The 57,671-nt window shown below is 69.9% G+C and carries 47 protein-coding genes (1 of these 47 running past the window's edge); 26 read left to right on the top strand and 21 right to left on the bottom strand.

Translation table 11 applies throughout. The annotated features are described in order from the left end of the window. The 3 genes from IG54_RS0117555 to IG54_RS0117545 form a co-directional block, all read left to right on the top strand. A protein-coding gene (locus tag IG54_RS0117555; protein ID WP_030784462.1) for a GNAT family N-acetyltransferase crosses the window boundary here: on the top strand, positions 1-69 show its final stretch. 780 nt of this gene lie to the left of the window's left edge; the window shows 69 of its 849 coding nt (coding positions 781-849); its start codon lies off the left edge, out of view; its stop codon occupies positions 67-69. A 73-nt stretch (positions 70-142) separates the two neighbouring features. Next, on the top strand, positions 143-685 hold the full coding sequence (locus tag IG54_RS0117550; protein WP_030784458.1) for a GNAT family N-acetyltransferase: 543 nt from the start codon (positions 143-145) through the stop codon (positions 683-685). Between the two features lie 113 nt (positions 686-798). Further along, on the top strand, positions 799-2,493 hold the full coding sequence (locus IG54_RS0117545; RefSeq protein ID WP_030784456.1) for a proline--tRNA ligase: 1,695 nt from the start codon (positions 799-801) through the stop codon (positions 2,491-2,493). Positions 2,494-2,569: 76 nt separating this feature from the next. Here IG54_RS0117545 and IG54_RS0117540 read toward each other — a convergent pair whose 3' ends face one another. The 3 genes from IG54_RS0117540 to IG54_RS0117530 are packed head-to-tail and all read right to left on the bottom strand — an operon-like array spanning position 2,570 to position 4,486. Then, entirely contained in the window at positions 2,570-3,463 is an 894-nt protein-coding gene (locus IG54_RS0117540) for an aminoglycoside phosphotransferase family protein (protein ID WP_030784453.1), read from the bottom strand. 25 nt (positions 3,464-3,488) lie between these two features. Then, positions 3,489-3,959, bottom strand: a complete 471-nt coding sequence (locus IG54_RS0117535; RefSeq protein ID WP_030784450.1) for a DUF4439 domain-containing protein — start codon at positions 3,957-3,959, stop codon at positions 3,489-3,491. Further along, positions 3,956-4,486: a hypothetical protein gene (locus tag IG54_RS0117530; protein WP_030784447.1), complete on the bottom strand. Its 531-nt coding sequence runs from the start codon at positions 4,484-4,486 to the stop codon at positions 3,956-3,958. The genes IG54_RS0117535 and IG54_RS0117530 overlap by 4 nt, the downstream gene beginning before the upstream one ends. 264 nt (positions 4,487-4,750) lie before the next feature. Between IG54_RS0117530 and rimP the strand changes: the two genes are divergently transcribed. From rimP to IG54_RS0117480, 9 genes are all read left to right on the top strand, one after another. Beyond that, on the top strand, positions 4,751-5,260 hold the full coding sequence (rimP, locus tag IG54_RS0117525; RefSeq protein ID WP_030784444.1) for a ribosome maturation factor RimP: 510 nt from the start codon (positions 4,751-4,753) through the stop codon (positions 5,258-5,260). Between the two features lie 2 nt (positions 5,261-5,262). Beyond that, entirely contained in the window at positions 5,263-6,252 is a 990-nt protein-coding gene (nusA, locus tag IG54_RS0117520) for a transcription termination factor NusA (protein ID WP_030784440.1), read from the top strand. A gap of 156 nt (positions 6,253-6,408) precedes the next feature. Then, positions 6,409-6,699: a YlxR family protein gene (locus IG54_RS0117515; protein WP_078594202.1), complete on the top strand. Its 291-nt coding sequence runs from the start codon at positions 6,409-6,411 to the stop codon at positions 6,697-6,699. A 146-nt stretch (positions 6,700-6,845) separates the two neighbouring features. Next, a complete protein-coding gene (gene infB / locus IG54_RS40300; protein ID WP_078594201.1) occupies positions 6,846-9,983 on the top strand; it encodes a translation initiation factor IF-2 in 3,138 nt (1,045 codons plus the stop codon). Positions 9,984-10,146: 163 nt separating this feature from the next. Next, a complete protein-coding gene (locus IG54_RS0117500; protein ID WP_030784426.1) occupies positions 10,147-10,440 on the top strand; it encodes a DUF503 domain-containing protein in 294 nt (97 codons plus the stop codon). A 51-nt stretch (positions 10,441-10,491) separates the two neighbouring features. Then, on the top strand, positions 10,492-10,950 hold the full coding sequence (rbfA, locus tag IG54_RS0117495) for a 30S ribosome-binding factor RbfA (RefSeq protein ID WP_030784423.1): 459 nt from the start codon (positions 10,492-10,494) through the stop codon (positions 10,948-10,950). After that, on the top strand, positions 10,947-11,855 hold the full coding sequence (truB, locus tag IG54_RS0117490; RefSeq protein ID WP_030784420.1) for a tRNA pseudouridine(55) synthase TruB: 909 nt from the start codon (positions 10,947-10,949) through the stop codon (positions 11,853-11,855). Before rbfA ends, truB begins: the two co-directional genes overlap by 4 nt. Before the next feature lie 251 nt (positions 11,856-12,106). Continuing rightward, a complete protein-coding gene (locus tag IG54_RS0117485; protein ID WP_234336217.1) occupies positions 12,107-16,141 on the top strand; it encodes a serine protease in 4,035 nt (1,344 codons plus the stop codon). A 148-nt stretch (positions 16,142-16,289) separates the two neighbouring features. Then, positions 16,290-17,240 (top strand): bifunctional riboflavin kinase/FAD synthetase, encoded by a 951-nt coding sequence (locus IG54_RS0117480; protein WP_030784416.1) that lies wholly within the window; start codon positions 16,290-16,292, stop codon positions 17,238-17,240. Between the two features lie 170 nt (positions 17,241-17,410). Here the strand turns inward: IG54_RS0117480 and IG54_RS0117475 are convergent, their stop codons facing one another. The 8 genes from IG54_RS0117475 to eccE form a co-directional block, all read right to left on the bottom strand. After that, positions 17,411-18,412, bottom strand: a complete 1,002-nt coding sequence (locus tag IG54_RS0117475) for an oligopeptide/dipeptide ABC transporter ATP-binding protein (protein ID WP_030784414.1) — start codon at positions 18,410-18,412, stop codon at positions 17,411-17,413. 29 nt (positions 18,413-18,441) lie between these two features. Next, complete coding sequence (locus IG54_RS0117470; protein ID WP_420712261.1) at positions 18,442-19,479, bottom strand: ABC transporter ATP-binding protein; 1,038 nt, start codon at positions 19,477-19,479, stop codon at positions 18,442-18,444. Continuing rightward, positions 19,476-20,408, bottom strand: coding sequence for an ABC transporter permease (locus tag IG54_RS0117465; protein WP_030784410.1), 933 nt, complete (start codon positions 20,406-20,408; stop codon positions 19,476-19,478). The genes IG54_RS0117470 and IG54_RS0117465 overlap by 4 nt, the downstream gene beginning before the upstream one ends. After that, a complete protein-coding gene (locus IG54_RS0117460; protein WP_030784408.1) occupies positions 20,405-21,499 on the bottom strand; it encodes an ABC transporter permease in 1,095 nt (364 codons plus the stop codon). Before IG54_RS0117460 ends, IG54_RS0117465 begins: the two co-directional genes overlap by 4 nt. 3 nt (positions 21,500-21,502) lie before the next feature. Further along, positions 21,503-23,425, bottom strand: coding sequence for an ABC transporter substrate-binding protein (locus tag IG54_RS0117455; RefSeq protein WP_078594199.1), 1,923 nt, complete (start codon positions 23,423-23,425; stop codon positions 21,503-21,505). Positions 23,426-23,918: 493 nt separating this feature from the next. Beyond that, entirely contained in the window at positions 23,919-27,260 is a 3,342-nt protein-coding gene (locus tag IG54_RS40295; protein WP_078594198.1) for an SCO5717 family growth-regulating ATPase, read from the bottom strand. Positions 27,261-27,555: 295 nt separating this feature from the next. Continuing rightward, positions 27,556-28,392 carry a hypothetical protein gene (locus IG54_RS0117435; RefSeq protein ID WP_030784404.1) on the bottom strand — a complete coding sequence of 279 codons (837 nt, stop codon included), beginning with the start codon at positions 28,390-28,392 and terminating at the stop codon, positions 27,556-27,558. Further along, positions 28,392-29,726, bottom strand: coding sequence for a type VII secretion protein EccE (eccE, locus tag IG54_RS0117430; protein WP_078594196.1), 1,335 nt, complete (start codon positions 29,724-29,726; stop codon positions 28,392-28,394). Before eccE ends, IG54_RS0117435 begins: the two co-directional genes overlap by 1 nt. 174 nt (positions 29,727-29,900) lie before the next feature. Here eccE and eccB point away from each other — a divergent pair, with 174 nt between their 5' ends. Continuing rightward, positions 29,901-31,430, top strand: a complete 1,530-nt coding sequence (gene eccB, locus IG54_RS0117425) for a type VII secretion protein EccB (protein ID WP_030784401.1) — start codon at positions 29,901-29,903, stop codon at positions 31,428-31,430. On the opposite strand, the gene IG54_RS43455 is transcribed toward eccB, so the two are convergent. Further along, positions 31,418-31,546, bottom strand: a complete 129-nt coding sequence (locus IG54_RS43455; RefSeq protein WP_267883654.1) for a hypothetical protein — start codon at positions 31,544-31,546, stop codon at positions 31,418-31,420. The genes eccB and IG54_RS43455 overlap by 13 nt on opposite strands. Here IG54_RS43455 and mycP (IG54_RS0117415) point away from each other — a divergent pair. The 3 genes from mycP (IG54_RS0117415) to IG54_RS0117405 all read left to right on the top strand — a co-directional run bounded on the left by mycP (IG54_RS0117415) (position 31,515) and on the right by IG54_RS0117405 (position 33,682). After that, positions 31,515-32,786: a type VII secretion-associated serine protease mycosin gene (mycP, locus tag IG54_RS0117415; RefSeq protein WP_051819585.1), complete on the top strand. Its 1,272-nt coding sequence runs from the start codon at positions 31,515-31,517 to the stop codon at positions 32,784-32,786. The two genes, IG54_RS43455 and mycP (IG54_RS0117415), sit on opposite strands and share 32 nt — an antisense overlap. A gap of 217 nt (positions 32,787-33,003) precedes the next feature. Further along, positions 33,004-33,342, top strand: a complete 339-nt coding sequence (locus IG54_RS0117410; RefSeq protein WP_030784395.1) for a WXG100 family type VII secretion target — start codon at positions 33,004-33,006, stop codon at positions 33,340-33,342. A gap of 31 nt (positions 33,343-33,373) precedes the next feature. Then, a complete protein-coding gene (locus IG54_RS0117405) occupies positions 33,374-33,682 on the top strand; it encodes a WXG100 family type VII secretion target (RefSeq protein WP_030784392.1) in 309 nt (102 codons plus the stop codon). A 146-nt stretch (positions 33,683-33,828) separates the two neighbouring features. Here IG54_RS0117405 and IG54_RS0117400 read toward each other — a convergent pair whose 3' ends face one another. From IG54_RS0117400 to mycP (IG54_RS0117380), 5 genes are all read right to left on the bottom strand, one after another. After that, entirely contained in the window at positions 33,829-34,143 is a 315-nt protein-coding gene (locus tag IG54_RS0117400) for a DUF397 domain-containing protein (protein ID WP_030784389.1), read from the bottom strand. Between the two features lie 163 nt (positions 34,144-34,306). Beyond that, positions 34,307-34,642: a hypothetical protein gene (locus tag IG54_RS42040; protein ID WP_158708883.1), complete on the bottom strand. Its 336-nt coding sequence runs from the start codon at positions 34,640-34,642 to the stop codon at positions 34,307-34,309. Positions 34,643-34,966: 324 nt separating this feature from the next. After that, the gene (locus IG54_RS0117390; protein WP_030784383.1) at positions 34,967-37,243 is read right to left on the bottom strand and encodes a DUF6571 family protein; all 2,277 of its coding nucleotides are present in this window, start codon (positions 37,241-37,243) and stop codon (positions 34,967-34,969) included. 210 nt (positions 37,244-37,453) lie between these two features. Further along, a complete protein-coding gene (locus IG54_RS42035) occupies positions 37,454-37,684 on the bottom strand; it encodes a hypothetical protein (RefSeq protein ID WP_158708882.1) in 231 nt (76 codons plus the stop codon). A 16-nt stretch (positions 37,685-37,700) separates the two neighbouring features. After that, entirely contained in the window at positions 37,701-38,975 is a 1,275-nt protein-coding gene (mycP, locus tag IG54_RS0117380; protein ID WP_051819584.1) for a type VII secretion-associated serine protease mycosin, read from the bottom strand. A 1,431-nt stretch (positions 38,976-40,406) separates the two neighbouring features. On the opposite strand from mycP (IG54_RS0117380), the gene IG54_RS42030 reads away from it, so the two are divergent. Further along, on the top strand, positions 40,407-40,544 hold the full coding sequence (locus tag IG54_RS42030) for a hypothetical protein (protein WP_158708881.1): 138 nt from the start codon (positions 40,407-40,409) through the stop codon (positions 40,542-40,544). Positions 40,545-40,630: 86 nt separating this feature from the next. On the opposite strand, the gene IG54_RS0117370 is transcribed toward IG54_RS42030, so the two are convergent. Both IG54_RS0117370 and IG54_RS0117365 read right to left on the bottom strand, forming a co-directional pair. Beyond that, complete coding sequence (locus IG54_RS0117370; RefSeq protein ID WP_078594193.1) at positions 40,631-41,155, bottom strand: hypothetical protein; 525 nt, start codon at positions 41,153-41,155, stop codon at positions 40,631-40,633. A 38-nt stretch (positions 41,156-41,193) separates the two neighbouring features. Continuing rightward, a complete protein-coding gene (locus tag IG54_RS0117365; protein WP_030784371.1) occupies positions 41,194-45,150 on the bottom strand; it encodes a type VII secretion protein EccC in 3,957 nt (1,318 codons plus the stop codon). A 163-nt stretch (positions 45,151-45,313) separates the two neighbouring features. Between IG54_RS0117365 and eccD the strand changes: the two genes are divergently transcribed. The 6 genes from eccD to IG54_RS0117335 all read left to right on the top strand — a co-directional run bounded on the left by eccD (position 45,314) and on the right by IG54_RS0117335 (position 52,636). Then, the gene (gene eccD, locus IG54_RS0117360; RefSeq protein ID WP_030784368.1) at positions 45,314-46,783 is read left to right on the top strand and encodes a type VII secretion integral membrane protein EccD; all 1,470 of its coding nucleotides are present in this window, start codon (positions 45,314-45,316) and stop codon (positions 46,781-46,783) included. A gap of 224 nt (positions 46,784-47,007) precedes the next feature. Beyond that, a complete protein-coding gene (rpsO, locus tag IG54_RS0117355) occupies positions 47,008-47,295 on the top strand; it encodes a 30S ribosomal protein S15 (RefSeq protein WP_030784357.1) in 288 nt (95 codons plus the stop codon). Between the two features lie 459 nt (positions 47,296-47,754). After that, positions 47,755-49,983, top strand: coding sequence for a polyribonucleotide nucleotidyltransferase (locus IG54_RS0117350; protein ID WP_030784353.1), 2,229 nt, complete (start codon positions 47,755-47,757; stop codon positions 49,981-49,983). After that, positions 49,980-51,359: a M16 family metallopeptidase gene (locus tag IG54_RS0117345; protein WP_030784349.1), complete on the top strand. Its 1,380-nt coding sequence runs from the start codon at positions 49,980-49,982 to the stop codon at positions 51,357-51,359. Before IG54_RS0117350 ends, IG54_RS0117345 begins: the two co-directional genes overlap by 4 nt. 54 nt (positions 51,360-51,413) lie before the next feature. Beyond that, positions 51,414-52,166 carry a 4-hydroxy-tetrahydrodipicolinate reductase gene (gene dapB / locus IG54_RS0117340; protein ID WP_030784346.1) on the top strand — a complete coding sequence of 251 codons (753 nt, stop codon included), beginning with the start codon at positions 51,414-51,416 and terminating at the stop codon, positions 52,164-52,166. A 17-nt stretch (positions 52,167-52,183) separates the two neighbouring features. Next, positions 52,184-52,636 carry a hypothetical protein gene (locus IG54_RS0117335; protein WP_030784343.1) on the top strand — a complete coding sequence of 151 codons (453 nt, stop codon included), beginning with the start codon at positions 52,184-52,186 and terminating at the stop codon, positions 52,634-52,636. 11 nt (positions 52,637-52,647) lie between these two features. On the opposite strand, the gene IG54_RS0117330 is transcribed toward IG54_RS0117335, so the two are convergent. Both IG54_RS0117330 and IG54_RS0117325 read right to left on the bottom strand, forming a co-directional pair. Beyond that, on the bottom strand, positions 52,648-53,226 hold the full coding sequence (locus IG54_RS0117330) for a PH domain-containing protein (protein WP_030784339.1): 579 nt from the start codon (positions 53,224-53,226) through the stop codon (positions 52,648-52,650). Between the two features lie 96 nt (positions 53,227-53,322). Next, complete coding sequence (locus IG54_RS0117325) at positions 53,323-53,562, bottom strand: hypothetical protein (RefSeq protein ID WP_030784336.1); 240 nt, start codon at positions 53,560-53,562, stop codon at positions 53,323-53,325. A 190-nt stretch (positions 53,563-53,752) separates the two neighbouring features. On the opposite strand from IG54_RS0117325, the gene thyX reads away from it, so the two are divergent. The 3 genes from thyX to IG54_RS0117310 all read left to right on the top strand — a co-directional run bounded on the left by thyX (position 53,753) and on the right by IG54_RS0117310 (position 57,417). Then, positions 53,753-54,493: an FAD-dependent thymidylate synthase gene (thyX, locus tag IG54_RS0117320; RefSeq protein ID WP_030784333.1), complete on the top strand. Its 741-nt coding sequence runs from the start codon at positions 53,753-53,755 to the stop codon at positions 54,491-54,493. 190 nt (positions 54,494-54,683) lie between these two features. After that, on the top strand, positions 54,684-55,583 hold the full coding sequence (gene dapA, locus IG54_RS0117315) for a 4-hydroxy-tetrahydrodipicolinate synthase (RefSeq protein WP_030784330.1): 900 nt from the start codon (positions 54,684-54,686) through the stop codon (positions 55,581-55,583). A 148-nt stretch (positions 55,584-55,731) separates the two neighbouring features. After that, positions 55,732-57,417 carry a ribonuclease J gene (locus IG54_RS0117310; RefSeq protein WP_030784327.1) on the top strand — a complete coding sequence of 562 codons (1,686 nt, stop codon included), beginning with the start codon at positions 55,732-55,734 and terminating at the stop codon, positions 57,415-57,417. Positions 57,418-57,671 lie beyond the last annotated feature (254 nt).

Genomic DNA, 57,671 nt, shown 5'->3' with positions numbered 1-57,671 from the left:
GCGGCCAGAGCGGCGTACCGACGCGTGGGCTTCCAGGAGGTCGGCGCGTTCATGAGCGTCCTGTTCTGACGTCCCGGGCCGCCCCGCCACCCGTGCCGAGCGCCCTGTTCAGAAGCGCGACGGCGCGAAGTAGGGTCGCCTCATGACTGACGACGTCGTGATCGGGCCCCTCGACCTCGCCGCGCGGGTGGACGAAGCGCTGGACGTCCAGGCCCATGCCTTCGGGCTGAGCGACGACGAGGTGGCCGTGCGGCGCCAGATCGTCCTGCGCCACCTCACCTACCCGGGCGCCCGCGCGTTCGGCGCGACCACCCCCGAGGACCGGCTCGTCGGCTTCGTCTACGGCATGCCCAACGACCGCCGCCACTGGTGGTCGACGGTCGTCGAGCCCTACCTCCGCGGCCGGCAGCTGGACGGCTGGCTCGACGACTCCTTCGTCATCACCGAGCTGCACGTGCACCCGAGCCACCAGGACCGCGGTATCGGCCGCACCCTGATCACCACCATCACGGAGGGCGTCGCCGAGCCCCGCTCGATCCTCTCCGCGATCGACGTCGAGAGCCCCGCCCGCGGCCTGTACCGCTCCCTCGGCTACACGGACCTCGCCCGCCGCGTCCTGTTCCCGAGCGCCGCCATGCCGTACGCCGTGATGGGCGCCCCGCTGCCCCTGCCGCGCCGGGTCTGAGCCGTAACCGATTTCCGCCCGCGCCCGCGCCCCGGCTAACCTCCTGTTCATTACCCTCCCCACGCTCTCGGCAGTGCCGAGCAGAGGGGACCCCCTTGTAGCAGGAGTTGATCATGGCCCAGGTCCAGCGCATGTCCCGATTGATGGTCAAGACACTGCGCGACGACCCGGCGGACGCCGAGACCCTCAACCACAAGCTGCTCGTCCGGGCCGGATACGTCCGCCGCACCGCCGCGGGCATCTGGACCTGGCTGCCGCTCGGCAAGAAGGTCTACGAGAACATCGCCCGTGTCGTCCGCGAGGAGATGGACGCCATCGGCGGCCAGGAGGTCCTCCTCCCGGCGCTCCTGCCCAAGGAGCCCTACGAGGCCTCCGGCCGCTACGAGGAGTACGGCGACCTGCTCTTCCGCCTCAAGGACCGCAAGGGCGCCGACTACCTCCTCGGCCCGACCCACGAGGAGATCTTCACCCAGGTCGTCAAGGACCAGTGCTCGTCCTACAAGGACCTGCCGGTGATCCTGTACCAGATCCAGACGAAGTACCGCGACGAGGCCCGCCCCCGCGCCGGTGTGCTGCGCGGCCGCGAGTTCCAGATGAAGGACTCGTACTCCTTCGACACCACCGACGAGGGCCTCGCCGAGTCCTACGCCCTGCACCGCGGCGCCTACCAGCGGATCTTCGAGCGCCTCGGCCTCGACTACCGCATCGTGTCCGCCGTCGCGGGCGCCATGGGCGGCTCCAAGTCCGAGGAGTTCCTGGCCCCGGCCCCCGCGGGCGAGGACACCTTCGTGGACTGCCCCGCCTGCGACTACGCCGCCAACACCGAGGCCGTCACCTTCGCGCTCGCCCCGGTCGACGGCTCGGCGCACGGCCCCGCCGAGGAGCTGGACACCCCCGACACCCCGACCATCGAGACCCTCGCCGAGCACCTCGGCGTCCCGGCCTCGGCGACCCTGAAGAACCTCCTGGTCAAGGTCGACGGCGAGATCGTGGCCGTCGGCGTCCCCGGCGACCGCGAGGTGGACCTCGGCAAGCTCGGCGAGCACCTGGCCCCGGCAGAGGTCGAGCTGGTCACCGCCGAGGACTTCGAGGGCCGCGACGACCTCGTACGCGGCTACGTCGGCCCGCAGGGCCTGGACAAGGTCCGCTACATCGCCGACCCCCGCGTCGCCCCGGGCACCGCCTGGATCACGGGCGCCAACAAGCAGGACAAGCACGCCAAGAACGTCGTCTGCGGCCGTGACTTCGACGTCGACGACTATCTGGACGTCGTCGTGGTCGAGGCGGGCGACCCGTGCCCCAACTGCGGCACCGGCCTCCAGCTGGACCGCGCCATCGAGATCGGCCACATCTTCCAGCTCGGCCGCAAGTACGCCGACACCTTCCAGCTCGACGTCCTCGGCAAGGAGGGCAAGCCGGTCCGCGTGACCATGGGCTCGTACGGCATCGGCGTCTCCCGCGCGGTGGCGGCGCTCGCCGAGCAGACCGCCGACGACAAGGGCCTGTGCTGGCCCAAGGAGATCGCCCCCGCCGACGTGCACGTGGTCGCCGCGGGCAAGGCGCTCCAGACCGAGCTGGCCCTGGACGTCGCCGAGAAGCTGGGCGCCGCGGGCGCGCGCGTCCTGGTGGACGACCGGGCCGGGGTCTCCCCGGGCGTGAAGTTCACCGACGCCGAACTGATCGGCGTCCCGCAGATCCTGGTCGCGGGCCGCCGCTCCGCCGAGGGCGTCGTGGAACTGAAGGACCGCCGCACGGGTGAGCGCGAGGAGATGACGGTCGAAGAGGCCGTCGCCCGCCTCACGGCGTAGCCCCCGAAGGGGCGCGGGGAACTGCGCGACCAGCCACACACGGTCCGCGGGCTCCGCGCCCACCGGGGTCACCCGGTCACAGCCACCCCGCGAACTCCAAAAGCAGCTCCGCGTCCTGAGGCCGCCCCACCCGCAAGGCCCGCACCCCCGACTCCACGGCCCGGAAGAGCGTCCAGCCCCGAAGCCGCTCCTGATCCACCTCAAGGGACTCCGCGAGCTTCTTCACGCGCCGCCGCGTGATCGACGCCCCGGACGGCGAGGCGATCAGATCCTCCACCCGGTCACGGACGAGCCGCGCCAGATCGAAGGCGGCGTCACCGACCACCGGATCGGGCCCCACGGCCAGCCACGGCACCCGGTCCCCGGCAAGGACCTTGCTCTGCCGGAAGGTGCCGTGCAGCAGCCGCGGCTCGGGCTCCGCCGCGAGAAGCTCCTGCCGCGCGGCGAGGGCGGCGTCCACCAGCGGCGCGACCTCCGCGCCCGAGGAGGCCCGCATCGCCTCGGCCTGCCGTCCCGTCCGCTCGGCGACCGTCTCGAACCGGTGCCCGGCGGGCGGCTCCACCCACAGCCGCCGCAGCGTCCCCGCCGCTTCGAGCAGCGCCTTGGCCTCCGGCAGCGAGCGCACGGACACATCACGGTGCAGCCGTTCGAGGAGCAGCGCCCCGTCCGCGCACTCGGGGTCGAGCAGCCGGGCGGCGCCGCGTCCGCCCCAGTGCGCGAGGGCGGCCCGCTCGCTCTCCGGGCGCGACCGGGGCGGCACGAGCTTGAGCACGGCGGGCGTTCCGTCGGCCTGGCGCACCATCACGACGAGGCCGCTGCGCCCGCCGGGGACGTGGACCCGTTCGACGGTCAACTCGCGCAGTGCGACGGCCTGTTCCACTGCCTCGGGCAGCTTCGCCAGCCAGTCGTCGCCGTCCTGCGCCGTCTCGCCGAGTGCGGTGACCAGGCGGCGCGGCGGTTCGAAAGACATGCGCGAGTCGTTCCTTCCTGAGGGGTTACGCCTTGGGCGTCGCCGGAGCCGATGAGCCGGATGGGGCGGACCGCTCGGCGAGCCCAGGGAAGGCTACGCTCCCGCCCCGCCACCGCGCCGCCCGGACCGCCGCCTCGCGCAGCGCCGCGGCGGCGCTGCCGCGCCGGGCGCCCGAGGAAGCGCGTACGAGATCGGAGTAGACCCCGGCGATCCGGTCCTCCAGATCGGCGGCGAGCCGGGCGGCAGCGGCGGCGTCCGGCACCGGGAAGGGCAGCGCGTAGGCCGCGTCGGCGGGCTGCGGCTCGCCGCCGAGGTCACGCACGGCGCGCTGGAGTTCGTCGCGCCGGGCGCGGTGCGCGTCGTACGCGGTGCGGGCCTCGTCCCTGCGGCCGTCGCCGACCCGGCCGCCCACGACCCCGTAGCCGTACACGGCGGCGTGCTCGGCGCCCAGGGCGGCCTGCACGGCCTTCAGCTCGGCGTCCTTGGACTCGCTCACTTGTCGCCCTCCGTCAGCAGATACGCGTGGGCCGCGCCCGCGGCGGCCACCGAGGCGAGCAGCCTGGCCTGCTCGGCCGGGGCGTCGACCAGGGCCGCGCCCCGCCGGTCGGCCAGGGCGCGCTCGGCGTCGGCGAGGTCGCGTACCGCCTTGCCGGGGTCCGAGGCCACGGACGGCTTCGGAGCCGGGGCGGCGGCACCGGAAGCCGACGCCGAGGGGGAGGCCGGGGCACGGCCGCCCCCGAACGCCTCCGCGTGCTTGCGCACCTCCGCGCGCAGCGGCTCCAGCCGCCCGGCGAGCGAGGGGTGGGCGGCGAGCACGGCGTCGTACCGCCCGAGCAGTTCCGTGCTCTCCCGCGCCGCCCGGGCGCGCAGGCGGCGCACGGCGGACGGGTGCTCCGCCTCGGAGCCTGCGGAGTCCGAGCAGCCCGTGAGCAGCGCCGCGGAGGCGATGCCGGCGGCCCCGGCGAACAGGCTCCTGCGGCGCGGTCCCGGGCGGGACCGTGGGGCGGTGGGATACGACGGCACGGCAGACGTCCTCGGAAGGAAGGCCAAAAGGCGCGAGCGAGCAGACAGACAGAGGCAGACAGAGGCAGTCAGAGGCAGGGAGTGGGCGCGGGCCCGGTGATCACCGTACCTTCGGACGGTCTCCGTACGCGTGATCGGCTCGGGACGGGCGGCACATCGCCCCTCCGGTGGGCGGCAACACCCCTCGGGACCGGATACCCTTTGACCTGACACGCAGACTTGCAACGAAATCACAACAGCACACGCGGCCGAGGAGTCACCCGGATGAGCACCACCCAGAGCGAGAGGCTGCGGCAACTACTGGAACCGCTCGTCAGCTCCCAGGACCTGGATCTCGAAGAGATCGAAGTGGCCTCGGTCGGACGCAAGCGAGTGCTGAGAGTCGTCATCGACTCCGACGACGGCGTGGATCTGGACCAGATCGCGGAAGTGAGCCGCCTGCTCTCCGCGAAGCTCGACGAGACCGACGTGATGGGCGAGGGGGAGTACGACCTCGAGGTCGGTTCCCCCGGCGCCGAGCGCGCGCTGACCGAGCACCGCCACTATCTGCGCGCCGTCGACCGCCTGGTGAAGTTCCAGCTGACCGCTGGCGACGAGCTGGTCGCCCGCATCCTCACGGTGGACGACGAGGGGCTCGACCTCGAAGTGCCCGGCGTGAAGGGCCGCAAGGCCACCACCCGCCGGATCGCCTTCGACGAGATCGACAAGGCGCGTGTGCAGGTCGAGTTCAACCGCAAGGACAAGCAGGACATGAAGGAAGAGGAGGAGGCGTAGCCGTGGACATCGACATGAGTGCCCTGCGGGGTCTGGTACGGGAGAAGGAGATCTCCTTCGACCTCCTCGTCGAGGCGATCGAGTCGGCCCTCCTCATCGCCTACCACCGCACCGACGGCAGCTTCCGCCGCGCGCGGGTGAAGCTGGACCGCGACAGCGGCCACGTGACGGTATGGGCGACGGAGGACCCGGCGGACCTCGAAGAGGGCCAGGAGCCCAAGGAGTTCGACGACACGCCGTCCGACTTCGGCCGCATCGCCGCGACGACCGCCAAGCAGGTCATCCTCCAGCGTCTGCGCGACGCCGAGGACGACGCCACGCTCGGTGAGTACGCCGGCCGCGAGGGCGACATCGTCACCGGCGTGGTCCAGCAGGGCCGCGACCCGAAGAACGTGCTGGTCGACATCGGCAAGCTGGAGGCCATCCTGCCGGTGCAGGAGCAGGTCCCGGGCGAGGAGTACCCCCACGGGCTGCGCCTGCGCAGCTACGTCGTCCGGGTGGCGAAGGGTGTCCGCGGCCCGTCCGTGACGTTGTCGCGCACGCACCCGAACCTGGTCAAGAAGCTCTTCGCGCTCGAAGTGCCCGAGATCGCCGACGGCTCCGTCGAGATCTCGGCCATCGCCCGCGAGGCCGGCCACCGCACCAAGATCGCCGTGCGCTCGACGCGCTCGGGGCTCAACGCCAAGGGCGCCTGCATCGGCCCGATGGGCAGCCGCGTGCGCAACGTCATGGCCGAGCTGAACGGCGAGAAGATCGACATCGTCGACTGGTCGGACGACCCGGCCGACATGGTCGCCCACGCGCTCTCCCCGGCCCGCGTCAGCAAGGTCGAGATCGTCGACCTCGGCGCGCGCTCGGCCCGGGTGACCGTGCCGGACTACCAGCTGTCGCTGGCCATCGGCAAGGAGGGGCAGAACGCCCGCCTGGCCGCGCGGCTCACGGGCTGGCGCATCGACATCAGGCCCGACACCGAGAACCCCGCCGACCAGTAGCGGACCCGGCGCGACGGCCGCCACCGGAGTACTCCGGGGGGCGGCCGTGGGAATAAATCCGGGCGCGCACCGCTTGGATCACGACAGTATGTGGCGAGTAGCCGTTCGATTTTTGCCCCGAAGGGGTGAGGTCGGTGCGGGGAGGTAGACTTGAGCGTGTCTGGCCGGACGCCAGCCCGGGCATGCCCTGAGCGTACGTGTGTGGGATGCCGGGAGCGAGCGGCCAAGAGCGATTTGCTGCGCATCGTGGCGATCGAGGGCGCCTGCGTCCCCGACCCAAGCGGTACGCTGCCCGGCCGGGGTGCGTATGTGCATCCCGCCCTGGTCTGTCTGGACCTGGCGGTCCGCCGCCGGGCGTTCCCTCGGGCCTTCCGCGCCCAGGGTCCGCTCGACACGGAGGCGTTGCGCCGAGCTGTCGAGACAGTTGCCGAGCAGGCAACACCGTAAGACGTGGTCGCACGGAACCCCGTGCGGCCTTGGTATTCCGCGAGTTGGAAGTAGGTCGAGATTGCGATGAGCACTCGATGAGCACGCGATGAGTACGCCCATGAAGTAGCGACGGTCCGGCGTAACCCGGACCTAAAAGGAGCGAAGTGGCTAAGGTCCGGGTATACGAACTCGCCAAGGAGTTCGGGGTAGAGAGCAAGGCCGTCATGGCCAAGCTCCAAGAACTCGGTGAATTCGTACGTTCGGCGTCCTCGACGATCGAGGCGCCCGTAGTACGCAAACTGACTGACGCATTCCAGCAGGGTGGCAACGGCAAGTCCGCCGCCAAGCCCGGCGCGCCGCGCAAGCAGGCCGCCCCCAAGCCGCCGGCCCCCTCGGGCCAGGCGTCCCCCTCTCCCGCGCAGGCCGCCCGTCCGGGTCCGGCCGCGCCCAAGCCGCCGGCCCCCAAGCCCGCGGCCGAGAAGCCCGCGGCTTCTCCGGCGACCCCGGGCCCGCGCCCGACGCCGGGCCCCAAGCCGCCGGCCCCCAAGCCGGCCCCGGCCTCCCCGGCGCCGACCGCCCCGGAGTTCACGGCTCCGCCCGCCGCCCCGGCCGCTCCGGCAGCCCCCGCGGCTCCGCAGGCCCCGCGTCCGGCCGCAGCCCGTCCCGGTGCCCCCAAGCCCGGTAGCCGTCCGGCTCCCGCGCAGGGCGGCCAGGGCCAGGGTGGCCGCGGCGAGGGCCGTGGCGACCGCGGCGACCGTCAGGGTGCCGCGCGCCCCGGCGGCCAGGGTGCCCCCCGTCCCGGCGGCGCCCGTCCCGCGGGCCCGCGTCCGGGCAACAACCCGTTCACCTCTGGTGGCTCCACCGGCATGGCGCGCCCGCAGGCGCCCCGTCCGGGCGGTGCCCCGCGACCCGGCGGTCCCGGCGGCCAGGGCGGCCCCGGCGGCGCCCCGCGCCCGCAGGGCGGCCAGGGTGGCCCCGGTGGCGCTCCCCGTCCGCAGGGTCAGGGCGGCGCCCGTCCGACCCCGGGCGGCATGCCTCGCCCGCAGGCCCCGCGTCCCGGCGGTGGCCCCGCGGGTAACCGTCCCAACCCGGGCATGATGCCGCAGCGTCCCGCTGCCGGTCCTCGTCCCGGCGGTGGCCCCGGCGGTGGCCGTGGTCCCGGTGGCGGCGGTCGTCCCGGCGGTGCCGGTGGCGGTCGTCCCGGTGGCGGCGGCTTCGCGGGCCGTCCGGCCGGTCCCGGTGGCGGCGGCGGCGGTTTCGCCGGTCGTCCCGGTGGTCCCGGTGGTGGCGGCGCCGGTCGTCCCGGTGGTGGCGGCGGCTTCGGCGGTCGTCCCGGCTTCGGTGGACGTCCCGGTGGCCCCGGTGCCCGTGGTGGCACGCAGGGCGCGTTCGGCCGTCCCGGCGGGCCCGCCCGTCGTGGTCGCAAGTCGAAGCGGCAGAGGCGCCAGGAGTACGAGGCCATGCAGGCCCCGTCGGTGGGCGGCGTCATGCTGCCTCGCGGCAACGGACAGACCGTCCGCCTGTCGCGCGGTGCCTCGCTGACCGACTTCGCCGAGAAGATCAACGCCAACCCGGCGTCGCTCGTCGGCGTGATGATGAACCTCGGCGAGATGGTCACCGCCACGCAGTCCGTCTCCGACGAGACGCTGAAGCTCCTCGCGGACGAGATGAACTTCGTCCTGGAGATCGTCAGCCCGGAGGAGGAGGACCGCGAGCTGCTCGAGTCGTTCTCCATCGAGTTCGGTGAGGACGAGGGCGGCGAGGACATGCTCGTCTCCCGTCCGCCGGTCGTGACCGTCATGGGTCACGTCGACCACGGTAAGACCCGACTGCTGGACGCGATCCGCAAGACGAACGTCGTCGCGGGCGAGGCCGGCGGTATTACGCAGCACATCGGTGCGTACCAGGTCGCCACCGAGGTCAACGGCGAAGAGCGCGCCATCACCTTCATCGACACCCCCGGTCACGAGGCGTTCACCGCCATGCGTGCCCGTGGTGCGAAGTCCACCGACATCGCGATCCTCGTGGTCGCGGCGAACGACGGTGTGATGCCGCAGACGATCGAGGCGCTGAACCACGCCAAGGCGGCCGACGTGCCGATCGTGGTCGCGGTCAACAAGATCGACGTCGAGGGTGCCGACCCGACCAAGGTGCGCGGTCAGCTCACCGAGTTCGGTCTGGTGGCCGAGGAGTACGGCGGCGACACGATGTTCGTCGACATCTCCGCGCGCCAGGGCCTCAACATCGAGCAGCTGCTCGAAGCCGTGGTCCTGACCGCGGACGCCTCGCTCGACCTGCGGGCCAACCCGGAGCAGGACGCGCAGGGCATCGCCATCGAGGCCCACCTCGACAAGGGCCGCGGCGCCGTCGCGACCGTCCTCGTCCAGCGCGGTACCCTCCGCGTCGGCGACACGATGGTCGCCGGTGACGCCTACGGCCGAGTCCGCGCCATGCTCGACGACAAGGGCGAGAACGTGGAGGAGGCGACCCCGTCGACTCCGGTCCTCGTGCTCGGTCTCACCAACGTCCCGGGCGCGGGCGACAACTTCCTGGTCGTCGACGAGGACCGTACGGCCCGTCAGATCGCCGAGAAGCGTGCCGCCCGTGAGCGCAACGCCGCGTTCGCCAAGCGCACCCGCCGGGTGTCCCTCGAGGACCTCGACCAGGTGCTCAAGGCGGGCCTGGTCCAGGACCTCAACATCATCATCAAGGGCGACGCGTCCGGTTCGGTGGAGGCTCTCGAGTCCTCGCTGCTCCAGCTCGACGTCGGCGAAGAGGTCGACATCCGCGTCCTGCACCGCGGTGTGGGTGCGGTCACCGAGTCCGACATCGACCTGGCGATGGGCTCCGACGCCATCGTCATCGGCTTCAACGTCCGCGCGGCCGGCCGTGCCGCGCAGATGGCGGAGCGCGAGGGCGTCGACGTCCGCTACTACTCGGTGATCTACCAGGCCATCGAGGAGATCGAGGCGGCCCTCAAGGGCATGCTCAAGCCGGAGTACGAGGAGGTCGAGCTGGGCACCGCGGAGATCCGCGAGGTCTTCCGCTCGTCCAAGCTCGGCAACATCGCCGGTGTCCTCATCCGCTCGGGCGAGGTCAAGCGCAACACCAAGGCCCGCCTGCTGCGCGATGGCAAGGTCATCGCGGAGAGCCTCAACATCGAGGGTCTGCGCCGCTTCAAGGACGACGTCACCGAGATCCGCGAAGGGTTCGAGGGCGGTATCAACCTCGGCAACTTCAACGACATCAAGGTCGACGACGTCATCGCGACGTACGAGATGCGCGAGAAGCCGCGCGGCTGATCGACTGCCTCAGGGCGGTCTGATCCGCGTGGTCAGTGTCGGGGCCGGTCGACGGGGAAAAATCCCGTCGATCGGCCCCGGCCGTTCCGTGTACGGTTCTTGTGTCCCTGCCAAGTGGTTGGCGGGGCCACCGAACCCGTACCGGCGGGACATCCGGACACACATGTATGTGGGGACTCTGTCCTTCGATCTGCTCCTCGGCGACGTACATTCGCTGAAGGAGAAACGCTCCGTCGTCCGCCCGATCGTCGCCGAACTCCAGCGGAAGTACGCGGTGAGCGTGGCGGAAGTGGGCGATCACGACCTGCACCGCAGGGCCGAGATCGGCCTCGCCGCCGTGTCGGGCGACTGGGGCCACCTCACGGACGTACTGGACCGGTGCGAGCGACTGGTCGCCGCCCGGCCCGAAGTGGAGCTGCTGTCGGTCAGACGGCGGCTGCACGGCGACGACGACTGAACAACAGCAAGACAAGCCCAGGGAATGCCCGGGGATAAGGGAGACGGAGCAGTGGCCGACAACGCGCGGGCGAAAAGGCTGGCGGACCTCATCCGAGAGGTGGTTGCTCAGAAGCTGCAACGAGGGATCAAGGACCCGCGGCTCGGGACGCACGTGACCATCACGGACACCCGGGTGACCGGTGACCTGCGGGAGGCCACGGTCTTCTACACGGTCTACGGCGACGACGAGGACCGCGCGGCCGCGGCCGCGGGCCTGGAGAGCGCCAAGGGTGTCCTCCGCTCGGCGGTCGGCCAGGCCGCGGGCGTGAAGTTCACGCCGACGCTGGCCTTCGTCGCGGACGCCCTGCCGGACAACGCGCGGGCCATCGAGGACCTGCTCGACAGGGCCCGGATGTCGGACGAGAAGGTGCGGGAGGTCTCCGCGGGCGCCGAGTTCGCCGGTGACGCGGACCCGTACAAGAAGCCCGAGGACGACACGGACGAGACGGACGGCGACGCCCGCGCATGAGCAAGAGCAGCACCACAACGCCGGACGGCCTTGTCATCGTCGACAAGCCGTCCGGCTTCACTTCGCACGACGTCGTCGCCAAGATGCGGGGGATCGCCAGGACCCGCCGCGTCGGGCACGCGGGCACCCTCGACCCCATGGCGACGGGCGTGCTCGTCCTCGGCGTCGAGCGCGCCACCAAGCTCCTCGGCCATCTGGCGCTGACCGAGAAGGAGTATCTGGGCACGATCCGGCTCGGGCAGAACACGCTCACCGACGACGCCGAGGGCGAGATCACCTCGTCCACCGACGCCTCGAAGATCACCCGCGAGGCGATCGACGCGGGCATCGCCAAGCTGTCCGGCGACATCATGCAGGTGCCCTCGAAGGTCAGCGCCATCAAGATCGACGGCAAGCGGTCGTACGCGCGCGCCCGCCAGGGCGAGGACTTCGAGATCCCGGCCCGGCCGGTGACGATCTCCGCCTTCACGGTGTACGACGTGCGCGACGCGGTCGCCGAGGACGGTACGCCCGTACTCGACCTGGTCGTCTCGGTCGTCTGCTCGTCGGGAACGTACATCCGGGCGCTCGCCCGCGACCTCGGAGCGGACCTCGGCGTCGGCGGCCATCTGACCGCGCTGCGCCGCACGCGCGTCGGCCCGTACAAGCTGGACGCGGCCAAGACCCTGGACCAGCTCCAGGAGGAGCTGACCGTGATGCCGGTGGCCGAGGCGGCCGAGCGGGCCTTCCCGCGCTGGGACGTGGACGACAAGCGCGGCCGGCTGCTCCTCAACGGCGTCAGGATCGAGATGCCCGAGGAGTACGCGGGGGTGGGCGCCGTCGCCGTCTTCGACCCGGAGGGCCGCTTCCTGGTCCTCGCGGAGGAGTCGCGGGGCAAGGCCAAGAGCCTGGCCGTCTTCGCCTGAGCGGCCCCGCCGGGCGCGCTGTCCTCGCCACTCGGCTCCCGGGGTTTCGTCGTGGAGCGGCGGACTTCAGCACGCCGCTCCACGGTCCCCCCACTCAAGGTGTTTCCACTGCGGCCCGCCGATTCACCCCAATGGGCAGGCGCTCGGAGTGAACCGAGGGGGTGGACGGGGGCGCGTTCGTATCGCGTCCTGTCCGGCTGATCACCGCCGACCTACGGTCGGAGAACGGGGAACGGCCGGGAGGTTCGAGCATGGCGGGACGGGGTCCGCGGGCCGAGGACGCCGGGGACGCCGCGGGCGCGGAGGAGCGGAGCGGGCACGCGGCGCTCGACCGGGCCCTGGTGCGGGTCTGCGATCTGGCGGGGCGGCCGCGGGGCACGGGCTTCGCCGCCGACGAGCACGGCACGGTCATCACGAGTCACGAGGCCGTGGACGGTCTCGCCCGCGTCGTCCTGCACGCGCCCGGTGAGCGCACCTGCGTGGTGCCCGCCGACGCCGTGGTGGCGCTGCCCGACGCCGATCTCGCGCTCGTGCGCACCGAGGGCCTCGGTCTGCGGCCCCTTCCGCTGACCGTGCGGGACTCCGTGGCGACCGGCGCCTATGTGCGGATCGCCGCGCTCGGCTGGCGCGAGGCGCGGGTCCTCGGCACCTCCGCCGTGACGTACACGGCGACGGACCGCTTCCATCTGGTGGGCACCGCCCTGGAGCTGGCGATCGGCACGGACGGCGCCGACGCGCTGCGACTCGGCGGCGGGGCCGCGGGCGGGCCGGTCGTGGACGTCTCCTCCGGTGCGGTCCTCGCCGTCCTCGGCACCGCGCTGCTGCCCCAGGACCCCGGCCCCTCCCCGGCGCGGGACGCCCCTTTCACGCACCGCCCCCCAGGCTTCGCGATCCCGCTGAGGGAGGCGGCCGCCGCCGACCCGGGCGGGCCGCTCGCCGCGCTCGTCGCGCAGAACGCCGCGACCGTCCCCGCGTACGGCGACGACCTCAATCTGGCGGGCGTGCTGCATCTGACGGCCACGTCGGCGGGGTGCGACGGGCCGCGCCCGAGCCGCCCGGAGCCGGTCGAACGGCCGGAGGTGGCAAGGGAGTTCGACCTCTTCACCGGCGGCCCGGCCCGGGTGCTCGGCCTGGTCGGCGACCCCGGCACAGGACGTACGACGGAACTGTCCGCGCTCGCCGCGCGGCGGGCCAGGGGAGCCGAACCCGCCCCCACGCTGTGGCTGCGCGGCGCCGATCTGCGGGGCACGGACGGGTCCGTCGCCGACGCGGTGGAGCGGGCGCTCGAGCGGGCGGGACGGATCCTCGCGGCGTCGGAGCCGGCGTCGGAGCCGGTATCGGCGCCGACATCTCAGCCGGCATCGGAGTCGACGCCGGACGGGGTGCCCGAGGGCCGGGGGCTCGGGGACATCTCCGCGGACCGCGTGGCCCGCCTCGTACGGGACGCGGGGCGTCCGCTGCTGTTGCTGCTCGACGGACCGGAGGAGATGCCGCCCGCGCTGGCGCACCGCCTCGATCGGTGGAGCGAGGGCACGGCCGAGTGGCTGCGGGACACGGGCACGCGCCTCGTCGTCGCCTGCCGGGCGGAGTACTGGCAGCAGGCGGGGGAGTGCTTCGCGCCCGGCCTGCTGCACGGGGCGTCCGGGGCGGGGGCCGCGGGACTCCCCCCTTGCGTACGCCTGGCGGACCTCCCGGAACCGCAGGCGCGCAGGGCCCGCGCGCGGTACGGCATCCCGGAGGGCGCGCTCGCCGGGGCCGACGCGCGGCATCCGCTGGCGCTGCGGCTGCTCTCCGAGGTCCGCGCCGCCCGCCCCGACGCGCCGCCGCCGGGTACGCCGGGGCGGGAGGAGATCTTCGCCGCGCATCTGGACCTGCTGTGCCTGCGGGTCGCCGTGCGGCTCGCGGCGCCGAACGGCCTGCGCGGCACAGCGGTACGACGCCTGGCGGCGAAGGTGGCCGGGCAGGTCCACGAGGCGGCGCGGCGCTGTCTGGGCCCGGGCCAGGGGGAGCTGGACCGGTCCTCCTTCGAGGCGGTCTTCCCGTGGGGGGCGCTGCCGGGGGTCCACGGCTGTACGGGCTGGGCTTCGGCGGTGCTGACGGAGGGGCTGCTCGTGCCGGCGGGCTCGGGCTACCGCTTCGCGCACGAGGAGGTGGCCGACTGGCTCCAGGGCACGCACTTGGACGTCGACGGAGCGCTGACTTCCCTGGTCCACCGGCACCGCCCTGCGGCCCACCCCCCGAAGGTCCCGGAACAGCGCCGCCCCGCCCGCCCCCTCCCGGTGCCACGCCATCGCATCGGCCCGGTGATCGAGGCGCTGCTGCTGCTGGGGCGCCAGCGGGGGTCGGTCGCACTGGGCCAGCGGCTGTGGGACCTGGCGGACGCGGCGACGGAGCTGGCGGGCCCAGCCCATGCGGCAGGCGGGGTGTGCGCTGAGGACGCAGGTGGCGGAGTGGCGGCATCCGGCGGAGGCGGCCGTGTGGCACCCACCCGGGGCGGCCGTCCCGCACGCACCGGAGACGGCCGCCCGGCATTCCCCGCAGAGGCACCGGCTTCCCCCTCCGGGTTGGCGGCGTCCCCCTCCGGGTCCGCGGCGTCCCCCTCCGGGTTGGCGGCGTCCCCCTCCGGGTTGGCGGCGTCCCTCTCCGGGTCCGCGGCGTCCCCCTCCGGGTTGGCGGCACCCCCCGCAGGGTCCGCGGCGTCCCCCTCCCATCCCCCCGCACCCCTCCCCGGGGCCCCCGCACCCCTCCCCGACCCCACGCCGGAATCCGAGGCGCCGCCCCGCTCGGAGTCCGAGCCACCGCCCGGCGGGGTTGCCGGCAGGGCGGAGAAGGACGCGAAGGAGCGGGGTGGTGGGGAAGGGGGCAAGGGCGCTCACTGGTGGGCCCGGCATCTTGTCCGAGGCGTGCTGCTGCGCGTCCCCGACGCGGCGCCGTTCCTGCCCGTCCTCGAAGTGCTCGCCGAGCGCGGGGAGTTCGGGGCCCAGTTCTGGCTGGGGCTGCCGCTGGCGGAAGGGGAGCGGTTCGCGTTGTTGCGGCGGCGTGTCGTACGGGACGGGCCGCCGGGGACCCCGGACCGCTGCCTCGACGCCGTCGCCGGCCTCCTCGCCGCCGACCCCACGGCCGTACAGCCGCACCTCGCCCGTTGGTTCACCGACGAGCGGACGCTGGACGCCGCGCCGCACGCCACCGTCGCCTCCGCCGCGCAGGCGCTGCTCCACACCCACCGGCACCACGCCATCGACGACCTCACCGAAGCCCTCGTCGACCGCGCCCACGCCCGCGCCGACGAACTCCTCGCCGCCCTCGCCGAGGAGGAGCCCTCGGCCGTCTGCCGCGCCGTCGGCCGCTGGGCCCACGACGAGCGGCCCGACCGGCGTGTCGCCGCCGCCACCTACGGCCTGCGTGTCGCCCCGCACGCCACGGCGGACGCCGACCGCGAGCGCCTGCGCTACGCCGCCTTCGCCCTGCTCGGCCGCCCCGCCGACGACGCCCTGCACGGCGCCGCGCTCGCGCTGCTCGTCCGCGACCCCAAGACCCGCTCCCGGTATCTGTCCCGCGCCCTGCGCCGCTTCGCCGCAGGGGACCCGCGGCTGCCCGCGAGCGCGCCCGCCGAGGCCCTGGCCACCCACCCCGAGCCCGTGCTCGCCGCCTTCAGCGCCCGCCTGCACGCGCCGGGCCCGGCCGCCGACGACGTCCTGTGCGGCCTCGCCGACGTGACCACGCCCACCCTCGCCCGCCGCGTCGCCGCCCTCGTACAGGACCTCCTGGAGACCCGCCCCGAGGCCGCCGGATCCGCCGCCGCCTACATCGACCGGCGGCTCGAACAGGGCCCCGGCGCCCGCCCCGTCCTCTTCCCCCTGGTGGCCGCGCTGCTGCACAGCCGCCCCGCCCAGGTCCGGGCCGCCCTCGCGCCCGTCCTCGCCGCCCCCGGCACCACCGCCTCGCAGGCCCTGCGGGACGAGCTGCTCGACGTACTGCTCAGCCAGGAACGGGACCCGGCGGTCCTGGAGAGCGTCCTGCGGTCCGCGGCCCGCGGCGCAGCCGACTGCGGCGAGGCCCGCACCCGCGAGCGCGTGCACCGCACCGCGCTGCTCCTCGGACGCACCCCCGAGGGCGCCTCCCGTTTCGACCGGTGCCTCGTCGAACAGGCCCGCCTCGACCCGGGTTTCGCCACCCTCGTCGCCCACTGGCTCCGCGACGCTCCTCAGGAGTGGGCCGCCCTGATCGGCCCGAGCGCCTCCCGCACGATTACGACCATCGCGGGCGGCGCGCACGTGCCGGTCTAGGACCCGCCCGGAATGTCCCCCGCGGCCCCGCCGAGCAGACACCGATGCGAGCCGGGACACGTCGGCATGGCAGTCTTAGACCTGCGCAATGGGCAATGGGAACGTACAGACGTCACGGACGTACACAGGTTCGGCGAGGAGCAAAGAAGTGCAGCGCTGGCGTGGCTTGGAGGACATCCCCCAGGACTGGGGGCGCAGCGTCGTCACCATCGGTTCCTACGACGGCGTACACCGCGGACACCAGCTGATCATCGGCCGTGCCGTGGAGCGCGCCAGGGAGCTGGGCGTGCCCGCCGTCGTCGTCACCTTCGACCCGCACCCCAGCGAGGTCGTGCGCCCCGGCAGCCACCCGCCGCTGCTGGCCCCCCACCACCGGCGCGCCGAGCTGATGGCCGGGCTCGGCGTCGACGCGCTGCTGATCCTCCCCTTCACCTCCGAGTTCTCGAAGCTGTCGCCCGCCGACTTCGTGGTGAAGGTCCTCGTCGACAAGCTGCACGCGCGCGTGGTCGTCGAGGGCCCCAACTTCCGCTTCGGCCACAAGGCCACGGGCAACGTCGACTTCCTCGCCGAACTCGGACGTACGTACGACTATGAAGTCGACGTCATCGACCTGTACGTGACCGGCGAGGCCGGCGCCGGCCAGCCCTTCTCCTCCACGCTGACCCGGCGCCTGGTCGCCGAGGGCGACGTGACGGGCGCCGCGGAGATCCTCGGCCGCCCGCACCGCGTCGAGGGCGTCGTCGTGCGCGGCGCCCAGCGCGGCCGAGAGCTGGGCTTCCCCACCGCCAACGTGGAGACCCTGCCGCACACCGCCATCCCCGCCGACGGCGTCTACGCCGGGTGGCTGCACGTCGAGGGCGAGGCGATGCCGGCGGCGATCTCCGTCGGGACGAATCCGCAGTTCGACGGGACCGAGCGGACCGTCGAGGCGTACGCGATCGACCGCGTCGGCCTCGACCTGTACGGGCTGCACGTGGCCGTGGACTTCCTCGCCTTCGTGCGGGGCCAGGCGAAGTTCGACTCCATCGAGGCGTTGCTGGTCGCCATCGCGGATGACGTGCAGAAGGCTCGCGAACTTATTTCGGGCGCGGGCGCCTAGTTCGCCGTAGGGGGCGTTGGCTTATACACCCCTGCGGGCGCGCTGTGGTTGCTCGCGCAGTTCCCCGCGCCCCTTAAGGGGCGCTCAGCTGGGCCCCGTCAGGGGCGCGGGGAACTGCGCGACCAGCCCCCACCGACGGCCAGCCGCAAGCGAACAGAACCCCCATCCCCCTAAGGCGCCCCGCCAGCAATCGCCCAGTGGCAGGCCACCTGCGTCTCGCCGCGTCCCGAGAGCACCGCCAGGTCCTCCCCGCGGCACCGGCCCGCCACGCCGGCCCGCTCCGCCTCGCCGGAGGCAAGCACCTGGCACCGCGCGTGGAACCGGCAGCCCCCCGGGATGCGGGAGGGATCCGGCGGCTCACCCGTGAGCACCACCGGGTCACCGGGAGCCTCCGGAAGGACCGACAACAGGGCCTGCGTATAGGGATGCTGAGGGCCCGTCAGCACCTCCTCCACCGTGCCGGTCTCGACGATCCGGCCCAGATACATCACCGCCACCCGATCGGCGATGTTCCACGCGAGGCCCAGATCGTGCGTCACCACCAGCGCGGACAGCCCCAGTTCGTCCCGCAGCCGCAGCAGCAGCGCGAGGATCTCCCCGCGTACGGACGCGTCGAGGGAGGCCACCGGCTCGTCGGCGACGACCAGTTCGGGTTCGAGGACCAGCGCGCCCGCGATGACGACACGCTGGCGCTGACCGCCCGACAGCTCGTGCGGGTAGCGCAGGAAGAAGCGGTCCGGCGGGCGCAGCCCGGCCCGGGACAGCGCCTCGGCGACCGCCGCCCGCTCGTCGCCCGCGTACCCGTGGATGCGCAGCCCCTCGGCCACGGCCTCGTACACCGTGTGCCGGGGATTGAGCGAGCCGCTGGGATCCTGGAGCACCAGCTGGACCCGCTTGCGGTACGCCTTGAGGGCGCGCCCCGCGTAGTCCAGCGGCCTGCCCGCGAACGTCACCTTGCCGGAGGTCGGCGGCACCAGGCCGAGCAGTGACCGGGCCAGCGTCGTCTTGCCGCAGCCCGACTCGCCGACCAGGGCGACGATCTCGCCGCCCTTGATGTCGAGGTCGACGCCGTCCACCGCCCGCGCGGTCGGCGCCCCCCGGCGGCCGGGGAAGGCGATGTGCAGACCGGTGGCGGACAGCAGAGGGCCGTCTCCCGGCTCGGGGGTGGTCATGCGCGGCTCCTCGTCACGGATGCTCTGGGTCACGGCGTACGCTCCGCCGTCGACGGCGCCGAAGTGGGCTGCGCCGGGAGCGGCGCGCCCGCGTGGACGCACGCCGCGCGGTGCTGCGGGCCCGCCTCCCGCAGGGCCTGGTCCTCGGTCGCGCAGGCGTCCAGGGCGACCGGGCAGCGCGGATGGAACGTACAGCCCGAAGGGAGCGCCGACGGGTCGGGCGGGTCACCGGGCAGCCCGCGCGGCGCGAACCGGGACGCGGGGTCGCCGATCCGGGGGAAGGCCGCGGACAGCGCCTTGCCGTAGGGGTGCCGGGCGTTCTCGTAGACCTGCGTGGCCGGGCCCTCCTCGACGACCCGGCCCGCGTACATCACCGCGAGCCGGTCGCAGGTGTCGGAGAGCACCGCCAGGTCGTGGCTGATCATCATCAGTCCGAGGTCCTGCTCGGACACCAGCTGCTCGATCAGGCGCAGGATCTGGGCCTGGATCATCACATCGAGCGCGGTGGTCGGCTCGTCCGCGATGATCAGCCGGGGATCGCAGGCCAGCGCCATGGCGATCATCACGCGCTGGCGCTGGCCGCCGGACAGCTCGTGCGGATACGCCTCGGCGCGGGCGGCGGGCAGCCCCACCTGTTCGAGGAGTTCGCCGGCCTTCTTCCTGGCGCCCGCCTGCGTGGCCTTCTTGTGCAGCAGGATCGGCTCGGCGATCTGGTCGCCGATGCGGTGCACGGCGTTCAGCGAGTGCATCGCGCCCTGGAAGACGATCGAGGCGCCCGCCCAGCGCACCGCGCGGACCTGCCCCCACTTCATGGTGAGGACGTCCTCGCCGTCCAGCAGGATCTCGCCGGACACCTTCGACCCCGGGGGCAGCAGCCGCAGCAGGGCGAGCGCCAGCGTGGACTTGCCGCAGCCCGACTCGCCGGCGACGCCGAGCTTCTGGCCCGCGTCGACGTGGAGATTCACGCCGCGCACGGCGGCGGCGCCGTTCGCGTACGTCACTTCGAGATCGCGTACGTCGAGGAGACGCCGGACGTTGGCTTGGGTCAGGTCGGTCAGGTCCGTCAACGGGAGGCCCCCAGCCTGGGGTTGAGCACGGATTCCACGGCACGGCCGCACAGCGTGAACGCCAGCGCGACGAGCGCGATGGCGAGACCGGGCGGGGCGAGGTACCACCAGTGACCGGCGCTGACCGCGCCCGCCTCGCGCGCGTCCTGGAGGAGGCCGCCCCACGACACGCTCGTCGGGTCGCCGAGGCCGAGGAAGGCGAGCGTGGCCTCGGTGAGGATGGCACCGGAGATGACGAGGGTGGTCTGCGCGAGGACGAGCGGCATGACGTTGGGCAGCACGTGCCGCGCCATGACGTGGCCGTGGCCGCCGCCGAGCGCCCGCGCCCGCTCGATGTACGGGCGCGACTCGACCGCGAGGGTCTGCGCGCGGACCAGCCGGGCCGTCGTCGGCCAGGTCGTCACGCCGATCGCCAGGATGATCGTCCAGATGGAGCGGGACATCACGGAGGCCAGCGCGATGGCGAGCACCAGCGTCGGCATCACCAGGAACCAGTCGGTGACGCGCATGATCACCGTCGAGTACCAGCCCTTGAAATGCCCCGCCGTGATCCCGACGAGCGTGCCGATGGCCACGGACAGCACGGCGGCGAGCAGCCCCACGGACAGGGAGATCCGCGCACCCCACACCAGCAGGCCCAGCAGATCGCGCCCGAACTGGTCGGTCCCCAGCGGGAACGCGGCGCTCGGCGACTCCATCGGCGCGCCCGGCGCGCCGGTCACGCTCTGCGCGTCCGAGCCGACGAGCAGCGGCGCGAAGACCGCGGCGAGGGCGATCAGGACGAGCGTCGCGAGCCCGAAGAGCCCGGCCTTGTGTGTGCGGTAGTCCCGCCAGAACCGCACCGCGGAGTGCCTGCGACGCGTCCAGGCCAGGGACCGCGCGCTCTTCCCCGGCGCGGTGGGGGCGGTCGGTGCGGATTCGGTCGTCATCGGCCCACCCGGGGATCGAGCAGCGGATAGATCACGTCGGCCAGGGTGTTCATCAGGATCACCGCGGCCGAGAAGACGAAGAACAGCCCCTGCACCAGTGGCAGATCGGGCACGCTCAGCGCCGCGTAGAAGAGCCCGCCGAGCCCCGGCCAGGAGAAGACGGTCTCGACGAGGATGGCGCCCGCCACCACCGTGCCGAGATTGACGAACATCAGGGTGACGGTCGGCAGCAGCGCGTTCGGGACGGCGTGCCGACGGCGTACGAGATCGTCGCGGAGCCCCTTGGCGCGCGCGGTCGTCAGATAGTCGCTGCCCATCTCGTCGAGGAGCGAGGAGCGCATGACGAGCAGCGTCTGCGCGTACCCGACGGCGACCAGTGTGATCACGGGAAGCACCATGTGGTGCGCGACATCGACGACGTACGCGAACCCGCTCTCGCCGCCGGACTCCAGACCGCCGGTCGGGAACATCCCGGGGATCGGCCCGACCCCCACCGCGAAGGTGATGATCAGCAGCAGTCCGAGCCAGAACGACGGCACCGAGTAGAGCGTCAGGGCGAGCCCGGTGTGGAAGCGGTCGCCCAGCCTGCCGTTGCGCCAGGCGGTGCGCGTGCCGAGCCAGATGCCGATGAGGGTGTAGAGGATGTACGCCGTTCCGGTGAGCAGGAGCGTCGCGGGCAGGGCCTCGGTGATCTTCTCCATCACGGGGGCGTGGAACTGGTACGACGTACCGAAGTCGCCGCTCAGGACCTTGCCGGTGTAGTCCCAGAACTGGGTCATGACCGGCTTGTCGAGGCCGAACTCCGCGCGCATCGCGGCGAGTTGCTCGGCCGAGACGCGCTTGCCGCCCGTCATCTGCTTGACGGGGTCGCCGGGGATGAGCCGGAAGAGGAAGAAGCTGGTGACGAGCACGGCGAACAGCGACACGATCGCGCCGCCGAGCTTGCCCGCCACATAGAGGAGATAGGCGCGGGTGTTGCGGGCCCGTGGCCCGCGGGCCGACGCCGGCCCGGCCTTCGCCGGGTCGCCGTCGGCCCCGGGACCCGGCGGGCCCTCGGTGTCGAGCAGTGCGGGATTGCTGTCAGCGGTCATGCGTTACTCGCGGTCCTCTGCGGTAGAACGGCGGCGCAGGGCGAACAGGACTCCGCCGCCCACGAGCACCACCGCGGCAGCGGCGATACCGATGATGACACCGGTCGAGCTGCCGTCCTTGGAGGAACTCTTCCCATCCGCGGGCACGGCCGACCACCAGCTCCAATATCCATCCTGGCCGTAGATGTTGCCCGCGTCCTGCGGCATGGTGGTGATGGACTTGATCTGGTCGGTGCGGTAGGCCTCGACGGCGTTCGGGTACGCGAGGACGTTCATGTAGCCCGAGTCGTACAGCCACGACTGCATCCGCTTGACGATGGCGGCCCGCTTGTCCGGGTCGTACTCGGCGAGCTGCTTCTCATACAGCTCGTCGAACTTCTTGTCGCAGATGAAGTTGTCCGTGGCGGCGCTCTCCTTGGCCTTCACCGGCAGCGCGGCGCAGGTGTGGATGCCGAGGACGAAGTCCGGGTCGGGGTTGACGGACCAGCCGTCGAAGGCGAGGTCGTACTCGCCCGCGTACCAGGGCACGGAGACGTCGTCGAGGCACTCGACGTCGAGCCCGATGCCGAGATCGGCCCACCACTCCTTCAGGTACTTGCCCACCGCCTTGTCATTGGGGTCGGTGGCGTGGCACAGAATGCGCAGGTCCAGCGGCTTGCCGTCCTTGCCGACGCGCTTGCCGTCACCGTTCTTCTCGTACCCGGCCTCGTCGAGGAGCCGGGCGGCCTTCTTCGGGTCGTACGTCAGCTCCTGCTCGGCGGAGGGCTTCCAGGCGTACTGGGAGAAGCGCGGCGGGATGTAACCGGCTCCCACGACGGCGTTGCCCTGGAACACCTTGTCGACGAGCGCCTCGCGGTCCACGGAGAGGAACAGTGCCTGACGGACCTTCTTGTCCAGCAGCGCCGGGTGCCCGTCGCCGAACTTCTTCCCGTCCCTCGTCTTCGCGCCGGGGTTGGTGGCGATGGCGAAGAAACGCCGCCCCGGACCCTCGTTGACCTTGACGTTCTCCACGTTCTCCAGGGACTTGGCCTGGGCCGGGGTGAGCGCGGGCTGCCCGGCGACGAAGGACACCTCGCCCTTCCTGAGGGCGGAGACGGCCGCGTCCTGGTCCTTGTACGTCTTGAAGACCAGCTCGTCGAACTTGGCCGGACCGCGCCAGAAGCCCTTGTTGGCCTTGAGGCGCACGTACTGGTCGACCTTGTAGTCCGTCAGGATGAACGGGCCGTTGCCGACGACCGGGAAGTCCTTGTCGTTGTTGAACTTCGAGATGTCATCGACCTTCTCCCAGACGTGCTTGGGAACGATCGGCACGTCCAGCGCGGCCATCGTGGCCTGCGGCTTCTTCAACTCGATGACCAGCTTGGTGGGGCTGGGCGCGGTCACCTTCTTGAAGTTGGTGACGAAGTTGGAGTTAGCGGTGGCGGTGCCCTCCTTGGACATCACCTTGTTGAACGTCCAGGCGGCGTCCTCAGCGGTCGCTTGCTTCCCGTCCGACCACTTGGAGTCCTTGCGAATGGTGTAGGTCCAGGTCAGCTTGTCGGCGGAGGGCTTCCACTCGGTGGCGAACCCGGGGATTGCCTTGTTGTCCTTGGCGTCGTAGTTCGTCAGATACTCGTACGTCAGCCGGTGGATGCTGGTGCTGAGCAGCCGCTGGGCGAGGAAGGGACTGAGCGAGTCGACGCTCTGCGCCACGGCGACGGTAAGGACCTTCTTGCCCCCGTCGCCCTTGGCCTCGGCCTGCTGCGGACCCGGATTCAGCGGCGTGGCGAGACCGGCCGTAAGGGTGAACGCGGCGGCGCCTCCGGCTAGCGCGAGCCTCAGGTGGCGGCGGGGGTGGCTGCGGCGGGGGCGGCTTCGACGGGGCGGGGTGGCGGGTGGTGATGTCGTGGTTGCTGCTGATCTGCCGTGCTGATCTTGTGTGTCCATGGGTCGGTGACCTCGCGTCATCGCTCGCGCAGGGATGGCTGGTTGCACGCTGGTTGATCAAGGGACGTCAGCTGGTTGATGTGTGTGTCTACCAGCGCCGGTCTGGGCGAGTCAACGGCAGGTGAACCCCATGTGGCCTGCGGAAATAACGAGTTGACCCCCGTTTTCACCCGCATTGGTCAAGACCTCTGCCGCCTGGCTGGTGAGGGGGTGATGGTGGGGGAGAGGGCAGGTGGGGGCGGGGGCGCGAGGGAGAGCCGGCCGACCCCGCTGGGGCGGTGCCCTGGGTGGGAGGGCCGGGTTGCTCCCGCTGTGGGCAGGCGTTCCGCGTGCGGGGTCGGGGTGAGGTCTGGTGGTTGCTCCCGCTGTGGGCAGGCGTTCCGCACGGCGGAACGGGTGGGCACAGCCCCGAGCGCCGGGCGCGAGGAAGAGGGCGGTACACGAACGGGCCCACGCCGAGGAACGGCGCGGGCCCGCTGGTCGAGCGGCGGAGCTACTGCTGGGGCGGCTGCTGAGGCTGCGGCGCCTGAGGCTGCGGCGCCTGGGGATGCGCCTGCTGCGGAGGCTGCCCCTGCGGCTGCCACCCCTGCTGCCCCTGCTGCCCCTGCTGCGGATAAGCCTGCGGGGCCGGCGCCTGCTGCGGGGGCACCTGCTGCTGCGGCGGCGCCTGAGGAGCCGGCGCCTGAGGAGCGTACGCCTGAGGAGCGTACGGCTGAGGAGCGTACGCCTGAGGCCCCCCAGGCGGAGCCACCTGCTGCCCCGGCAACGGCGGAGCCACCCGCGGCGGCGGATTCCCATCCGAAGTCCACAGCCCCTGCTGCCGCTGAGCCCGCACAAAGTCCTCGGCCACCATCGCCGAGAGATTGAAGTACGCCTCCCGCACCTTCGGCCGCATCATGTCGAGATCGACCTCCGCACCGGCGGCGAGATGCTCGTCGAACGGAACGACGACAACCCCCCGGCACCGCGTCTCGAAGTGCGACACGATGTCATCAACCTTGATCATCTTCCCGGTCTCGCGCACTCCGGAGATCACGGTGATGGACCGCGAGACAAGATCGGCGTACCCGTGCGCGGACAGCCAGTCCAACGTCGTGGACGCGCTGCTCGCCCCGTCCACCGACGGCGTGGAGATGATGATCAGCTGATCGGCGAGGTCGAGCACCCCGCGCATCGCGCTGTACAGCAGCCCCGTACCGGAGTCCGTCAGGATGATCGGGTACTGCTTGCCGAGTACGTCGATGGCGCGCCGGTAGTCCTCGTCGTTGAAGGTCGTCGAGACGGCCGGGTCGACGTCGTTGGCGATGATTTCGAGCCCGGACGAGGCCTGCGAGGTGAACCGCCGGATGTCCATGTACGAGTTGAGGTACGGGATCGCCTGGACCAGGTCACGAATGGTGGCCCCGGTCTCGCGCCGCACGCGCCGCCCGAGCGTACCGGCGTCGGGGTTGGCGTCGATGGCGAGGATCTTGTCCTGCCGCTCGGTGGCGAGCGTCGAGCCGAGCGCGGTGGTGGTGGTCGTCTTGCCGACACCACCCTTCAGGCTGATGACGGCGATCCGGTAGCAGGAGAGGACCGGGGTGCGGATCAGGTCCAACTTCCGCTGCCGCTCGGCCTCTTCCTTCTTGCCACCGAGCTTGAACCGCGAACCGCCCCCGGCCCGACTGCTCTTGGCCTTCGGCTTGGCGTTGCGCAGCAGCCGGTCGGAGGACAGCTCGACGGCGGCGGTGTAACCGAGGGGAGCCCCCGGGTTGGTGCGCTCGCGCTGATCGTGCTGCACGGGCTGGGGCCAGGCGGCACCGGTACGGGGGTCGATGGGCGGCTGGCCGGGGTGCCCCGGCTGCCCCGGGTACCCCGGTTGTTGGGGTGCCTGCGGCTGGCCGGGGGGCTGGGTCTGTACGGGGACGTGAGGCTGGGGTGCCTGGGGCTGGTGCTGAGGTGCCTGCGGCTGCTGGTTCGGAACGTGCTGCTGCCCGGGAGCGGACTGCTGCCCGGGGAAGGGTTGCTGCCCGGGAGCGTGCTGGTGCGCGGGCAACGGCTGCCCCGGCTGAGCGGGCGGCTGCTCCTGTGGCGCGGGCGGCTGAGGAAATCCGTAACCGCCCCCCTGAACGGGCTGCGACCCCTGGGGCGCGGGCGCCTGCGGGAAGCCGTAACCACTCCCCTGGGCGGGCGACTCGGGAGCGACTGGGGCGCTGGGGGCGGCTGGGGTGCTCGGGGTGACCGGGGCAGACGCGGGCGTGGGCGCGGCCTGCGGGAATCCGTAACCGGCACCCGCCTGGGGGGCCGCGGCGGCCTGCGCCTCGCCGCTCGGAGCGGAGGGGGCGGGGCTCTGGGCGGGAGGCGCGGGCGCGAAGGGCGCGCCAGGCGAAACGGGTGCGGCCTGCGGGAATCCGTATCCCCCCTGGGCCGGCTGGGAAGCCGACGCCTCGGGGGCAGGGGCTACCGGCGTGGAGTTCTGGGCAGGCGGCGCGGGGACGAAGGGCGCGCCGGGCGAGACGGGTGCGGCCTGCGGGAATCCGTATCCCCCCTGCGGCACCCCCGGATTCGGCGCCTCGGAGGCAGGAGCAACCGGAGCAACCGGAGCGGCAGGCGCGTGGGTGGGTTCGGGCTGGGCCTGCACCGGCTGCGCGGGAGGCGGAGTCGGCGTGGACGCTGGCCACTGCGGCGCGGAGGCCGGGGCCGCGGGCTGGAACGCGGGCGGCAACGGCGGAAGCCCGTCCTGCGGTGAAGGCGGCGGGGGCCACGAGGACGGCACGGCGTCCTGCGGTCCGTCGCCACCGGCCCCGCCATCCGTCCGATCCGCCGCGGAACCGGATGAACCAACTCCATCGGCCACGGAACGGGAGCCGTCGTCAGCCCCCGCACCCCGGGCGGAGTCCTGAGCCTCGCCCTCGGACGAGCCGTTACCAACCACGCCAGACGCATCAGCATCAGCATCAACATCGGCGTCGGCGTCGGCATCCACCGGCCCCTCGGATTCCTCCGCACCCACACTCACAACACCCGCATCGGCAGGCGCAGACACGTCCGCGGCCTCCGGGGTATCCGGGGCACCCGCAGCCTCGTCGGCCGCGGCACGCTCCTCGATCTCCTGCTTGAGGGCGCGAGCGGAGAACCGCATGGTGGCGCCACTCTCTAGATCACCGTTGCCAAGACCTTCTCCGACGGGCTCGACCGCCGCGTCGTCAGCGGCAGAAGCAGAAAGCGACACATCCCCAGCCGGAGCCGGAGCCGGAGCCTGAGCGACGTCCTCGTCCTCACCCGCGGCCTCAGCGCCACTCCTGGCCTGGGCCAAGGCGTCGACCTCGTCCTTCGGCACGACACCGGTCACGTGAACCGAGGCCGCGGGCCCGGCAAGAGCCCCGCTGAAGTCAGCCGCATCCACACCCGAGGCCACCGGCGGCACAGACGCCACACCGCTCTCAGCCTCGCCGGCCACACCGGCATCCTCGGCCCTCGCGGCGTCCGGCGCGGCACCCGACTCCTCCGCCACGTCCGGAGCCGCAGGCTGGAACCCGCTGCCCACGGGCAGCTTCGGCAGCACACTGGGAACGCCGCCCGAAGGCGGACCGGAAGGAGCCGGCGGCGCCGGGGGAGCGGAGAAGGACGGCATGGCGGGCGCCGGCGGGGTCGGGGCGGCCGGAGGGGAAGCGGGCGGCGTGGAAACAGGCGGCGGTGTCTCACCGGCACTGCCCGAAGCGTTCTGCGTGTACCAGGCGGGCGGCGCGTAGTCGATGGTGAACTCGCCCGTCGTCTCGGCGGCGGACTCCGCGTCGGACTGATCATCGACGGGTGAGTCCCAGCCCCCGCGGATCTCGTCCCGATCGCTGTTCACAATGCCTCCTGGTGTGGTCGAGCACCCTCGTGCCGTGGTGGGGGGCGACCGTTCCTGTCGTCCGATCCGCCTGGCTCTCCCCGTTGAGGACGCACGCGACCCGCTCGCGGGTTTCTGGCGTCGCGCCCTGTCCCAGACTAATCACCAGGACCACCAGCAGGGCAGGGCAGGCCACCTCACCAGTGCTGGCCATCACGCCACGCCCCACCCCGAAACGATCCACCTCCATCAAACCGCGACGGACAAATCCCTCAACAGCCGACACCGCACCCCGAATTGCCCGATGCCCCGCGGGTCAATCCATCCGCCGAGCCGTACCCAACAATCCGGTCTCGGCATCGGTGGCCCGCGTCATCACGTACTGCCGATCACGATCGGCACACCACAGCGTCACCCCGTCCGCAAGCGTCGGCAGCGACTCGACGTCCCCGCCCGGCAGCCCCAGCAGCCGCCCGATCTGCGTAGCTTCGTCCGGCGACACGCGCTGTACGCCTACCAGGCGGGCCTGCCGTACGAGCCGAGGCGCGACGGGACTCAGATAGGGCAGCACCGTCAGCACGGACTGCCAGGGCGCGGAGGCGACCCGCCCCCGAGGCGGCCGCATCCCGCAGTCCCGCACGACAAGCACCGGGCTCCCCGCGGAAGCCCCCTGCGGCGGCACCCGCCCCACGTCATGCACGGCCATCCCGCTCTGCCCGACACCGAGCGCCTGCACCAACGGCCCCCAATCCCCGGCGCGCCCGGTCTCCACAGCCACCCGGGCCCCTGTCGCGGCAGCACGCAACGCGACGACCTGGACAGTCCACAGCCCACCGATGAACACCATGTCGTACGGAGTGGGCCGGTTGACGCCGAGCACGGCGGGCCCGCCGTCGGCGTCGACGCCTATGACCACGCCATCGTCCCCGATGGGGAGGCCGAGTTCAGGCAGTGACTCCAGGGGGAGCGCATGCCGGGGGTGCCGCGGCCCGACCAGGCCGAACCCCGAACGAACCCGCTGCCGGGCACGAGCGGCCGTCGAAGACGCCGGCCCCCCCGATCGTACGGCCGACCCAGGCGCGGGTGCAGGTGCAGGTGCGGGTGGGGGTGCAGGGGTGGGCGAGGACGGAGGTCCAGGTGCAGGTGCAGTCATCAGCGCGTGCCCCCGAGCGGCAGTGTGGCAAGGGTTCCGGGAAGCTGTTCACGGTCGAGTCGCGTGAGTCCGACACTCGCCTGGCGCGCGGCGTGCTCCAACGCGCGACGAGCGGCCACGAGTTCGGTGTCTCCGCGCCCCGTCACGCGCACGTGCCCGCACAGTGACACCTCTCTGCGCTCGTCGAGCCGCAGTGTCAGGCTGAACGTGGTCGCCAGTGCCGGAACCGCGGTCAGCGAAGCCACTAGTTGAGGAAGGGGCCGCCCCGCGGAACCGCCGAGGTGGGGCCAGCGCCGCACCCAGTACGTCGTGTGCCTGCGGTTGTCGCAGCGCCACGACCGTGCTGTTTCCTCGGTCCGGCGCTCCGGCGCCTCAGTGCGCCCCGCTTGGGCCGTGACCAGCGGGTTGGCGCCCGCGGACGTGGCGATGGCGGACGTCAGTTCCTCCTCGTCGAGCACCGTGACCCGGAATCCCTCCCCGGTCAGCCGGCTTGCCAGCTGGTCGACGGCCCGCACTACGCACTTCTGGGCTCCCAGCAGCCCGCCTCCGCGCGCCGTCACGGCCTCCGGGCAGAGTTCCGGATCGAGCTTGAGAGCGATCCAGGTGATCCGTACCGCGGGGGCCCCGGTCTGCGCCTGCAAGGGCGCGTAGTTGGTGACGGCGACCGACTGCTGCGGCAGATGCAGGGCAGGGGCGGGCTGTGTGTGCAGCACGACCTGCGCGGACTCCAGCTGGATGCCGTCGACGTGGAGCACGTCCGCCACGAGCCGCAAGGGAAGGGGGTGTTGCAGCCGGTCGGCGCGCAACGAGGTCGCCTCGGACTCGACTTGGAGCACCGCGGTCACGAAGGTGCCGTCCCCGACGATGCCCACGGACCGGCGGTCCCTGTCACCGTAGGTGTAGGTCCGCAGTGCGGGATCGCATTCGACGGCCGGTGCGAGCCCCGGCTCGGTGCCGGGGCGCACCGGAGTACCGGCGGCCCGCCTCTGCCGTGTCCGCAACGCCCGTGCCGTGCCTAGCCAGTCGGGCAGGGAGCGCCCTCGACGGCGTACGACCGCCAGAAGAAGCAGCGGTGTTGCCACCAGGAGGGCCGGGAGTACGAGGAGTCGGTCCACGGCCCAGCCGCAGAGGAGCAGTGCGGCGGCGACCTCGACGAGGACGAGCTGTTGCAGCCGGAACGAGCCGTACTGTTGTGCTCGCAGGCGCAGTTGGACCGACGCCGGAGCGCGGGGGGTGGTCACCCTCGGACCCGCAGGCCCGGCCTGCGGACCACCGGGCCGGGGAGTCGGGGTCTGCACGCGCGTCCGCGATCTGCTCCGTGTGGCCGCAGTCATCACTTCATACCCCCCGAATCCGGCGAATCCCCTTGATCAGTACGGTGCTTGCGCGCCCTGATGCCCTACCCCCCGCACACGCGCGATTACTCACCCTGCATAGTAGGGGTCGGGTCTTGCAATGGAGGAATGGGGTTCGCGCCCCGACGCGCGGTGGGGGAGAAGCAGGCGCTCATGGCATCACGGCGGGACGAGCTCAACGCGTACACCTTCGCGAAGAAGCGGACGTTGGCGGCATTTCTCCAGCCCTCACCGACCGGGTCCGAAGAAGGGGCGCCGCGCCCCCTGCGGGCCTTTCTGCCGAGCGTGATCACAGGTGTGCTCATCCTGGCGGTGTTCGGAGCCTGGGGGATGTTCCAGCCCAAGGCGCCGCCCGAATGGGATGCGCCGGGCACCCGCGTGATCGTGGGCAAGGATTCGACGACGCGGTACGTCGTACTCAAGACCGGTAAGAAGTCCCGCCTGCACCCCGTCCTCAACCTGGCCTCCGCGCGCCTGCTGATGAACGGCGCCGACTACAAGGTCATCCAGGTCAGCGACAGCATCCTCGACGCGGGCGAGCCGCCGCGCGGCCCCATCATCGGCATTCCCTACGCCCCCGACCGGCTCCCGTCCCCCGAGGAGGCCGGCCGGTCCAAGCGTTGGGCGGTGTGCGAGCAGCCGGGTTCCGGGGGGCGTACGACACAGGAGGCGACGTTCGTCCTCGCCGACCGGGACGCGGACAAGATGGACGACTTGCGGCGGCTCGGCAGAGGCGAAGTGCTGTACGTGAGGACGCGCACGGGAACACGTCACCTGGTGGACGCGGCAGGAGTGGCCTACGAGGTCAAGGGCGCGGAGGGCGACCTCTTGGCGGACGCGCTCGTGGGCCCGACGAGGAAACCACAACTGGTCTCCAAGGAATGGCTGGCCACGCTGCACCGGGGCAGCCCGATCCGCTTTCCGCAACTGCCGGCGAGCGTGGGAGCCGCGGCCGACGCCTCGGACCAGCTGTCGTCCGCGGAGAACCGGGTCGGAATGGTCCTGAAGGCGGAGACCGGCGAGGGTGTCAAGCACTTCGTGGTGCTTCCTGGCAAGGTGCAGCCGATCACTGAGTTCACCGCCTGGCTCCTCACCAACTCGCCGCAGACGGCACGCTTGAACATGAACGGCGAAGCCCGCACCGTCGGACTCCAGGACGTCGCTTCCGCCGAAGGCACCTTCGAGGGAGAGGCCGCGAGGTGGCCCCGCCGCCGCCCCGTCCAGGTCAACAGCGGAACGAGCGGCGCCGGTCGGGACACGGTGTGCAATGTGCTGCGGAACGTGGACGAGAAAGGCGCTACGACGCTGAGCACCTGGGCCGGAAAGCAGTATCCGGCCGACATCGGTACAGGCGGCACGAGTACGTACGTAACACCCGGCACAGGCCTGCTCTACACACAGGTTCGTGGTACGCAGACGAAGGCCGGGTCGCTCTTCCTCGTGACGGACACCGGTCTGCGCTACGCCGTTCAGGCCAACGGCGACAGCGACAGCGAGAAGTCGGACATCGGAGCCGACGGCAAGCAGCAGACGGCCGACGGCAGCCCTGAACCCAGTGAGGCCCAGGTCAAGCTCGGCTACAAGAACGTCCGGCCGGCCAAGGTCCCCCTGTCCTGGTCCGACTTCCTCGCCAAGGGGCCGCGCCTCGACACCAACAGCGCCCGACAGCCTCAGGGTTCCTGAACCTTCTCACCCCTGATGCCACCGAAGGAGAGGACTGAGGCAGCGGTGCCGCCGAGGAAGAGAGCCCTGCTGGTCAGGACTGCCATGGCCACAGCCATGAGCACGGCCACGCTCATGGGGCCAGCCACCTTCACGAGTACAGCCACCCCCGTAACGGCTGTCGGGGCCCAGGCAGGAACCCACCCGCATGCACCGGTGCGCCTGGCCGGCAACGGCGCGTGCCAGACTCCGGCCGATCAGATCAAGGGGCGCCCCTGGCCGCTCCAGCGGGTGCTGCTCGACGAGTTGTGGCAGGGCGGGAAGAAGGGCAAGGGCATCCGGGTAGCGGTGATCGACACGGGGGTGGACGACAAGAACCCCCAGCTCGCGGACGCGGTGGACGCCCGCGCCGGGCGCGACTACCTGACGAAGGGCAAGGGGGCGGACCCCACCACGGACGAGATCGGTCATGGCACGAAGGTCGCGGGCATCATCGCGGCCCGACCGCACAAGGGAACGGGTTTCGTGGGTATCGCACCGGCCTCGACCATCATTCCGATCCGGCAGAACGACGCCGAGAACAGCGGGGACTCCGACACGATGGCGAAGGCCATCGACCACGCGGTCGCCGAGGGCGCCGACGTCATCAACATCTCCCAGGACACGACGAAGCCCCTGTCCCGCACGTCGGCCCTGGCCAAGGCGGTACGTGATGCTCTCGACGCCGACGTCGTGGTGGTCGCCTCCGCGGGAAACGACGGGCTGGACGGCAAGGTGAAGAACACCTACCCCGCGGCCTTTGACGGCGTGCTGGCGGTCGCATCCTCCGACCGCAACAACGAACGAGCGGCCTTCTCCCAGCCCGGAGACTTCGTCGACGTCGCGGCTCCCGGTGTGGATATCGTGTCCACCGTTCCCGGAGGGGGCCAGTGCACGGACAGCGGCACGAGTTTCTCGGCCCCCTTCGTCGCCGGTGTGGCCGCCCTCCTGAAGTCCCGGCACCCGGAGTGGAGCCCGGCCCAGATCGCCACGCGGATCGAGCAGACAGCGGAGCGTTCCATCAACGGCCACGACAATTACGTCGGCTGGGGTGTGATCGATCCCGTACGAGCCGTCACCTCTTCCGACGGCGCCCACCCCGCGACCTCGCCGACACCGGATCCAGGGGTGTCGAAGGCCCCACCACCGGACACGGCGGCCTTCTCGCTCGCCGAGACCCCTCAGGAGCGGGCCGAACGGTACGCGACGTACGCAGTCGGCCTCACCGTGGTCCTGGTAGCGGTGATCGCGGGCGCGGCGGCGGCCATACGCGAGGCACGCAGAAGAAGGGACGACAGTAAAGGCCGCCGGAACGACAGCAATTTGGCGCGCAACTGACCCTCTATACAAAGAAGTTGCGAAACCAAAATGACTAGAGTGGCCTACAGCATCACGAGTTGATGCTGCACGGGGGCGGCGCAGCGTTGCGAACGGCGTGTCACTACACGCGAGACCCGACGCGACACCTTGCCCGCCGGAGCCGGGGAGGCCCTGGCACAGAGTCGAAGAGAGCAGCGGATACCGCCGCTGTCTGCACATGAGGAGGGCAAGAGTTATGGCCGCTGATTACAGCAGCGAATCACAGGATCTGACGAAACTGGCGGACCGGATCCGCAACTTCCACACCGACGTGAGCAAGCGCATCACGTCGTTGAACTCGGTTGTGGACCTGATCCAGGCCGGCTGGCAGGGCGCCGCGAGCAAGGAGTTCGACACGCTCCAGCGAGGTGTGAACCAGCACCTGAAGAAGCTTCAGGACAACCTCGTCGACCTGGAAGACGTCATGCGAATGAGCGTGAAGGGCTTCGACGCCCACGAGCAGGAGCGCATCGCTCAGATCCGCAAGGTGGACAACTCGTACGAGGTGCCCAGCAAGATCGTCGACCACGCCTGAGACGCTGCGACCGGAAGTCAGGGATACCGAGATGGCAGAGAACTTCGACCGCACAGCGGTCAACTACGACACCGTCACCACGGCGGCCACCGACGTGCGCAACAACGCCAAGCACATGGACGAGGGACTCGAGACCCTCATGCGCGAGGTCGCGCGCGTGGCTGAGACCTGGGAGGGCGAAGCCAAGACCGCGTACAGCGAAATTCAGCGCCAGAGCAGCGCCGAAATGGACGGCCTCGTACGCAAGCTCCACCGCATCGCCCAGCTCCTGGACGAGTCGGTCATCGGCTACCGCGACACGGACAAGGGCAACGCCTGGCGTTTCCGCATGCTGAGCTGACGGGCTGGACGAGGGCGGTCAGGGCTCACGACGCGCCCGACGAAGGTGAACGAGGAGGAGCCGGGACGCCGATACGAGTCCCGGTTCCTCCTCGTTCCCCGTCTCACCCATACGGGGACAGGGCTCACCCAGAAGCTGAACCGGACTCAACCGGCAGCGCCCGCCCCGTCCGCCGGCACCCCGCCGTTCCGCGGAGTCGGCTCCAGGTCGAACTCCCCGTCCCGCGCCCCGAGCACGAAGGCCTGCCACTCCGCCTCGGTGTAGCGCAGCACAGTCTCCGGGTCCAACGACGACCGCATCGCGACGGCCCCCGCCGGCAGATAAGCGATCTCGACCCGCTCCTCGGCCTCTTCCGTACCGGGCGCGCTGTGCCACTCCACCCCCGAGATATCAAGGGCGTAGAGCTCGTCCTTCTCCCGCTCCTTGCGCGCCTTGACGTCCTCGTCCTGCCCCTCGCCCATGGCGAACCGGCCCCTTCCCGACATACGAACCAACTGGTGGCTCAGCCTACTTGGCTGGGCCGACGCGCGGAGGGGAGTGCGACTATCTCGGTCGGAAGGCCTCACTTCGCTCTACAGTCCAAGGCCCCACTTCACGATGCGTCACGGCTTGTGGGTGCGAACCCTATTTCAACCCCTCGTGGCTCTCGGGAGGGTCAGGGAATGTGATGGCCTTGCCGCATTTCATGCCCGCCGTGACTTCCTTGGCGGAGGCGATGAGGATTTTGGCCGCTGTGTGGCTGGTCAGGCCGACTCGGTCAACGATAGTGCCGCGCAGGGTCACTGGCTCAGCCTGCCCGGAGGGAGGGGCGCCGATGCTGCAATCGACGAGCAACTCGTACGAATCGTCACTTCTGAATACTGCGCTGGTGCCCGGCTCAGATTTTTTGTCTGGGAAATCTTCGGGCCACCACCCGAACTGAATCTCCAGCTCGGCATTTCCGCCCTTGGCGTCATCCACGAAACACGTCATCCTCGCGGGGCTCGAGGAGTCGACTTCAGCCCCGAGGAGCCGGGAAGCCTCTTGAGTTGCCGAGTACTTGACGCCCTCTGCCTGTACGCCGTCCCGCAGGGTGCCGCCTCTGCGGCTCGACGTGATTTCTTTATAAGCCTGTTGATCGAAGACTTTTCCGCCGCAGGCCCGCTTCAGAGGGATCAGCTTTGTCCCGTGCGGTGTTTCCGCGGCCTCCTTCCCATCGCTGTCGCTACAGGCGGTTGCGCTCGTCAAGAGACAGAAGAGCAGGAGCGCAGTAACGGACCTGGGGAATAGATCTGCTTTCATCAGCTAATCCGCATCGGTTTGATCTGTCTCGTTGTCGCCGGCGTTGTACTTCATTTCAATGTTTCTCCGCATCTCCGTATGCCAGTCGGTACCCTCAACCTCGGGGTGAGCAGCGATATATGCTTCCAGAGGGTCACCCGAGCGTGACCTCCCTGCATTCACGAACTCGCTCTTGGTCATCACTTCCTTGTGGTCGAAGTCGGCTTCTTGCTTGGCCATCTCTCGGTCGATGGCGATACTATGGTTCGTCTCGATTGCGCCTCCGATGCCTTCGACGAGACTTGGCACCGCGAAGGCTACTGCTGCGGAGGCGGTGGGCCCGCCGAAGGGCAGGACGGCGAGGCCCGCCGCCAAACCGATGCCTTGACTAACTCCGAACTTTTTCCACTCCGCGGCCTCGGCAAGCTTTCGGTTAGCGGCATCGGTGGCCTCGCCGTAGACCCTGTTGATCTCACTCACGCGGGCCTGGTCCAGGATTCCATGTGTCTTTGCGCCTGTCTCCATCGCAGTCCCCAGCACGTCGCCCGGCGCAGCATGAGATTTTAGGGCGCCCACGGTGTATTCGCGCTGAGCGGCGGAGAGGATCTCGTAATTGCCGGCATGCTGACCAACATTTGCGAGGAAGGCAGAAGCTGTCTCATGCTTCAAGCCGATGTGCTTACCCGAGTCATCATGATGGAACGCTTTGTCACGCAGACTCTGCCCGTCATCGCCCTGCGTGAAGTTCGAGACGGCCCAGTTGAGATCGTCCATATACCCAGCCCCCATCTTGGCGAGACTGTTGCCGAGGCCAGTTTTGTCGTCGAGGAAGTTCTGATCTTGCGCGACAGTGTGAACGACCTGGGACATGATGTTGGCCGTGGTTTCGTCACGGTGGAGGCCCAGGTCCGGGCGGTCGTACGGAGCCCCCAGCGTGGCTGCCTCCAGCGCATGACCGAGTTCGTCGTATCCAAAGCCTCGTTTGTCTCGTGCGAGTGGGTTCCCGTCAGGCCAGTCGCGGCCGATCAGCATATATTTGAGGTCTGAGTCGAGCTTGTCCTTACCTTCCCAGGCGTCGGAGTAGAACCTCTCCTTAGCGGCTTCCGGATTATGTCCGAGCGCTTCCATGTAGCCGGCCATGGGGTCGAGTCCCTGATCGCTTCCAGAGCCGAAATTCAGAAACACATCATGGTTCCACAGATCTGTCGGCTTCTCCTTGCTGTCTCTCTCAAACGAGATCAGCTTGTCGCCGTATTTATCGAGGAAGCCCTTATCGTATTCGCCATGGCGCATCAAACTGCTCATCACCTGAAATCCTCGGGGCCCCTCGTGGGTCGATGAGGTGCTCATGTCGAGGTATGTAACAGGTTTTTGGCCGAGGGTAATCATGTCCTTCTTCCAGCGCTCCATGGCATCGCTATCCGACTGTGAAGCGGTGGCCAAGGTGTAGCCGAGGGACTTTTGGATTTGAGCAGAGAGTTTCGTCTGGTCGTCGCCGAATTGCTTTCTGTCGGTGATCCGCGTCCAGATTTCCAGCGTCCCTTTGGCGCCTGTGCCCGTTGCGAATTTCTCGGCAAAGTAAGGGTCGCCCTCGTGGCGAGAGAAGATCGTATTGATCCTCTTCAGGGTGGCAGGATCCAAGGAATCGTTTGCTCCGGCGAGCGCCAGTTCACTATTCTTGCCGGTGAGCGGTTCCAGGTCCTTAAGGTCACGCAAGACCTTTTCCCGCCCCTTTTTGGCGTCGGCGATGCTGTGGTAAGTGTTCGAGTCGAAACCCTTCTTGCGTCCATTGTGGTCCTGGTTGAGCACCCATGCCAGTGCCTCGTCGGCTTCCTGGGCGGCGGTGATGTGGGTTTGGATGTTACTGCGGTACGCTTCGATGGTTTCGCGGTAACTTTTGTTGAGCATTCCTAGCTGGGCCGCCGGGACGTCCTTCGGTGGGTCCAGGTAGACCTCGCCGTTGGATCGAATCGCAAGGTACTCATCCTTATCGATATCGCCCTTGATGGTGCGCAGCTTGGTTTGCGCATGATGGAATGCCTCATACGCATCGTCGAATAGTTTGTATACGTCCTCTGCTTCATCGGCAGCGAAATCGATCTGCCGCTCGACATACTTGAGCTTGTCCACCGCAGCCGCAGCAGCTTCGCCATCCCAGTCTGACCCCTGTAGGCCCTTCTCTACTGTGTTGCTGTACTGTGTGCTGATTTTTCTGAACTTCGCAGGCAACTTGCTCCACTTGGCAACTGCTTGGGAAAGCTCGGTGAAATTCGCATGAAGTAGCGTCTCGTAATCCAGCATGCGGCCCGTTCCTTCGCTCTTACTTCAGATCCTGTCCCTGGTTCTCACTCCTGTGTCGATCCCTTTCTTTCCTTTCGCGTTCTGTGAAGGTCTGGGCGCTGCTGCGAAGTGCCCCAGCGACATCGTTCTGAACGAGTTTCTCGACATACTCCACTTTGCTTTTCCAGCGGTCGATGAAACTCGCAAAGGCGGGGCCGGATTTGAAGCCCTTCAGGCTGGGGCCAACTTGAGATGTTCGGTCAAGGCCGCGTTGTCTGCCTTGAGGAAGTCCTCGCGGACGATCTCCGCCTTCTCGGCCCGATCGTTGAGAACGCTGGAAGTGACCTTGAGTCCTCGGCCTAGTCCTCGGTTGCCGCTTCCGTCATCCACGGCGTTGAGCCGCATGCTCGTCTCGGTCGTAGCTGCGGCTCGGGCGTTAGCCCACTCTTCTTCGAACGACATGGCTCTCTCGTGAGGGTTAGGGATGGCGACGGTCAGCGGGGCTGGTGCGTCTGCTCCGAGCCCGGCGAGAAACAGTGATTGCGGTTCCTAGGAGTACGGCAGTTCCGAGGCCCAGGGCGACCCAGAGAGTGGTGCCGTCGTCCTTGGTCGGCATTGCCGCAGCCGACTCATCGTCCCTCTTCTTGCTCCCCGTGGAGCCGCGGAGCTGAGATGCTGCGGGGGCAGGGGACGGGGCAGCTGCCGCAAGGTCCGGCAGGGGGTACTCGTCGGCAGGGCCGGGATCGCCCGGGCTCTTGAGGGCAATGCGAGGGCGTACCGCGCCGTAGCCGACCGAGTCGTCCCGGCTCCAGCCATCAACGTTGCCCTGCATCGTGCTGATCATGACCCGCAGGACCTGGTTGTTCGTCCAGTCGGGGTATTTGGACCAGATGAGGGCGGCGGAGGCGGAGGCGAGTGCGGTGCTGGTACTCGTTCCATGTCCGCTGCACAGCTTGGTGCCGCCGGTGCACGCGTTCCAGATGTCGTCCCCGGGGGCGACCATGTCGACTTGCGGCCCCCACTGCGATTCCTGGGTCCGTTCGATCTTGCGGTCGATGGCGCCGACTCCGATCACGCCGGGGGTCGACGCCGGATACTTCGGTGGGTTGCCCTTCGTGGCGTCGTTCCCTACCGCAGCGAAGATCAACTTTCCCTTGGTGAGCGCGTACTTGACCGCGGCGGTGAGTTCGGGAGTGTTCACGTTCTTGAATCCGCGGTGGTCGGCTGCTCCCATAGAGATATTCAGGATCTGAGCTGGTGAATTTGCCGCGTAGCGGATCGCCTTCGCCATGTCCCTTGAGTATCCCGACAGTTGATCCCCTCGACTCGGTCTCTCGGTCCCGTAGGACATCCTGATGGGCAAGATCTTTGCCTCTGGCGCCAAGCCGTAGGATCCCGCTGCCTCACCCCGCGCGCCTGTCCCTGCGATGAGGGCCGCCATGCCCGTGCCGTGGTTGGCCCGGTCGGTGTGCTCGTCACCCGGGAGGCCCGAGAAATCCTTACCGTCCAGAACTTGACCACGCAGGTCGGCGATCGTTCTGTCGACTCCTGAGTCGATGACTGCGACCGTCACCCCGCGACCGGTGCTGGTCTTCCACATCTCATCGGCGTGCATTGCGTCAAGGTGCCACTGGCGGGAGCGAACGGTGTCGTCGGCATGCGAGGGAGCCGCCGCGACGCTCGTCATGAGGAATCCCAGGGCCGCCGCCGTAGCGACCTTGCAGAGGGCGATGCTCTTACCGCTGATGGGCATCTGCGTTCCTTGTCAGGTCAGTCGACGACTGGTGGGACGACACGGCGCGGGTCAAGCTGCCAAGTTTCTTCCTCCTCGGAGAGATGGTTCGGCCTGTCGCTCCGGTTCTCGTCGCGCGAAGAACTACCACGGGTGCCGGACGGCATGGGAGCGGGGCGTCCCGTCGTGGTCGAGCCCGACGGCTCGCCAGAGGCGGAGCCGCGTACCAGCCCCGTACCGCCCGGGGTGAAAGGACGTCCGCTCGCGCTGCCGGGTTGGGGAAGCTGCCGGCCGATGGCTCCGCCGGCCTCTCCCGTGAGTCGCCGACCGCCGACAACGCCCGGGCGGACGGGGCCCGCCCCACCTGTTCCCGGCACGCCCCCCGAGCCCATAGGAGGGCGACCTTGCATGTGCTCTCCACCAATTACGTTGCCGTGGGGGATACCGGGCATCGAACGCCCTGAGTTCGGTGGAACCGGCCGACCGCCGATAACGCCCGGTTCCCGCGGCAGACGATTGCCGAGACCGTTGTGGGGGCCCGGGTTGCTGGGCAGAGCCGGGGGCCGTACTCCCGGGGCCGGACGGTTCGGCGCGGGTGCGTTGGGCCCCGGGTGGTTGGGGCTTGGGTGGAAGGGGGGAGGCGCGGTGCCGAGAGCGGGAGGTGTCATCCCCTCAGGGCGGCCCGGAGGGCTGGGTGCCGGGGGACCATCTGGAACTTGCGACGGCTGGGGAGGCGTCACTCGGTCGATCCCCATGGCCGCGGGCTCGGGCGAGGGCGGCTCCGGGGCGGTGGGCGGCGCTGACACCGGAGCGCCCTCCCGCGAACCGTTAGGAACAGCGCCCTCCCGCGAACCGCTGGGAACTGGGTGCTGGCCGACAGGAGTGACGCCGCCGCCTCCCGAAGGGCCCGAGGCCGCGACGCGAGATCCCGGAGGCTCGGTACCACCTGCCTGAGACCCGCCCGGACCGGGCACCGCTTCGTAGTTCTCGTTCGTCTCCCAGTTCGTCGGATCCTCCGCATGGCTCGCCGGCGGCGAAAACGTAGGCGGTGTCACCCCATTCACCTGCTGCGCCGACTGCTGGTACGTCTGCGCCAGCTTCCGCATCCGCTGCACCGCTTCCGCGTGCGCCGCCTCGATGCGCCCCCGCGCCGCGGTCGCCTCCGCCTGGGAGTCGCGGGCGACCTTGCGGGCGTCGGGATCGTTGTGCGCCTTCTGGGCAGCGTCCATGTTCTTGTTGGCGCTGCGCAGATCGGCCTTGGCCTGCGCCGTGTCCGAAGCCGGCGGCATCGAAGCCTTGGCCTCGGCGATCGCCTGGGCGACCACGCCCATCCAACGGGACGCGACCTCGCTGTACTCCCCGAGGTGCAGCGTGGCACTCGCCGCCTGGGTACCCCAAGTGCGGAAGGCGTCGCCGCCCTCCCCCTGCCAGTGCAGGCCCTTCGTGTACGTCATGAGGTCGTCGCCGATCTTCGTGATCGTCGACGCGGCCTTGGACAACTTCCCCGCGAGCTGCGAGGCGCCCTCCGAACTCGCGGACTCCAGAAGCGCGAGCAGCTGCTCATGCGTCATGGACTCGAAGTCCGTGTGAGCGAGCTTCGGCGTTCCGCCCTTGGATCCCTCAGCCATGTCCTTGTGTCCCCGTCCCTGCCCCCGCGTTCGGCCTCCGTCTGGTCATCAGAGGCCTGTGTCCTTGTCCGTGGTCTCCGGGCCGGCCCCACCGGAGCCCCCCGCCCCACCGGAGCCACCAGGCCCCCGTGCGTAGGGGTCGCGCTCAGGGTCGTAGTACTTCTCGGCCTCCGCGTTGATCGCCTTCATCCGTGCCCGGATGTCGTCCTCGATGTTGTCGTAGCCCACTCGCGACGCATGGACGGCAAGCCCCAGGCCCTCGATCTGAGCGCCCAGCGCCTTCGAGAGCTTCTCCAGCTCGTCGTGCACGGTCGAGTACGAGTCGTAGAGGTACTGAGCCTCTTTGAAGTCCGCCGAACCCAGCTGCGCTCGCGACAGCCGGTCGGCGCCCACCCTGCCCGGCGCCGCCTCCGAACCCTCGAACTCGATGAGTAAGTCGTCGACGCGCTTCTTGAAGCCCTTCATCGCGCTTGCCTGGACGTCCAGCGCCATTTGGGGGTTTACGCCGTAAAGGTTGTCGAACGACTTGTCCGTATCCGGCGCCCCGCCACTTCCCCCGCCCGAACTCCCCATGTCTGCCTCCCCGTTGAGTCATGTATCCGGCACGCACTCTAGTAGTGGACCGGGAGCCGTCCCACTTGAATCAGAGCGGTTCCACGCTTTCGCGACACGAACGTGCCCCGCCCCGGCGGCATGGGGCGGGCGCGGACATTTCCGAGGATGTCGCCTTCACTCGGATCGCCCGACAACAGGACGCCCTGCGCCCCGAGTTCCCGGACCCGTTGCATGAAGGACTCGTACATGGAGCGCGAGGCGCCCGCGGAGCTGCGGGCGATGATGAACTTGACTCCCACGTCGCGTGCGAAGGGGAGGTGATCCACCAGCACGTCCAGCGGGTTCGCGGAATTGGTGGCCACCAGTTCGTAGTCATCGATGATGACGAACAACTCAGGGCCGTTCCACCAGCTTCGGTCGCGCAGCTGCTGGGGCGTGATGTCGGGCTTCGGGGCCCGCTTCTCCATGAACGTGGCGATGGCGTTCATGTGAACGGACATTGCCGACGCCATCGGGGCGTACTCCAGCAGGTGTTCCTCCGAGACCGCCTCCAGCATGGTGCGCCGGTAGTCGCCGACCACGATGCGCGCCTGCGCGGGCGTGTATCTCTCAGCGATCTGTTTCGCGATCAGTCGGAGCAGATTCGTCTTGCCCGATTCGCTTTCACCGAAGACCAGGAAGAAGGGATCTGTCTCGAAATCGATGAAGACCGGTTCCAGATTCGTCTCGTCGATGCCGATCGCGACGCCCTGCTGCGGGAACTCGAATCCCTTGGGGAGCCGGTCGGCCGGCAGATTGCGGGGCAGGAGGCGCACCGTCGGGGCAGCGGGCCCCTGCCAGTTGCTCTTCACCGTCTCGACCAGCTGGGCGGTGCCGTCGGAGAGGTTCGAAGGATCGGGCGACGAGTCGATCCGCGGCTGCGCCGTCATGAAGTGCAGTTTCTGCGGGACCTGGCCGCGGCCCGGCACCCCCGCGGGCACGTTCATCGCGACCTTGCGGTCGAACTCCGAGTCCATGACATCGCCGAGACGCAGCTCCAAGCGACCGAGCATCTGGTCCTTGAGCGCCGCCCGTACCTCCATGTAGCGCGAAGCGGACACGACGACGTGAACGCCGTAACCGAGACCGCGTCCCGCGATGTCGTTGACCACGCCCTCGAGCATGTCGTAGTCGTTCTTGAAGCTTCCCCACCCGTCGATGACGAGGAAGACGTCACCCCAGGCCTCGCCGGGGAGCCGCCCCGCGGCGCGCTGTCGCCGATAGGTGGTGATCGAGTCGATGCCGTTGGCGCGGAAGAAGGCCTCGCGGCGGTTCAGGACACCGGCGACCTCTGCCACCGCACGGCGTACCCGTTCCGGGTCGAGGCGGGACGCCACCCCACCCACATGCGGCAGATCAGCCACCGAGGCGAGGCCGCCGCCGCCGAAGTCCAAGCAGTAGAACTGCACTTCGTGGGCGGTGTGCGTGAGGGCGAACGACGTGATCAGCGTGCGCAGCAGCGTCGACTTTCCCGACTGCGGACCACCGACCACCACCATGTTTCCGGCCGCGCCCGAGAAGTCGCTGTACAGCACCTCACGCTTCTGCTCGAACGGCTTGTCGATGAGTCCCAGCGGTACGACCAGGCCCCCCGGACGTGTGTAGTCGCCGGCATGCAGGCCGCGCTCGGGGGACACCACGAGAGGCGGCAGGAGCTGGTCCAGCGAGGGAGCCTCGTCCAGCGGCGGCAGCCACACCTGGTGCGCCGGAACGCCCTGCCCCTCGAGGCGGCGGACGATGACATCCAGCACCGTGTCGGCCAGCGCGTCGTCCCCCTGGAGGGAAGCCTGCAATCGTCCCGGGTCAGGTGTCGCGTACGTAGCCGCCACGGGGGCCGCCGTGAAGAGGGCGGGACGGTGCTCGACGGGCAGCTGATTCACGGTAGGGGCCGGGCCACCCGCGCGGTACACCCCGGATACGTACGCTGCCTTGAAGCGCGTCATTTCATCCGTACCGAACTTCAAGTAGCCGGACCCCGGGACGGACGGGAGGTGGTACGCGTCCGGCACGCCCAGCGCCGTGCGAGACTCCGAAGCCGAGAACGTGCGCAGCCCGATGCGGTACGACAAGTACGTGTCGAGCCCGCGCAGCTTGCCTTCCTCGAGTCGCTGCGAGGCGAGCAGCAGATGCACCCCGAGGGATCGGCCGATGCGGCCGATCTGGATGAACATGTCGATGAAGTCCGGCTTAGCGGTGAGCAGTTCGCTGAACTCGTCGATCACCAGGACGAGCGACGCCAAGGGGGCCAGCGGCGCACCCGCGGCGCGCGCCTTCTCGTAGTCGTGCATGTTGCCGTAGTTGCCCGCCGACCGCAGCAATTCCTGGCGGCGCTGCAACTCGCCGCGGATCGCGTCGCCCATGCGGTCCACGAGCGTGAGGTCGTCGGAGAGGTTCGTGATCACCGCCGCGACGTGCGGCATGTCGGACATGCCGGCGAACGTCGCGCCGCCCTTGAAGTCGGCGAGGACGAAGTTCAGCGTCTCGGAGGAGTGCGTCACGGCCAGCCCCAGGACCAGCGTGCGCAAAAGCTCCGACTTGCCGGAACCCGTGGCACCCACGCACAGGCCGTGCGGGCCCATGCCCTCCTGAGCGGCCTCCTTGAGGTCAAGCATGACCGGCTGGCCGTCCTCCCCCACCCCGATGGGGACGCGCAGCCGCTCCGCCGTCGAACGGGGGCGCCACGTGCGGGTGACATCCACCGACCCCGCATCGCCCAGGTTCAGCAGATCGGTGAAATCCAGGTTGGCGAGCAGCGGCTCGTCGTCGTCACCTCCGCCCATGCGCAGCGGTGCCAACTGGCGTGCCAGCGCCTCCGCGGCAGGCAGCGACAGCGTGTCCGGTACGCCTTCATAGGCAACGCCGCCGGTCGACTCCAGGAGCAGTCTGCCGGGCCGCGCCACTACGGAGAGGCCTCCGCGAGGCTCATCCAGTTCCCCCGCGACCACCTCGATGATCGTCACGCCCTGCACACCCTCCGGCGCGGCGAAGGCGGACGTCGGCGGCACCATGCCGCCGTCGAGAACCACCACGAGGTGAGGCTGGTCGAGCACAGGCTGTCCGTCACGGCTGAACCGCGGCCTGCCGTCGAGACGGTCGGCCAGGAGCTGTTCCAGCTCACCGAGGTCGTCGCCGAAGAGCCGCCTCGTGCCGGCACCGTCGACCTGCCCCGGCAACTGGCAGTGGGGCAGCCACTTCGTCCAGTCCCACCGCCCGACGGCACCGGGCGCCGCGACCACCGCGATCACCAGGTCGTCGGGCCCGTGCAGAGCGGCCAGTTGGGCGATCATCGCGCGTGCCGTGCCCTGCGCGGACCCCGGCTCCCCGGAGACCGTCAAGTGATAGAAGGCGCGCAGGGAGACCGCGACCGGCAGTCCGTCCAGGGAGCTGTGCACGGCGAGGAACTGCTGCATGGCTCCCGCGGCCAGCGGCTCCAGCTCGTCGACCGGTGCCGTCTCGGGCGCGACCAGGGGAGTGGACAGTCGCTGCGGCCCCAGGCCCACCCGCGCCTGCCCGAAGTCCCGGTCCCCGACGCGCCGTTCCCACAACCGACTGCCCTCGGCCACCAACGCCCACAGCTGCTCGGGAGAGGGGTGCAGATAGAACTGGGTATCACGCTGCTTGAGAGCCGTCCTGCGCACCGTACGCCGCGTCTGGGCGAGGTACTTGAGGTAATCACGGCGTACATCCGCCATTTGCCCCTGCGTACCCCGGCGGTACCTGACGATCTGGGCCACGACCATTGCGACCGTCGACACCAGCATCACAACACCCATGATCCGCATGAACGGGTGGGCATTGGGCGACGCGAAGAAGAAGACCACCGACGAGCCCATGCCGAGCGTCGGAAGCACCTGCATCAGTACGCCCTCCTGCTGCCCGCGCGGCAGTTCAGGAGGAGCCGCCAATTGCAGCTCATCCGTGGGCACTTCGGGTGGCAGTGCGCGTGGCGGGCGCTTGATGACGAGCTGGCTCACCGGCACATCAATCCCCCTATATGGACAGGCAGTTCCGTACCTCTGCCCTGGTCGTAGCGGTCTCGCTCCGCACGGAGGTGATCCTACGTGCAGGTGCTGACAGGGCGTAGCGGTAGGGTGACGCACACATCGTGCGCAACCGCGAATCAGGGGGTCAGTCAAGGTGAGTTCGCCCGCAGCGACCGGTTTCTGTCGGGTCACTGTCGTCGCGCCCGACAGCCGCATCGACGTCGCTCTGCCCGAGGACATCGCGGTGGCGGACATCTACCCCCAGGTGCTCCGGCTGACCCGCCAGACCCAGCCGGTCGGCGCACCGGCCGGCTACAACCTCGTACGCCAGGACGGCACCGTCCTGGACGGCGCCCGGACACTCGCCGCCCAGCGGGTCCTCGACGGCGAGGTGCTCAGCCTGCTGCCCTTCGCCATGTCGCTCCCGCCTGCCGTGTTCGACGATGTCGCGGACGCGGTCGCCTCCGCCGTGGTCCAGGACCGCAGGTTGTGGAGAGACGCATTGCTGCGGGGTGCCGGGCTCACCGGAAGCTTCCTGCTCCTCCTCCTGATGGCCTTCGTGCTCTGGTTCGCCGATCCCGTGCGCCACGACATGAACGGCCTGCCGGGCATCCTCGCGGGCGGTATGGGCCTGCTCCTCCTCGCCTTCGCCGGCGTACGCGTGCGTGTCTACGAGGACCGGGCCGCCGGTGCGGTCCTGGGTCTCGCCGCCCTGCCGCTCCTCCTCGTCGCCGGATCGGGGATCATCGCCCCGGACGCGGGGCACGGGCCCGGCCGGCTGCAATTCCTCCTCGGCTGCGTCACCGTGCTCGTGGCGTCCGTCCTGCTCGTCGTGGTCTCTCCGGGCAGCGACGCCCCCTTCGTGGCGGCCACATTCCTGGCGGCGGCAGGCGCCCTCGCGGCCTTCGTCGCGATCCTCACCCAAGCCACGCCGGCTGAGGCCGCCGCGGTCGCTGCCCCGGTGACCATTGCCCTCGTCGCGTTCCTGCCGGGCCTGTCCTCCCGGTTCGCCAGGCTGCCCATCGGCTATGCCGCGCCGCGGAGCTCCGTGCAGGAGGACTTCGACGCCGATCCGAACCCGGCCGTCGACCTCGGCCCTCTCGACGCAGCCCGGATCGCGGCCCAGGCCCGGCGCGGCCACGAGCTGCTGCTCGGCCTCGTCGCCGGCTCGGCCTCCGTCGTCGTCGGGTCGGCCGTCGTCCTCGGCTTCTCGGGAAACGTCTGGGGGCAGCTCCTGGCGCTCGCCGCGGGTCTGGCGACCCTGCTCCGCGCCCGGCTCTTCCGCTACACCTCGCAGGTAGCGTGCGCACTGGGGGCGGGCATCGCCGCCATCGCCGCGCTGCTCATCGGCCTGGCGCTGAACCCGCCCGGCGACGCCCTGCGGGAGCTGCTCCTCCACGAGAACCACGGCCCCCTGGAGCTGCGCGCGGTTTGGCTCACCGCCGCCATCGCGCTGGGATGCGCTCTGCTGACGGCCATAGCGTTGATCATTCCCACGAAGGGGCTCTCCCCCTTCTGGGGCCGCCTCCTCGACCTCACGGAATCGGCGATACTGCTCTCCCTGGTCCCGCTGTGCCTGGCCGTCCTGGACGTCTACGACGCGGCCCGCTCCCTGACCAGCTGAACAGGGCGGCGTCACCCGCGGGCAAACCCCCCACAAGCCGACTGGTACCCTGTGTAACGACCGTCTGTATGCGTACCCCGGATCCCCAGGGACCCGGACCCGAGTCCGTCAAGGATTCGGACCCGCGCCCGACGGCCCATCCCCGCCTCCCGAGTCACGGAAGCTCCCCTGAGATGTAGACCAGGGGCACTCGGAGGCACTCGAAGACATCACGAGGAGTACGCGTGTCGCTCGACACTGCTACGAAGAAGCAGATCATCACCGAGTTCGGCCAGAAGGAGGGCGACACCGGCTCCCCCGAGGTCCAGGTCGCCATGCTCTCGCGCCGCATCTCTGACCTGACCGAGCACCTCAAGACCCACAAGCACGACCACCACTCCCGTCGTGGTCTGCTGATCCTGGTCGGCCAGCGTCGTCGCCTGCTCCAGTACCTGGCCAAGAAGGACATCCAGCGCTTCCGCGCCCTGGTTGAGCGCCTGGGTATCCGTCGCGGCGCTGCGGGCGCCAAGTAAGACGCCGTGAAGGGAGCGGTTCCCACTCGAAGCACTCGAAGGGGGCCGCTCCCTTTGCTGTACGTGCGCGGTGTCACCGACGCTTTGTAGTCTGGTGATACCCAGCACGACTCACTGGGTACGCGAGTACCAGCAACAACCTCATAGGTACGCACGTAGTACGCACGTAGTACGCAGCCAGTGCGCACGTCATGCACGCGTAGTACGTCCGTACGGCACCACCCACGAGGGAGAGGCGCACCTCGCCGCCGCCGGTCCTCGGTAGTGGCCCCCGGGAGATTCCCCGGGTGCTTCGATCGAAGACCGGCCCGCACACACGGCGCGCTTCTCCACACAGTCCCGGTCCACGAGGGCACACGTCCCCGTAGGGCACATGTCCACGAAGGACGCATGGGACGCCGCCTTTGGGCCACACGGGCCCAGGGGCGAGAAGACGAAACGTAGACACGTAGGAGAACAGTGGAGAACGAGACCCACTACGCCGAGGCCGTCATCGACAACGGCACGTTCGGTACCCGCACCATCCGCTTCGAGACGGGCCGTCTGGCCCGTCAGGCCGCCGGCTCCGCCGTGGCCTACCTGGACGACGACACGATGGTCCTCTCGGCCACCACCGCGTCCAAGAAGCCCAAGGACCAGCTCGACTTCTTCCCCCTCACGGTGGACGTCGAGGAGCGCATGTACTCGGCCGGCAAGATCCCCGGCTCCTTCTTCCGCCGCGAGGGCCGCCCGTCCGAGGACGCGATCCTCACGTGCCGCCTGATCGACCGCCCGCTGCGTCCTTCCTTCAAGAAGGGCCTGCGTAACGAGATCCAGGTCGTCGAGACGATCATGGCGCTCAACCCCGACCACCTGTACGACGTGGTCGCGATCAACGCCGCCTCCTGCTCCACGCAGCTGGCCGGCCTGCCCTTCTCGGGTCCGATCGGCGCCACGCGCGTGGCGCTCATCAAGGGCCAGTGGGTCGCCTTCCCGACGCACACCGAGCTGGAGGACGCCGTCTTCGACATGGTCGTCGCCGGTCGCGTCCTGGAGGACGGCGACGTCGCGATCATGATGGTCGAGGCCGAGGCCACCGAGAAGACCATCGAGCTGGTCAAGGGCGGCGCCGAGGCGCCGACCGAGGAGGTCGTGGCCGCCGGTCTCGAGGCCTCGAAGCCCTTCATCAAGCTCCTGTGCAAGGCCCAGTCGGACCTCGCCGCCAAGGCCGCCAAGCCCACCGGCGAGTTCCCGATCTTCCTCGACTACGAGGACGACGTCCTGGAGGCCCTGACCGCCGCGGTCAAGGCCGAGCTGGCCCAGGCGCTCACCATCGCCGGCAAGCAGGAGCGCGAGGCCGAGCTGGACCGCGTCAAGGCGCTGGCCGGCGAGAAGCTGCTCCCGAAGTTCGAGGGCCGCGAGAAGGAGATCTCCGCCGCGTACCGCTCGCTGACCAAGAGCCTGGTCCGTGAGCGCGTCATCAAGGAGAAGAAGCGGATCGACGGTCGCGGTGTGACCGACATCCGTACGCTCGCCGCCGAGGTCGAGGCCATCCCGCGCGTGCACGGCTCGGCGCTGTTCGAGCGCGGCGAGACCCAGATCCTGGGTGTCACCACGCTGAACATGCTCCGGATGGAGCAGCAGCTCGACACGCTGTCCCCGGTGACGCGCAAGCGCTACATGCACAACTACAACTTCCCGCCGTACTCCACCGGCGAGACCGGCCGCGTCGGCTCCCCGAAGCGCCGCGAGATCGGCCACGGCGCGCTCGCCGAGCGCGCGATCGTGCCGGTCCTGCCGACGCGCGAGGAGTTCCCCTACGCGATCCGTCAGGTGTCCGAGGCCCTCGGTTCCAACGGCTCGACGTCCATGGGCTCCGTCTGCGCCTCGACGATGTCGCTGCTGAACGCCGGTGTGCCGCTGAAGGCCGCCGTCGCCGGTATCGCCATGGGTCTGATCTCCCAGGAGATCGACGGCGAGACGCACTACGTCACCCTCACCGACATCCTCGGTGCGGAGGACGCCTTCGGCGACATGGACTTCAAGGTCGCCGGCACGAAGCAGTTCGTGACCGCGCTCCAGCTCGACACCAAGCTCGACGGCATCCCCGCCTCGGTCCTGGCCGCCGCGCTGAAGCAGGCCCGTGACGCGCGTCTGCACATCCTGGACGTCATGAACGAGGCCATCGACGTCCCGGACGAGATGTCCCCGAACGCCCCGCGGATCATCACGGTCAAGATCCCCGTGGACAAGATCGGTGAGGTCATCGGCCCCAAGGGCAAGATGATCAACCAGATCCAGGAGGACACCGGCGCCGACATCACGATCGAGGACGACGGCACGATCTACATCGGTGCCGCCGACGGCCCGGCCGCCGAGGCCGCCCGCGCCACGATCAACGGCATCGCCAACCCGACCATGCCGGAGGTCGGCGAGCGCTACCTGGGCACCGTCGTGAAGACGACGACCTTCGGCGCGTTCGTCTCGCTCATGCCGGGCAAGGACGGTCTGCTGCACATCTCGCAGATCCGCAAGCTCGCCGGCGGCAAGCGCGTGGAGAACGTCGAGGACGTCGTCGGCGTCGGCCAGAAGGTCCAGGTCGAGATCGCCGAGATCGACTCCCGCGGCAAGCTCTCCCTCATCCCCGTCATCGACGGCGAAGAGGGCGACGAGCAGGCCGCCGACCAGAAGGACGACACCGACAAGTGACGTCGCGTAGCACCACGACGACGGCCCGCCCCTCTTCGGAGGGGCGGGCCGTCGCCCGTACCCAAACCCTCATCAAGGGCGAGCACGGCATCGGTACCGTCCGCAGGACGACGCTCCCGGGCGGCCTGCGCGTCGTCACGGAGACCCTGCCCTCCGTACGCTCGGCGACCTTCGGCATCTGGGCGAACGTCGGCTCACGCGACGAGACCCCGTCGCTGAACGGCGCCACGCACTACCTGGAGCACCTCCTCTTCAAGGGCACCAAGAAGCGCAGCGCCCTGGACATCTCCTCCGCGATCGACGCGGTCGGCGGCGAGATGAACGCCTTCACGGCGAAGGAGTACACGTGCTACTACGCGCGCGTGCTCGACACGGACCTGCCGCTCGCCATCGACGTCGTCTGCGACATGCTGACGGGCTCCCTGATCCTCCAGGAGGACGTCGACGCCGAGCGCGGCGTCATCCTCGAAGAGATCGCGATGACCGAGGACGACCCGGGCGACTGCGTGCACGATCTGTTCGCGCACACGATGCTCGGCGACACCCCCCTGGGCCGCCCGGTCCTCGGCACCGAGGAGACGATCAACGCCCTCAACGCCGACCGCATCCGCCGCTTCTACAAGAAGCACTACGACCCCACGCACCTGGTGGTCGCCGCCGCGGGCAACGTGGACCACAACAAGGTCGTACGGCAGGTCCGCGCCGCCTTCGAGAAGGCCGGCGCCCTCGGGCGCACCGACGCGGTCCCGATGCTCCCGCGCCAGGGTTCGCGCACGCTGCGCACCTCGGGCCGCGTCGAGGTCATCAACCGCAAGACCGAGCAGGCCCACGTCATCCTCGGCATGCCGGGCCTGGCCCGCACCGACGACCGCCGCTGGGCGCTCGGCGTGCTGAACACCGCGCTCGGCGGCGGCATGTCATCGCGCCTCTTCCAGGAGGTGCGCGAGAAGCGCGGCCTGGCCTACAGCGTGTACTCGTACACCTCGGGCTTCGCCGACACCGGCCTCTTCGGGGTGTACGCGGGCTGCCGCCCGAGCCAGGTGCACGACGTCCTGAAGATCTGCCGCGACGAGCTGGACCAGGTCGCCGAGCACGGTCTGTCGGACGACGAGATCGGCCGCGCCATCGGCCAGCTCGCGGGCTCCACCGTCCTCGGCCTCGAGGACACGGGCGCGCTGATGAACCGCATCGGCAAGAGCGAGCTGTGCTGGGGCGCGCACATGTCGGTCGACGAGATGCTGGCCAAGATCTCGGCGGTCACCCCCGACGAGGTGCGCGAGGTGGCCCGCGACGTCCTCGGCCACCGGCCGTCCCTGGCGGCCATCGGCCCCCTCAAGGACAAGCAGGCGGCCCGCCTCCAGGAAGCGGTCGCGTAGTCCCGCGAAGCGGTCTCGTACTCCCGTAAGGGATCGACTTAAGGAATGAAGGACATGAGCAAGCTGCGCGTGGCGGTCATCGGCGCCAAGGGCCGTATCGGCTCCGAGGCCGTGAAGGCCGTCGAGGCCGCCGACGACATGGAACTGGTCGCGGCGCTGGGCCGGGGCGACAAGCTGGAGACCCTCGCGGAGTCCGGCGCCCAGGTCGCGGTCGAACTGACCCACCCCGACTCGGTGATGGCCAACCTCGACTACTGCGTGGGCCACGGCATCCACGCCGTGGTGGGCACGACGGGCTGGACCGACGAGCGCCTCGCGCGGCTGCGTACGTCGCTGGAGGCGTCCCCGAAGACGGGTGTGCTCATCGCCCCGAACTTCTCCATCGGCGCGGTCCTGACGATGAGGTTCGCGCAGCTCGCGGCGCCCTACTTCGAGTCCGTCGAGGTCGTCGAGCTGCACCACCCGAACAAGGCGGACGCCCCCAGCGGCACCGCCACGCGCACCGCCCAGCTCATCGCCGAGGCCCGCAGGGAAGCGGGCAGCGCCCCGCAGCCCGACGCCACGACGACCGCCCTGGACGGCGCCCGCGGCGCGGACGTGGACGGCGTGCCGGTGCACTCCGTGCGCCTGCGCGGCCTCCTCGCCCACCAGGAGGTCCTGCTGGGCGGCGAGGGGGAGACCCTGGCCGTCCGGCACGACTCGCTGCACCACAGCAGCTTCATGCCGGGCATCCTGCTCGGCGCCCGCCGCGTGGTGAGCACTCCGGGCCTGACGTTCGGCCTGGAGCACTTCCTGGACCTCGGCTGATCCGGGAAGCGAACCTCATGCGAGCGAAGATCACCTACGCCGTCACGGCTGCCGTCCTGGTCGTCTACTTCGTCCTGGTCGGCAGCCGCGGCGTGCTCCTGATACAGCACGGCACCGCGCTCACCGTCACCTTCGGTGTCGCGGTGCTGATCCTGCCGTTCATCGGCATCTGGTTCCTGTGGAAGAACACCCAGTTCGTCCAGCGCGCCAACCGACTCGCCGCCGAACTGGAGGCCGAAGGCGGCCTCCCGGTCGACGAGTTGAAGCGCACCCCCGGCGGCCGCATCGACCGCGACTCGGCCGACGAGGTCTTCGCCCGCCGCAAGGCCGAGACCGAGGACGCGCCGGACGACTGGCGCTGCTGGTTCCGCCTGGCCGTCGCCTACCACGACGCACGGGACACCCCGCGCGCGCGAAAGGCCATGCAGCGAGCGATCGCCCTCCACGCGGGCAAGCCGGTGGACGCCTGACCGGACAGGCCCTAGGCGGTGGGCTGGTACTCGGCCCTGGCCCGGTACTCGTCGGCCCACACCTCGATGGCGTCGGCGGCCCGGTTGAAAGCCTCGTGCCGGGCCAGGAAGTCGGCGTTGCGGTCGGTCATCAGCAGCTGCTGCCCGCCGGCCGCCTGATCACGGCGTACGAGGATGAGGGCCTGCCCCTGCACGGTGCGGGGCAGGCCCAGCCACCGCACGGGCTGCTGCGCGGTCCGCACGGTCGCGATCTGCGCCCAGGGCACGGTCCGCGTCCGCAGGAAGCCGACCCTGCGCACCCCGCGCGCGCTCACCCAGGTGCCCACGCGCAGCAGCCGCAGGGAGCCGACGATGATGAGCCCGGCGAGTCCCGCGCAGAGGGCGGCACCCATGAGGGAGTCCGCGAACGCGATGATCACGGCGGCGAAGAGGACGTACGAGGCGAGCAGCAGCGAAAGCGCGGCCGTGCCCACCCGCCAGGGGCCGGGGCGATAGGGGCGGCGCCACTGATCGCGGTCCTCGAAGGGCAGCGCGGCGTCGTCCGCCGCGTCGTCGAAAGCGCGGTCCGCGGTCAGGAAAGGCAGGGGCACGGGCTGATCCTCACTCGATCCACGCACGGGCTGTGCCCGGTGAGGTTATCGAGCCGTGTCCCCTGCTACCAGCTTTGGGGGGCCATGGGGGTACCGTCAGCGCCCGTCCGAGGCCTCGGACTGCTGCGTATGCGCGGGTGACTGATCGGCCGACATGGCGGGCATCCCGAAGAGCAGGGAGCCCACGAGACCGGCCACCACGGTCAGGCCGATGAGCGTGCGGCCCATGATCTGACTGGCCGTCGCGCGCTCACGGGGAGGGGGAGTGACGTTACTGCGGAACTTGTCGGCTTCGGCGATGAAGGCGAACGGGACGGGCTCTCGCCGACGGAACATGGGGCGCGCTTCTCCTCACGGGTCTCGAACTTTCTCTCTCGTCTAGACAGACGCTCGAATCGCCCAAAAGGTGCCCTGTTTCGGCAAATTAGTTGAAGAATGTCGTGGCGGGTCACCGAACGGCCGATTGTCAGTGCCTGGCCATAGAGTGGGCGCCGCCCGAGTGATGCACATGGAAGGACCCCCGCCTGTGAGCGAGACCCCCACCGAAGACCTCAAGCCCAGCTTCCGCAGCGAGGTCACCGTCGAGCTGGTGAAGCACGCCGCCACCGACTCCGACGTCCTGTGGGCCGCCCGTGTCTCCACGGCGGGCGAGCAGTCGCTGGACGAACTCCAGAAGGATCCGGAGCGCTCCAAGGGGCTGATCAACTACCTGATGCGGGACCGCCACGGCAGCCCCTTCGAGCACAACTCGATGACGTTCTTCATCAGCGCCCCCATCTTCGTCTTCCGCGAGTTCATGCGCCACCGCGTCGGCTGGTCGTACAACGAGGAATCGGGGAGGTACAGGGAGCTGGAGCCCGTCTTCTACGTCCCCGACGAGTCCCGCAAGCTGGTCCAGGAGGGCCGCCCGGGCAAGTACGTCTTCGTGGAGGGCACCCAGGCCCAGCAGGAGCTGACGGGCCGCGTCATGGAGGACTCCTACCGCCAGGCGTACGAGGCCTACCAGGAGATGCTCGCCGCCGGCGTCGCCCGCGAGGTGGCCCGCGCGGTGCTCCCCGTCGGGCTCTACTCCTCGATGTACGCGACGTGCAACGCCCGTTCCCTGATGCACTTCCTTGGCCTCCGCACGCAGCACGAGCTGGCCAAGGTCCCGTCCTTCCCGCAGCGGGAGATCGAGATGGTCGGCGAGAAGATGGAGCAGTACTGGGCGGAACTGATGCCGCTCACCCACGCGGCCTTCAACAAGAACGGACGCGTGGCGCCGTAAGGCACTGATGTACGGACGGGTGGAGCGAAGTGTCCGTATTGCGGCACTTCGTGAAGTTCATCTAGCCTGATCAAACGGACCCGGCACTGCTTGAACCCCCGAGCAGGCAGTGCCGGGCTCCTCACTTGTCAGGTCCGCTCACATCCCCCGAGGGGGGACCCCGCGCTGAGCAGCGAGTAGCGTGTTACCCATGGCTCCGACCTCCACTCCGCAGACCCCCTTCGGGAGGGTCCTCACCGCCATGGTCACGCCCTTCAGGGCGGACGGCGCACTCGACCTCGACGGCGCGCAGCAGCTCGCCGCCCACCTGGTGGACGCAGGCAATGACGGCCTGATCATCAACGGCACCACCGGTGAGTCCCCGACTGTCGATGACGCGGAGAAAAACGATCTCGTACGAGCCGTAGTGGACGCGGTCGGAGACCGCGCCCACGTCGTCGCCGGCGTCGGCACGAACGACACCCGGCACAGCATCGAGCTGGCCCGCGCCGCCGAGCAGGCAGGCGCGCACGGCCTGCTGACCGTCACGCCGTACTACAACAAGCCCCCGCAAGAGGGACTGTTCCGGCACTTCACCGCGATCGCCGACAGCACCGAGCTGCCGGTCATGCTCTACGACATCCCGGGCCGCAGCGGCGTACCGATCAACACCGAGACGATCGTCCGCCTCGCCGAGCACCCCAGGATCGTCGCCAACAAGGACGCCAAGGGTGACCTGGGCCGCGCCAGCTGGGCCATCGCCCGCTCGGACCTGGCCTGGTACTCCGGCGACGACATGCTGAACCTCCCGCTCCTGTCGGTCGGCGCGTGCGGTTTCGTCTCCGTCGTCGGGCATGTGGTCGCCCCCGAGCTGCGCGCGATGCTCGAGGCGTACCTCACCGGCGACGTCCAGAAGGCCACGGAGATCCACCAGAAGCTGCTCCCGGTCTTCACCGGCATGTTCCGCACCCAGGGCGTGATGACGACCAAGGCGGCGCTCGCCCTCCAGGGCCGCCCCGGGGGCCCGCTCCGCCTCCCGATGGTGGAGCTGACGCCCGAGGAGACGGCACAGCTCAAGGTCGATCTCGCCGCCGGCGGGGTACAGCTGTAATCCCAGACTTCACAACTGAATACGTGAAACACGCGGGCGACCCGAGCACCATGAGCCGCCCGCACCCCACACAACAACTGCTAATGCACGAACGTCATACGCGCCACGTGCCCCGGAGGTACGTGGCGCGCGTGGTGAGGAGAGTCTTTTGAGTCATCCGCATCCTGAACTCGGCGCCCCGCCGAAGCTCCCGAAGGGCGGCCTGCGGGTCACCCCGCTGGGCGGCCTCGGTGAGATCGGCCGCAACATGACCGTCTTCGAGTACAACGGTCGTCTCCTGATCGTCGACTGCGGAGTGCTCTTCCCCGAGGAGGAGCAGCCCGGAATCGACCTGATCCTGCCGGACTTCACGTCCATCAGGGACCGCCTCGACGACATCGAGGGCATCGTCCTCACGCATGGTCACGAGGACCACATCGGCGGCGTCCCCTACCTCCTGCGCGAGAAGCCGGACATCCCGCTGATCGGCTCCAAGCTGACCCTCGCGCTGATCGAGGCGAAGCTCCAGGAGCACCGCATCCGTCCGTACACGCTCGAGGTCGTCGAGGGCGACCGCGAGCACCTGGGCCCGTTCGACTGCGAATTCATCGCGGTCAACCACTCCATCCCGGACGCCCTGGCCGTCGCCATCCGCACCCCCGCGGGCATGGTCGTCGCCACCGGCGACTTCAAGATGGACCAGCTGCCGATGGACGGCCGCCTGACCGACCTGCACGCGTTCGCACGGCTGAGCGAAGAGGGCATCGACCTTCTCCTCTCCGACTCCACGAACGCCGAGGTCCCGGGCTTCGTACCGCCCGAGCGCGACATCTCGAACGTGATCCGCGGTGTCTTCGCGGGCGCCCAGAAGCGCATCATCGTGGCCAGCTTCGCCAGCCATGTGCACCGCATCCAGCAGATCCTGGACGCCGCGCACGAGTACGGCCGCAGGGTCGCCTTCGTGGGCCGCTCGATGGTCCGCAACATGGGCATCGCCCGTGACCTCGGCTACCTCCGGGTCCCGCCGGGCCTCGTCGTCGACGTCAAGACGCTCGACGACCTGCCGGACAGCGAGGTCGTCCTGGTCTGCACGGGTTCGCAGGGCGAGCCCATGGCCGCGCTCTCCCGCATGGCCAACCGCGACCACCAGATCCGCATCGTCCAGGGCGACACGGTGATCCTGGCGTCGTCGCTGATCCCCGGCAACGAGAACGCGGTCTACCGCGTGATCAACGGCCTGACCCGCTGGGGAGCCAACGTCGTCCACAAGGGCAACGCGAAGGTGCACGTCTCCGGCCACGCCTCGGCCGGCGAGCTGCTGTACTTCTACAACATCTGCAAGCCCAAGAACCTGATGCCGGTCCACGGCGAATGGCGCCATCTGCGCGCCAACGCCGAGCTGGGAGCCCTCACCGGCGTCCCGCACGACCGCATCGTGATCGCCGAGGACGGCGTCGTCGTCGACCTCGTCGAGGGCAAGGCGAAGATCGTCGGCAAGGTCCAGGCCGGATACGTGTACGTCGACGGCCTCTCCGTCGGCGACGTCGGCGAGCCCGCGCTGAAGGACCGCAAGATCCTCGGGGACGAGGGCATCATCTCCGTCTTCGTCGTGGTGGACTCCAGCACCGGCAAGATCACCGGCGGCCCGCACATCCAGGCCCGCGGCTCCGGCATCGACGACGGGGTCTTCACCACCGTCATGCCGAAGATCCAGGAAGTCCTGGAGAAGTCGGCCCAGGACGGGGTCGTCGAGCCCCACCAGCTCCAGCAGCTCATCCGCCGCACGCTGGGCAAGTGGGTGTCGGACAACTACCGCCGACGCCCGATGATCCTGCCCGTGGTCGTCGAGGTCTGACCCTCCTGACCACGTGTTCTCCGGAGCGGGGCGCCTCGATTTGCATCGGGGCGCCCCGCTCCGTTAGGTTTACGGCTCCGCCCAACCGGGAAGCACCGCGCACTCACGTGTGAGGGGGCCGACCCGAACGGGGCGGGAAATCCGACTCAGAACTTCTGATAAAGTCGGAGCCGCCGGAAAGGGAAACGCGAAAGCCGAAAGGCTGGAGCGGGAACCGGAAAGGCACCGAGGAAATCGGACACGAAAGAGTCTGA

The sequence above is a fragment of the Streptomyces sp. NRRL S-920 genome, assembly GCF_000717945.1.
Lineage (GTDB): Bacteria > Actinomycetota > Actinomycetes > Streptomycetales > Streptomycetaceae > Streptomyces > Streptomyces alboniger.
The sequence above is the reverse complement of the archived record's forward strand: the minus strand, read 5'-3'. Positions and strand labels throughout refer to the sequence as shown.

What these genes read in the sequence shown, in the direction of transcription:
- IG54_RS42035 (WP_158708882.1), bottom strand. Translation starts at nt 37,684, where the DNA reads ATGTCGTTCGAAGAAGAGTGGGCTAACGCCCGAGCCGCAGCTACGACC.
- IG54_RS0117370 (WP_078594193.1), bottom strand. Translation starts at nt 41,155, where the DNA reads ATGGGGAGTTCGGGCGGGGGAAGTGGCGGGGCGCCGGATACGGACAAG.
- dapA (WP_030784330.1), top strand. Translation starts at nt 54,684, where the DNA reads ATGGCTCCGACCTCCACTCCGCAGACCCCCTTCGGGAGGGTCCTCACC.
- eccB (WP_030784401.1), top strand. Translation starts at nt 29,901, where the DNA reads ATGGCATCACGGCGGGACGAGCTCAACGCGTACACCTTCGCGAAGAAG.
- IG54_RS0117455 (WP_078594199.1), bottom strand. Translation starts at nt 23,425, where the DNA reads ATGGACACACAAGATCAGCACGGCAGATCAGCAGCAACCACGACATCA.
- IG54_RS0117545 (WP_030784456.1), top strand. Translation starts at nt 799, where the DNA reads ATGGCCCAGGTCCAGCGCATGTCCCGATTGATGGTCAAGACACTGCGC.
- IG54_RS0117485 (WP_234336217.1), top strand. Translation starts at nt 12,107, where the DNA reads ATGGCGGGACGGGGTCCGCGGGCCGAGGACGCCGGGGACGCCGCGGGC.
- mycP (WP_051819584.1), bottom strand. Translation starts at nt 38,975, where the DNA reads ATGCCCATCAGCGGTAAGAGCATCGCCCTCTGCAAGGTCGCTACGGCG.
- IG54_RS0117465 (WP_030784410.1), bottom strand. Translation starts at nt 20,408, where the DNA reads ATGACGACCGAATCCGCACCGACCGCCCCCACCGCGCCGGGGAAGAGC.
- IG54_RS0117475 (WP_030784414.1), bottom strand. Translation starts at nt 18,412, where the DNA reads ATGACCACCCCCGAGCCGGGAGACGGCCCTCTGCTGTCCGCCACCGGT.
- IG54_RS0117390 (WP_030784383.1), bottom strand. Translation starts at nt 37,243, where the DNA reads ATGCTGGATTACGAGACGCTACTTCATGCGAATTTCACCGAGCTTTCC.
- eccE (WP_078594196.1), bottom strand. Translation starts at nt 29,726, where the DNA reads ATGACTGCGGCCACACGGAGCAGATCGCGGACGCGCGTGCAGACCCCG.
- rimP (WP_030784444.1), top strand. Translation starts at nt 4,751, where the DNA reads ATGAGCACCACCCAGAGCGAGAGGCTGCGGCAACTACTGGAACCGCTC.
- mycP (WP_051819585.1), top strand. Translation starts at nt 31,515, where the DNA reads ATGGCCACAGCCATGAGCACGGCCACGCTCATGGGGCCAGCCACCTTC.
- IG54_RS0117460 (WP_030784408.1), bottom strand. Translation starts at nt 21,499, where the DNA reads ATGACCGCTGACAGCAATCCCGCACTGCTCGACACCGAGGGCCCGCCG.
- IG54_RS0117540 (WP_030784453.1), bottom strand. Translation starts at nt 3,463, where the DNA reads ATGTCTTTCGAACCGCCGCGCCGCCTGGTCACCGCACTCGGCGAGACG.
- IG54_RS43455 (WP_267883654.1), bottom strand. Translation starts at nt 31,546, where the DNA reads ATGAGCGTGGCCGTGCTCATGGCTGTGGCCATGGCAGTCCTGACCAGC.
- IG54_RS0117500 (WP_030784426.1), top strand. Translation starts at nt 10,147, where the DNA reads ATGTATGTGGGGACTCTGTCCTTCGATCTGCTCCTCGGCGACGTACAT.
- dapB (WP_030784346.1), top strand. Translation starts at nt 51,414, where the DNA reads ATGAGCAAGCTGCGCGTGGCGGTCATCGGCGCCAAGGGCCGTATCGGC.
- IG54_RS42030 (WP_158708881.1), top strand. Translation starts at nt 40,407, where the DNA reads ATGAGGTCGTCGCCGATCTTCGTGATCGTCGACGCGGCCTTGGACAAC.
- truB (WP_030784420.1), top strand. Translation starts at nt 10,947, where the DNA reads ATGAGCAAGAGCAGCACCACAACGCCGGACGGCCTTGTCATCGTCGAC.
- IG54_RS0117435 (WP_030784404.1), bottom strand. Translation starts at nt 28,392, where the DNA reads ATGACTGCACCTGCACCTGGACCTCCGTCCTCGCCCACCCCTGCACCC.
- IG54_RS0117335 (WP_030784343.1), top strand. Translation starts at nt 52,184, where the DNA reads ATGCGAGCGAAGATCACCTACGCCGTCACGGCTGCCGTCCTGGTCGTC.
- IG54_RS0117550 (WP_030784458.1), top strand. Translation starts at nt 143, where the DNA reads ATGACTGACGACGTCGTGATCGGGCCCCTCGACCTCGCCGCGCGGGTG.
- IG54_RS0117410 (WP_030784395.1), top strand. Translation starts at nt 33,004, where the DNA reads ATGGCCGCTGATTACAGCAGCGAATCACAGGATCTGACGAAACTGGCG.
- IG54_RS0117400 (WP_030784389.1), bottom strand. Translation starts at nt 34,143, where the DNA reads ATGGGCGAGGGGCAGGACGAGGACGTCAAGGCGCGCAAGGAGCGGGAG.
- IG54_RS0117405 (WP_030784392.1), top strand. Translation starts at nt 33,374, where the DNA reads ATGGCAGAGAACTTCGACCGCACAGCGGTCAACTACGACACCGTCACC.
- IG54_RS0117325 (WP_030784336.1), bottom strand. Translation starts at nt 53,562, where the DNA reads ATGTTCCGTCGGCGAGAGCCCGTCCCGTTCGCCTTCATCGCCGAAGCC.